Source organism: Erwinia sp. OLFS4, assembly GCF_002752165.1.
Classification (GTDB): Bacteria; Pseudomonadota; Gammaproteobacteria; order Enterobacterales; family Enterobacteriaceae; genus Izhakiella.
This window is the reverse complement of record NZ_MOMB01000060.1, coordinates 1-57671: the sequence shown is the minus strand read 5'-3', so window position 1 is coordinate 57671 and position 57671 is coordinate 1. Positions and strand designations below refer to the sequence as shown.

At 53.7% G+C, this 57671-nt stretch carries 49 protein-coding genes (1 of these 49 running past the window's edge); 31 read left to right on the top strand and 18 right to left on the bottom strand.

Features of this window, described 5'->3' with window-relative positions:
- On the bottom strand, positions 1-479 hold the 5' portion of the coding sequence (hdfR, locus tag BL249_RS15405; protein ID WP_099705899.1) for an HTH-type transcriptional regulator HdfR. It extends 346 nt beyond the left edge of the window; the window shows 479 of its 825 coding nt (coding positions 1-479); the start codon lies at positions 477-479; its stop codon lies beyond the left edge, outside the window.
- Positions 480-600: 121 nt separating this feature from the next.
- On the opposite strand from hdfR, the gene BL249_RS15400 reads away from it, so the two are divergent.
- A complete protein-coding gene (locus tag BL249_RS15400) occupies positions 601-939 on the top strand; it encodes a DUF413 domain-containing protein (RefSeq protein WP_099705896.1) in 339 nt (112 codons plus the stop codon).
- 36 nt (positions 940-975) lie between these two features.
- Here the strand turns inward: BL249_RS15400 and BL249_RS15395 are convergent, their stop codons facing one another.
- Positions 976-2502 carry a YifB family Mg chelatase-like AAA ATPase gene (locus BL249_RS15395; RefSeq protein WP_099705895.1) on the bottom strand — a complete coding sequence of 509 codons (1527 nt, stop codon included), beginning with the start codon at positions 2500-2502 and terminating at the stop codon, positions 976-978.
- A 329-nt stretch (positions 2503-2831) separates the two neighbouring features.
- Between BL249_RS15395 and BL249_RS15390 the strand changes: the two genes are divergently transcribed.
- The 6 genes from BL249_RS15390 to ilvA all read left to right on the top strand — a co-directional run bounded on the left by BL249_RS15390 (position 2832) and on the right by ilvA (position 9496).
- On the top strand, positions 2832-2930 hold the full coding sequence (locus tag BL249_RS15390; RefSeq protein ID WP_099705894.1) for an IlvGEDA operon leader peptide: 99 nt from the start codon (positions 2832-2834) through the stop codon (positions 2928-2930).
- A 140-nt stretch (positions 2931-3070) separates the two neighbouring features.
- Entirely contained in the window at positions 3071-4717 is a 1647-nt protein-coding gene (ilvG, locus tag BL249_RS15385) for an acetolactate synthase 2 catalytic subunit (RefSeq protein ID WP_099753258.1), read from the top strand.
- Positions 4714-4971 (top strand): acetolactate synthase 2 small subunit, encoded by a 258-nt coding sequence (ilvM, locus tag BL249_RS15380; RefSeq protein ID WP_099705892.1) that lies wholly within the window; start codon positions 4714-4716, stop codon positions 4969-4971. The genes ilvG and ilvM overlap by 4 nt, the downstream gene beginning before the upstream one ends.
- 85 nt (positions 4972-5056) lie before the next feature.
- Entirely contained in the window at positions 5057-5986 is a 930-nt protein-coding gene (locus BL249_RS15375; protein ID WP_099705891.1) for a branched-chain amino acid transaminase, read from the top strand.
- Between the two features lie 105 nt (positions 5987-6091).
- Positions 6092-7942 (top strand): dihydroxy-acid dehydratase, encoded by a 1851-nt coding sequence (gene ilvD / locus BL249_RS15370; protein ID WP_099705890.1) that lies wholly within the window; start codon positions 6092-6094, stop codon positions 7940-7942.
- Between the two features lie 6 nt (positions 7943-7948).
- Positions 7949-9496, top strand: coding sequence for a threonine ammonia-lyase, biosynthetic (gene ilvA / locus BL249_RS15365; RefSeq protein WP_099705889.1), 1548 nt, complete (start codon positions 7949-7951; stop codon positions 9494-9496).
- On the opposite strand, the gene ilvY is transcribed toward ilvA, so the two are convergent.
- Positions 9497-10378 (bottom strand): HTH-type transcriptional activator IlvY, encoded by an 882-nt coding sequence (ilvY, locus tag BL249_RS15360; RefSeq protein ID WP_099705888.1) that lies wholly within the window; start codon positions 10376-10378, stop codon positions 9497-9499.
- A gap of 159 nt (positions 10379-10537) precedes the next feature.
- On the opposite strand from ilvY, the gene ilvC reads away from it, so the two are divergent.
- Complete coding sequence (ilvC, locus tag BL249_RS15355) at positions 10538-12013, top strand: ketol-acid reductoisomerase (protein ID WP_099705887.1); 1476 nt, start codon at positions 10538-10540, stop codon at positions 12011-12013.
- Positions 12014-12159: 146 nt separating this feature from the next.
- On the opposite strand, the gene ppiC is transcribed toward ilvC, so the two are convergent.
- Positions 12160-12441 (bottom strand): peptidylprolyl isomerase PpiC, encoded by a 282-nt coding sequence (ppiC, locus tag BL249_RS15350; protein ID WP_099705886.1) that lies wholly within the window; start codon positions 12439-12441, stop codon positions 12160-12162.
- A 101-nt stretch (positions 12442-12542) separates the two neighbouring features.
- Here ppiC and rep point away from each other — a divergent pair, with 101 nt between their 5' ends.
- From rep to kdpD, 6 genes are all read left to right on the top strand, one after another.
- Complete coding sequence (gene rep / locus BL249_RS15345) at positions 12543-14564, top strand: DNA helicase Rep (protein WP_099705885.1); 2022 nt, start codon at positions 12543-12545, stop codon at positions 14562-14564.
- Between the two features lie 170 nt (positions 14565-14734).
- The gene (kdpF, locus tag BL249_RS15340) at positions 14735-14824 is read left to right on the top strand and encodes a K(+)-transporting ATPase subunit F (RefSeq protein ID WP_099705884.1); all 90 of its coding nucleotides are present in this window, start codon (positions 14735-14737) and stop codon (positions 14822-14824) included.
- Entirely contained in the window at positions 14824-16509 is a 1686-nt protein-coding gene (gene kdpA, locus BL249_RS15335) for a potassium-transporting ATPase subunit KdpA (RefSeq protein ID WP_099705883.1), read from the top strand. Before kdpF ends, kdpA begins: the two co-directional genes overlap by 1 nt.
- Before the next feature lie 16 nt (positions 16510-16525).
- The gene (gene kdpB, locus BL249_RS15330) at positions 16526-18574 is read left to right on the top strand and encodes a potassium-transporting ATPase subunit KdpB (RefSeq protein WP_099705882.1); all 2049 of its coding nucleotides are present in this window, start codon (positions 16526-16528) and stop codon (positions 18572-18574) included.
- Positions 18575-18585: 11 nt separating this feature from the next.
- Entirely contained in the window at positions 18586-19158 is a 573-nt protein-coding gene (gene kdpC, locus BL249_RS15325) for a potassium-transporting ATPase subunit KdpC (RefSeq protein ID WP_099705881.1), read from the top strand.
- A gap of 48 nt (positions 19159-19206) precedes the next feature.
- Positions 19207-21876 (top strand): two-component system sensor histidine kinase KdpD, encoded by a 2670-nt coding sequence (gene kdpD / locus BL249_RS15320; protein WP_099705880.1) that lies wholly within the window; start codon positions 19207-19209, stop codon positions 21874-21876.
- Between the two features lie 2 nt (positions 21877-21878).
- On the opposite strand, the gene BL249_RS15315 is transcribed toward kdpD, so the two are convergent.
- A complete protein-coding gene (locus tag BL249_RS15315; RefSeq protein ID WP_099705879.1) occupies positions 21879-22478 on the bottom strand; it encodes an alpha/beta hydrolase in 600 nt (199 codons plus the stop codon).
- A 519-nt stretch (positions 22479-22997) separates the two neighbouring features.
- On the opposite strand from BL249_RS15315, the gene BL249_RS15310 reads away from it, so the two are divergent.
- Positions 22998-24830, top strand: coding sequence for an ABC transporter ATP-binding protein (locus tag BL249_RS15310; protein ID WP_099705878.1), 1833 nt, complete (start codon positions 22998-23000; stop codon positions 24828-24830).
- A gap of 37 nt (positions 24831-24867) precedes the next feature.
- On the opposite strand, the gene BL249_RS15305 is transcribed toward BL249_RS15310, so the two are convergent.
- On the bottom strand, positions 24868-25995 hold the full coding sequence (locus BL249_RS15305; protein ID WP_099705877.1) for a GNAT family N-acetyltransferase: 1128 nt from the start codon (positions 25993-25995) through the stop codon (positions 24868-24870).
- Between the two features lie 300 nt (positions 25996-26295).
- On the opposite strand from BL249_RS15305, the gene BL249_RS15300 reads away from it, so the two are divergent.
- The 6 genes from BL249_RS15300 to BL249_RS15275 all read left to right on the top strand — a co-directional run bounded on the left by BL249_RS15300 (position 26296) and on the right by BL249_RS15275 (position 31809).
- Entirely contained in the window at positions 26296-26856 is a 561-nt protein-coding gene (locus BL249_RS15300; protein WP_099705876.1) for a GNAT family N-acetyltransferase, read from the top strand.
- A 61-nt stretch (positions 26857-26917) separates the two neighbouring features.
- Positions 26918-28138 carry an NAD(P)/FAD-dependent oxidoreductase gene (locus tag BL249_RS15295; protein ID WP_099705875.1) on the top strand — a complete coding sequence of 407 codons (1221 nt, stop codon included), beginning with the start codon at positions 26918-26920 and terminating at the stop codon, positions 28136-28138.
- 173 nt (positions 28139-28311) lie between these two features.
- A complete protein-coding gene (locus BL249_RS15290) occupies positions 28312-29208 on the top strand; it encodes an alpha/beta hydrolase (RefSeq protein WP_099705874.1) in 897 nt (298 codons plus the stop codon).
- A gap of 183 nt (positions 29209-29391) precedes the next feature.
- Positions 29392-30000: an NUDIX hydrolase gene (locus BL249_RS15285; RefSeq protein ID WP_099705873.1), complete on the top strand. Its 609-nt coding sequence runs from the start codon at positions 29392-29394 to the stop codon at positions 29998-30000.
- 66 nt (positions 30001-30066) lie between these two features.
- The gene (locus BL249_RS15280; protein ID WP_099705872.1) at positions 30067-31023 is read left to right on the top strand and encodes a DMT family transporter; all 957 of its coding nucleotides are present in this window, start codon (positions 30067-30069) and stop codon (positions 31021-31023) included.
- A gap of 150 nt (positions 31024-31173) precedes the next feature.
- A complete protein-coding gene (locus tag BL249_RS15275; protein ID WP_099705871.1) occupies positions 31174-31809 on the top strand; it encodes a carbonic anhydrase in 636 nt (211 codons plus the stop codon).
- A 133-nt stretch (positions 31810-31942) separates the two neighbouring features.
- Here the strand turns inward: BL249_RS15275 and gorA are convergent, their stop codons facing one another.
- On the bottom strand, positions 31943-33295 hold the full coding sequence (gorA, locus tag BL249_RS15270) for a glutathione-disulfide reductase (protein ID WP_099705870.1): 1353 nt from the start codon (positions 33293-33295) through the stop codon (positions 31943-31945).
- A 288-nt stretch (positions 33296-33583) separates the two neighbouring features.
- Between gorA and rnz the strand changes: the two genes are divergently transcribed.
- Positions 33584-34495 (top strand): ribonuclease Z, encoded by a 912-nt coding sequence (gene rnz / locus BL249_RS15265; protein WP_099705869.1) that lies wholly within the window; start codon positions 33584-33586, stop codon positions 34493-34495.
- Here the strand turns inward: rnz and BL249_RS15260 are convergent, their stop codons facing one another.
- Positions 34496-35338, bottom strand: coding sequence for a 23S rRNA (adenine(2030)-N(6))-methyltransferase RlmJ (locus tag BL249_RS15260; protein ID WP_099705898.1), 843 nt, complete (start codon positions 35336-35338; stop codon positions 34496-34498). It lies immediately after the preceding gene.
- A 238-nt stretch (positions 35339-35576) separates the two neighbouring features.
- On the opposite strand from BL249_RS15260, the gene prlC reads away from it, so the two are divergent.
- A complete protein-coding gene (gene prlC, locus BL249_RS15255) occupies positions 35577-37631 on the top strand; it encodes an oligopeptidase A (RefSeq protein ID WP_099705897.1) in 2055 nt (684 codons plus the stop codon).
- Complete coding sequence (gene rsmJ / locus BL249_RS15250) at positions 37628-38380, top strand: 16S rRNA (guanine(1516)-N(2))-methyltransferase RsmJ (RefSeq protein WP_099705868.1); 753 nt, start codon at positions 37628-37630, stop codon at positions 38378-38380. Before prlC ends, rsmJ begins: the two co-directional genes overlap by 4 nt.
- A 41-nt stretch (positions 38381-38421) precedes the next feature.
- Here the strand turns inward: rsmJ and uspA are convergent, their stop codons facing one another.
- A complete protein-coding gene (gene uspA / locus BL249_RS15245; protein WP_099705867.1) occupies positions 38422-38859 on the bottom strand; it encodes a universal stress protein UspA in 438 nt (145 codons plus the stop codon).
- A 447-nt stretch (positions 38860-39306) separates the two neighbouring features.
- On the opposite strand from uspA, the gene uspB reads away from it, so the two are divergent.
- Positions 39307-39642: a universal stress protein UspB gene (gene uspB / locus BL249_RS15240; protein WP_099705866.1), complete on the top strand. Its 336-nt coding sequence runs from the start codon at positions 39307-39309 to the stop codon at positions 39640-39642.
- 40 nt (positions 39643-39682) lie between these two features.
- Here uspB and pitA read toward each other — a convergent pair whose 3' ends face one another.
- Positions 39683-41182 (bottom strand): inorganic phosphate transporter PitA, encoded by a 1500-nt coding sequence (gene pitA, locus BL249_RS15235; protein WP_099705865.1) that lies wholly within the window; start codon positions 41180-41182, stop codon positions 39683-39685.
- A gap of 238 nt (positions 41183-41420) precedes the next feature.
- On the opposite strand from pitA, the gene BL249_RS15230 reads away from it, so the two are divergent.
- The 3 genes from BL249_RS15230 (at position 41421) to BL249_RS15220 (ending at position 45034) form a co-directional block, all read left to right on the top strand.
- Positions 41421-42605: an NAD(P)/FAD-dependent oxidoreductase gene (locus BL249_RS15230; protein WP_099705864.1), complete on the top strand. Its 1185-nt coding sequence runs from the start codon at positions 41421-41423 to the stop codon at positions 42603-42605.
- Positions 42606-42893: 288 nt separating this feature from the next.
- Entirely contained in the window at positions 42894-44099 is a 1206-nt protein-coding gene (locus BL249_RS15225; protein ID WP_342633902.1) for an MFS transporter, read from the top strand.
- 227 nt (positions 44100-44326) lie between these two features.
- Positions 44327-45034, top strand: coding sequence for an SDR family oxidoreductase (locus BL249_RS15220; RefSeq protein WP_099705862.1), 708 nt, complete (start codon positions 44327-44329; stop codon positions 45032-45034).
- A gap of 184 nt (positions 45035-45218) precedes the next feature.
- On the opposite strand, the gene BL249_RS15215 is transcribed toward BL249_RS15220, so the two are convergent.
- From BL249_RS15215 to BL249_RS15185, 7 genes are all read right to left on the bottom strand, one after another.
- Positions 45219-45980, bottom strand: coding sequence for a DeoR/GlpR family DNA-binding transcription regulator (locus BL249_RS15215; RefSeq protein ID WP_099705861.1), 762 nt, complete (start codon positions 45978-45980; stop codon positions 45219-45221).
- A 108-nt stretch (positions 45981-46088) separates the two neighbouring features.
- Complete coding sequence (locus tag BL249_RS15210) at positions 46089-47357, bottom strand: DUF1479 domain-containing protein (RefSeq protein WP_099705860.1); 1269 nt, start codon at positions 47355-47357, stop codon at positions 46089-46091.
- A gap of 227 nt (positions 47358-47584) precedes the next feature.
- Positions 47585-48733: an acetylornithine deacetylase gene (gene argE / locus BL249_RS15205; protein ID WP_099705859.1), complete on the bottom strand. Its 1149-nt coding sequence runs from the start codon at positions 48731-48733 to the stop codon at positions 47585-47587.
- Positions 48726-49400, bottom strand: a complete 675-nt coding sequence (locus BL249_RS15200; RefSeq protein ID WP_099705858.1) for a DUF1028 domain-containing protein — start codon at positions 49398-49400, stop codon at positions 48726-48728. Before BL249_RS15200 ends, argE begins: the two co-directional genes overlap by 8 nt.
- A gap of 12 nt (positions 49401-49412) precedes the next feature.
- Entirely contained in the window at positions 49413-49832 is a 420-nt protein-coding gene (locus BL249_RS15195; protein ID WP_099705857.1) for a RidA family protein, read from the bottom strand.
- Between the two features lie 50 nt (positions 49833-49882).
- Entirely contained in the window at positions 49883-51148 is a 1266-nt protein-coding gene (locus tag BL249_RS15190) for a flavin-containing monooxygenase (protein ID WP_099705856.1), read from the bottom strand.
- 177 nt (positions 51149-51325) lie between these two features.
- Positions 51326-52252, bottom strand: coding sequence for a LysR substrate-binding domain-containing protein (locus BL249_RS15185; protein WP_099705855.1), 927 nt, complete (start codon positions 52250-52252; stop codon positions 51326-51328).
- A gap of 643 nt (positions 52253-52895) precedes the next feature.
- Here BL249_RS15185 and BL249_RS15180 point away from each other — a divergent pair.
- Genes BL249_RS15180 through BL249_RS15170 form a run of 3 tightly spaced genes read left to right on the top strand, consistent with a single transcriptional unit; the run spans position 52896 to position 57440 of the window.
- Positions 52896-54296, top strand: a complete 1401-nt coding sequence (locus BL249_RS15180; RefSeq protein WP_241898901.1) for a purine-cytosine permease family protein — start codon at positions 52896-52898, stop codon at positions 54294-54296.
- Between the two features lie 14 nt (positions 54297-54310).
- The gene (locus BL249_RS15175; RefSeq protein ID WP_099705853.1) at positions 54311-55957 is read left to right on the top strand and encodes a GMC family oxidoreductase; all 1647 of its coding nucleotides are present in this window, start codon (positions 54311-54313) and stop codon (positions 55955-55957) included.
- On the top strand, positions 55944-57440 hold the full coding sequence (locus tag BL249_RS15170; protein ID WP_446717697.1) for an aldehyde dehydrogenase: 1497 nt from the start codon (positions 55944-55946) through the stop codon (positions 57438-57440). Before BL249_RS15175 ends, BL249_RS15170 begins: the two co-directional genes overlap by 14 nt.
- Before the next feature lie 67 nt (positions 57441-57507).
- Here the strand turns inward: BL249_RS15170 and BL249_RS15165 are convergent.
- On the bottom strand, positions 57508-57671 hold a 164-nt coding region (locus tag BL249_RS15165; protein WP_241898819.1), incomplete at its 5' end, for an IS1 family transposase.

Below are 57671 nucleotides of genomic sequence, written 5' to 3'. Positions count from 1 at the left end.
TGACCAATTTGCTGACTGGTCAGTTCATCCATCTTAGGGGCTTCCGTGGTGATTAACAGGTCCAGCTGTCGCTCATGAAGCTGCTTGACCAGAAGATGGCGTTGCGCCACGCGGGCTTCAAGACGCAGGCTGTCACGGTTTTCATACAACGTTTGCAACCATGGCGTGAGGTAGGCCTCCCATAAAGATGCACTGGCACCAATTGACAGTTCGTGATGTTGCTGGGTATGGGAAACTTCTTTTTTTGCCATCAGCCAGGTATTCATCAGGCTTTCAGCATAGGGAAGCAAACGTTCTCCGGCAGCGGTCAGGCGAATGTTATTCCGGTGACGGGTAAACAGGTTTACACCCAGTTGGTTTTCAAGCTGGCGGATACGAAAGCTGACGGCTGATTGTGTCAAATAAAGCGCCTCGGCAGCCCGGCCAAAGTGGCGGGTTCTGCTTACTTCGAGGAAAGTTTTCAGTAATTCCGAATCCACGTCCATCTCCTGAAAATAATTTGTCGTTATGATTTAAATGTTTTGTTTTACACTCTGTCAAGCCTATCTAATACTCCGCGCCATAAATAGCACGGCCATTGAAGAGTCAGGAGCGTGTAAAATGGCGGATAGCTTTGCAACAACTAATCGTTTTTTTGATAACAAAAATTATCCACGTGGTTTTTCCCGCCATGGTGATTTCACCATTAAGGAAGCGCAACTGCTGGAACGTCACGGTTATGCGTTTAATGAACTGGATTTGGCTAAACGTGATCCGGTGACTGACGAAGAGCGTCAGTTCCTTGAGGTTTGCCGCGGTCTGCGTGAGCCTCAAACAGAACCTGAACGCGTGTGGAGCAAATATATGGCACGCATTAAGCGGCCTAAACGTTTCCATACGCTCTCTGGTGGTAAACCCCAGATGGAAAGCATAGAAGATTATTCTGACAGTGACGATTAACCAGCATTAAATCTGAGGAGCCGCAAGGCTCCTTTTTTATGTGGTTTGTTTGATTAGGTGAATAAGCAACCGATCCACCGCCCGATAACTGATAGCCTCCTGCAAATGGTGGCGCTCAATGTGTAAATCACCACAGAGATCGGCAAGCGTCCGGGCGACTTTAAGCAGGCGCTGCCATGCCCGGACTGATAAACCTAACTGATGAAAAATCTCTTCCAGCCAGGCGGCATCGGCGCTGCTGATAGCACAATACTGGCTGACGTCCTGGTTGTTCATTGCCGCATTAATTTTACCGCTGCGGGTTAGCTGGCGTTCTCTGGCAAGCTTTACCCGGGCGCGTACCGTTTTACTGCTATCTCCCCGTGCAGCATGACCGCTCAACATGCCGGGTGGCAGTAATGGGACTTCAATTGATAAATCAAAGCGATCCAGCAGTGGGCCAGACAGGCGTGAAAAATAGCGTAATGTCTGTTGTGGTGAGGCCCGATTGTGCTGCCCGGCGTAGTGTCCGGTGGGGCTGGGATTCATTGCTGCAATCAGTTGAAAACGCGCGGGATAGGTCACTTTAGCGCGCGATCGTGAGAGATGAATTTCCCCTGATTCCAGGGGTTCACGTAGTGAGTCCAGCGTACTACGGCCAAACTCTGGCAATTCGTCGAGAAACAAAATGCCATGATGCGCGAGTGAGATCTCACCTGGGCGCGGGATGGCACCACCGCCAATCAGCGCATAACGGGAAGCCGTGTGATGAGGTGCTCTGAATGGCCTCTGGCGCCATTTTTGCCAGAGGGGGGCGTTGCTGACCAGACTGATAATGGCCGCACTCTCCAGCGCCTCCTGCTCGCTTAACGCCGGTAATAAGCCCGCCAGGCGTGTAGCCAGCATGGTTTTACCGGTACCGGGAGGCCCCAGTAATAATAAGTTATGGCCGCCTGCCGCGGCTATCTCCAGCGCGCGTTTAGCCTGTTGCTGACCAATGATATCCGTCAGACAGGGGAAGTCCGCATCATTGGGGGGATCCGGTGGCGGGACAATTGCTTCTGGCAGAGGCGGGCTGCCATGGAAAAAGCTGCTTATTTCCTGTAAATGGTGAGCGACCAGGCTCTTACCCTGACCGATCAGACCGACTTCACGTTGATTGATCACTGACAGAATAAGCTGGCGCCTCGCATTCAGGGCGGCTATGGCTGCCGGAATGGCGCCCTGGACATAGCGTAGTTCACCGGTCAGCGCCAGTTCGCCGACGAACTCATAATCACTCAGGCGTTCGGCAGGTATCTGATCGGAAGCGCTAAGAATGGCCATGGCAATAGGTAAATCATAGCGTCCCCCTTCTTTGGGTAAATCCGCCGGCGCCAGATTGACGGTAATGCGCCGGGCAGGAAATGAAAAACCGCTATTAATAATGGCACTGCGTACCCGATCGCGGGCTTCTTTTACCGTTGTTTCCGGCAGGCCAACCAGGGTAAAGGCCGGCAAACCGTTACTGATATGCACTTCAACAGTGACCAGCGGCGCATCAACCCCGATGGCGGCGCGGGTATAAATTCGGGCTAAAGACATACGGTGACTCCTTTCGGTCAGTCTGGCGCAAAGCGCGCCGGAAACCGACAGGCAAGATAAGGGTTTGCGGGACCGCTCGCAGCCGTTGTTGTTTTTGCTGAAAACTGACTCTGACCTGTGAGAGCAGGCTGGCTACTGGCGCTGCGAAAATGTGCTGAATCATTACGCCCCTGTCGTAATGAGAAAAATTCAATTATGGTATTGCGATTGTTTTATAAGATGTTTTTTTGCAATGCGCGCTGGCAATGTCAAAAAAAAGTTGAAGTATTGATGAAAACTGTGATAACTCTGTAGGCATTACTTCGAACAAACGAGTTATTCGAGTCCAGATGAAAGCCGTTCTACGAGTCGTCAGCCTAGTCGTCATTCGCGTCGTCGTGATTATTATCACGCCGTGCGGGGCTACGCTCGGAGGAACAAAGGCTTAATAAACAAGCCGATTTTCTAAAGAACCCCCGCACCGAAAGGTCCGGGGGTTTTTTTTATCACTCAATTTTAGTCATAAGGAACACATCATGATAACTAGCATAAAATGCTGTTGTTCCCGCAAAAACACGGGAGAATAGCAATGACAGGTGCACAGTGGGTAGTACAAGCATTACGCGCGCAGGGGGTTGAAACCGTGTTTGGTTATCCGGGTGGCGCAATAATGCCTGTTTATGACGCGCTCTATGATGGCGGCGTTGAACACCTGCTGTGTCGTCATGAACAGGGTGCGGCCATGGCGGCTATTGGCTATGCTCGCGCCACCGGCCGGGTCGGGGTATGTATTGCGACTTCTGGTCCGGGGGCGACAAATCTGATAACCGGACTGGCGGATGCGCTGATGGATTCCGTTCCCGTCGTGGCCATTACCGGGCAGGTCTCTTCCGGGTTTATTGGCACCGATGCGTTTCAGGAGATCGATATGCTCGGCATGTCATTGGCCTGTACTAAACACAGTTTTTTGGTGCAATCTCCTGACCAGTTGCCGGTGATCATGGCCGAAGCGTTCGCGATTGCAACCTCCGGTCGACCGGGGCCGGTGTTGATTGATATCCCTAAAGACATTCAGTTATCCAGCCACAACTTTGACCCGCATCTGATACCCGTTGAAGCCCAACCCCTCACGCCCGATCATCAACTCAATTCTGCACGTAACATGCTGGCGCAAGCGAAAAAGCCCGTTTTGTATGTAGGGGGCGGGGTGGGTATCGCCGGTGCGGTGCAGGCGTTACGTGAGTTTACTGCCCTCACCGGTATCCCATCAGTGGCGACGTTAAAAGGGCTGGGTGCACCAAATCCTGACGATGCCTGTTATCTGGGAATGCTGGGGATGCACGGCGGAAAAGCAGCCAACCTGGCGGTGCAACAGTGTGATTTGCTGTTAGCGGTGGGGGCGCGTTTTGATGACCGGGTGACCGGGAAGCTGGATACTTTTGCGCCCCATGCGGCGGTAATTCATCTTGATATTGACCCGGCTGAACTGAACAAATTACGCCGGGCGCATATTGCCATCCAGGGCGATATCAACGCACTGTTGCCGGCCCTGGCACAGCCCCTGTTCATTGCCGACTGGCGTGACGAGGTGCAAAGGCTGAAGAAAACGCACCACTGGCGTTATGATCACCCGGGTTCGGCTATTTTCGCTCCGTTGTTGTTAAAGCAGCTTTCTGATCGCAAAGCAGATTCGTCGATAGTCACAACCGACGTTGGACAACATCAAATGTGGGCGGCACAGCATATGCGTTTCACGCGCCCGGAAAATTTTATTACGTCCAGCGGGCTTGGCACTATGGGGTTTGGTCTGCCCGCAGCGGTAGGTGCACAGATAGCCCGGCCGGATGATGTGGTGATCTGCATTTCCGGTGACGGGTCTTTTATGATGAATGTGCAGGAGCTCGGCACCATCAAGCGCAAACAGCTGCCGGTAAAAATTCTCCTGCTGGATAACCAGCGCCTTGGCATGGTGCGCCAGTGGCAGCAGCTGTTCTTTTCCGGGCGCTACAGTGAAACCAATCTTTCCGATAATCCCGATTTCCTGACGCTGGCCAGCGCCTTTGGCATACCGGGCCAGCGTATTAGTGAAAAACAGCAGGTTGACGCCGCATTAGACGCGTTGCTGCACAGTAAAGGACCCTATCTGCTACATGTCGCCATTGACGAACATGAAAACGTCTGGCCGCTGGTTCCGCCGGGAGCCAGCAACGAAAATATGATGGAGAAAATCTTATGATGCAGCATCAATTGTCTATCGAAGCGCGCTTTCGTCCGGAAATACTTGAACGCATTTTACGTGTCGTCCGTCACCGTGGCTTTACGGTATGTACTATGAACATGGCGAGCACCAGTAATGCCGACAACATTAATATTGAAATGACCATTGCCAGTCAGCGCCCTGTCGATTTACTGTCAACGCAGTTACGCAAACTGATGGATGTCGCCTGCGTGGAAGTTCAGCAGCAGGCATCGCAACAAATTCGTGCATGATCGCTCGCATATAGCGGCTGGATCGCACAGATGTACTGATAATAAACAACATAACATACCGCGCCTGTCGCGAAAGGAATAAAGAATGTCGACGAAAAAAGCTGACTTTATCTGGTTCAATGGTGAGATGGTTAAATGGGAAGAGGCAAAAGTCAGCGTCATGTCTCACGCCCTGCATTACGGCACCTCGGTATTTGAAGGGGTACGTTGCTACGATACTCACAAAGGTCCGGCTGTCTTCCGTCATCGCGAACATATGCAGCGCCTGCACGACTCGGCAAAAATTTATCGTCTGCCCATCAAATACAGCATTGATCAGCTGATGGACGCCTGTCGTGAGGTATTACGAAAAAATAACCTGAAAAGCGCGTATATTCGTCCGCTGGCTTTCGTTGGCGATGTCGGGCTGGGTGTGAATCCGCCGGACGGCTTTACCACCGATATTATTATTGCTGCGTTTCCCTGGGGCGCCTATCTGGGACCGGAAGCGCTTGAACAGGGGATCAGCGCGATGGTCTCTTCGTGGAATCGGGTGGCACCAAATACCTTGCCGACAGCGGCTAAAGCCGGCGGTAATTATCTCTCTTCTCTGCTGGTTGGTAGCGAAGCGCGCCGGCACGGCTACCAGGAAGGTATTGCGCTGGACACCAACGGCTATATTTCCGAAGGCGCGGGTGAAAACCTGTTTGAAGTCAAAGATGGCATCCTGTTTACCCCGCCGTTCAGCTCTTCAGCGCTGCCTGGTATCACCCGTGATGCAATTATTACCCTGGCAAAGGATGTCGGTATTGAGGTGCGTGAACAGGTGCTGTCGCGAGAGTCACTCTATCTGGCCGATGAAGTTTTCATGTCCGGCACCGCCGCAGAAATTACGCCGGTACGCAGCGTTGATGGTATTCAGATTGGCGCTGGTAAGCGTGGGCCGGTGACGGAACGTATTCAGAAAGCGTTCTTTGGTCTGTTCACCGGCGAAACAGCCGATAAATGGGGTTGGCTGGATGCGGTAAACCGATAATAACCACCTGATTTTGCGGGCCGCTCGCCGGCTTTTAATGCACCTTGCCAGAGACAAAATGTGACCGGCAGGCCCGCCCATTATTAAAACTGGAGTAAACAGAGCATGCCTAAGTATCGTTCCGCTACCACCACCCACGGCCGTAATATGGCCGGTGCCCGCGCTTTGTGGCGTGCGACCGGCATGACCGACGATGATTTCGGCAAGCCGATTATCGCGGTGGTCAACTCCTTTACACAGTTCGTGCCGGGTCACGTTCATCTACGCGATTTGGGGAAACTGGTCGCAGAACAAATTGAAGCTGCTGGCGGCGTGGCCAAAGAGTTTAATACCATCGCGGTTGACGATGGTATCGCCATGGGACACGGTGGCATGCTGTATTCCCTGCCTTCACGTGAACTGATCGCCGACTCTGTTGAATATATGGTGAACGCACATTGTGCCGATGCCATGGTGTGTATTTCTAACTGCGATAAAATCACGCCAGGAATGCTTATGGCCGCATTGCGCCTGAATATTCCGGCCATTTTTGTTTCCGGTGGGCCGATGGAAGCTGGCAAGACCAAACTGTCCAATCAGCTGATTAAGCTGGATTTGGTGGATGCGATGATCCAGGGAGCCAACCCCAACGTCAGCGATGCTGACAGTGAACAAATTGAACGTTCAGCCTGCCCGACCTGTGGTTCCTGTTCGGGGATGTTTACGGCCAACTCGATGAACTGCCTGACCGAAGCACTGGGACTGTCTCAGCCGGGAAATGGATCGCTGCTGGCGACACATGCCGATCGTAAACAGCTGTTTTTGTCTGCCGGTGAGCGGATTGTTAGCCTGGCCAAACGTTATTACGAACAGGATGACAGCAGCGTTCTGCCGCGCAACATTGCCGCTAAGCCAGCGTTTGAAAACGCCATGACGCTGGACATTGCCATGGGTGGATCGACCAACACCGTGCTGCACCTGCTGGCAGCGGCGCAGGAAGGGGAGATTGATTTTAATATCTCCGATATCGATCGCCTGTCCCGCAAAGTTCCCCATTTGTGCAAGGTGGCACCGAGCACCCAGAAATATCACATGGAAGACGTGCACCGCGCCGGTGGGGTAATGGGCATTCTGGGCGAATTAGATCGCGCCGGTCTGCTGGATACCTCGGTGAACAATGTCCTGGGAACCACCCTGCGTGAAACGCTGAACCATTATGACATTATGCTGACCGACAGTGCGGCGGTAAAAACCATGTTCCGCGCCGGGCCGGCGGGTATCCGTACCACCCAGGCTTTTTCGCAGGATTGTCGCTGGGACAGCGTTGACGACGACCGCAAAGCAGGCTGTATCCGTTCACGCGAGCATGCCTATTCGCAGGACGGAGGGCTGGCGGTGCTGTATGGCAATCTGGCTGAAGATGGCTGTATCGTCAAAACCGCCGGTGTGGATAAAGAGATCCTTAAATTTCGTGGACCAGCCAAAGTGTATGAAAGCCAGGAAGACGCGGTAGACGCTATTCTCGGCGGCAAAGTGGTTGCCGGCGACGTGGTGGTGATTCGTTATGAAGGCCCCAAAGGCGGACCGGGAATGCAGGAAATGCTTTATCCGACCACTTACCTTAAATCGATGGGACTGGGTAAAAGCTGTGCGCTGATTACTGACGGGCGTTTTTCTGGCGGTACATCGGGGTTGTCTATTGGCCACGCGTCGCCAGAGGCGGCCAATGGCGGCACCATCGCACTGGTGGAAGACGGCGATATGATCGATATCGATATCCCAGGTCGTGCTATCCAGCTGGACGTGGCGGAAAGGGAATTACACGCCCGGCGTGAGGCGCAACAGGCGCGTGGTGACGCAGCGTATACGCCACGCAATCGTCAGCGTGACGTCTCTTTTGCCCTGCGAGCCTATGCGTCACTGGCAACCAGCGCTGATAAAGGGGCCGTACGCGACAAGAGTAAACTGGGAGGCTAAAGGATTATGGCTCAATCTCAACCGCTACCTGCAAATCCTTGCGGAGCGGAATATCTGCGGGCGGTATTACGTTCGCCGGTATACGAAGTAGCGCAGGTGACGCCACTGGAAAAGATGGAGAAGCTCTCTTCTCGTCTGAGTAATACCATTCTGGTTAAACGCGAAGACCGGCAGCCGGTACATAGCTTTAAGCTGCGTGGCGCCTACGCCATGATTGCTGGATTAAGTGAAGAACAGAAAGTGCGGGGGGTAATCACCGCCTCGGCGGGTAACCATGCTCAGGGCGTGGCGCTGTCGGCCACGAGACTGGGTATTAAATCGCTGATTGTGATGCCGCTGGCGACCGCAGACATTAAAGTAGATGCCGTGCGGGCGTTTGGTGGCGAGGCGTATCTTTTCGGCGCTAATTTTGACGAGGCAAAAGCCAAAGCGATTGAACTGGCGCACGCTGAAGGCTATACCTTTGTACCGCCGTTTGACCACCCGGCAGTCATTGCCGGCCAGGGCACGCTGGCCATGGAGCTTTTACAACAGGATGCACACCTTGACCGGATATTTGTGCCGGTTGGCGGCGGTGGCCTGGCGGCGGGTGTGGCCGTGTTGATAAAGCAGCTGATGCCACAAATTAAAGTTATTGCGGTGGAATCGGAAGACTCGGCCTGTCTGAAAGCGGCTTTACTGGCCGGCGAGCCTGTGGATTTGCCGCGCGTGGGGCTGTTTGCTGAAGGCGTTGCGGTTAAGCGCATTGGTGATGAAACCTTCCGTCTGTGTCAGTCATATATCGACGACATTATTACCGTGGATAGCGACGCCATTTGCGCTGCCATGAAAGACCTGTTCGAAGATGTGCGTGCGGTGGCCGAGCCGTCCGGGGCGCTGGCGCTGGCAGGGATGAAAAAGTACATTCAGCAGCATAATCTGCGGGGTGAGCGTCTGGCCCATGTCCTTTCCGGGGCCAACGTAAACTTTCACGGCTTGCGTTACGTTTCTGAGCGTTGCGAACTGGGTGAACAGCGTGAAGCGCTGCTGGCGGTGACCATTCCGGAAAAACAGGGGAGTTTTCTTAACTTCTGTCAGCTACTGGGCGGTCGTTCAGTCACTGAGTTCAACTACCGCTATGCCAATGAAAAAGACGCCTGTATTTTTGTTGGTGTGCACCTGAGGCGTGGTCTGGAAGAGCGCGCGGAGATTATTCGCCAGCTAAGGCAAGGGGGGTATAACGTCGTTGACCTCTCTGACGATGAGATGGCCAAGCTACACGTACGCTATATGGTGGGCGGCCGTCCTTCCAAACCATTGCAGGAACGGCTTTATAGTTTTGAATTTCCTGAAGCGCCCGGAGCGTTGCTGAAATTTTTGCAAACCCTTGGGACACACTGGAATATCTCTTTATTTCACTATCGTAGCCATGGTACCGACTTCGGGCGGGTACTGGCAGCATTTGAGCTGGGAGAGGCGGAACCCCGCTTCGAACAGCATCTGGCGGCGCTGGGTTATGATTATCATGATGAAACCAGTAACCCGTCATTTCGTTTTTTTCTGGCGGGAAGCTGATCACAGAATGCTCCAGAATGCAGCAATCGGCGGCTCGCTGAGCCGCTGTTTCTGCACGCAGACTCCCAGTTCGAAAGGGGCGACCGAGGCAGCATGGCCCAGATCGAGGATACGGTTACGCACCGGCTCAGGGCTGTTTTCCAGTACCACATCGGGGAGCAGGGCAATTCCACAACCCAGTGCAACCATTGACACAATGGCTTCATGACCGGATACCGTGGCATAGATCTGGGGTGCACTGATGCGTTCACGGCGTAGCCAGAGATCGATACGCTGGCGAGCGGGTCCCTGTTCCGGCAGGATAAAAGGCACCTGTGACCAGTCCGGATTTTCTTCGGTAGCCAGAGTGCGTACCGGGCAGGGTAGCGCCGGAGCAATCAGAATCAGCGGAATAAGTCCCAGAGGAATAAAGTCGATACTGGCCGGCAGATTTTCTGGCCGGCCAGCGATGGCCAGATCGGCCTCGGCGGACTGTACTTTTTCTACGGCATCGGCTGCATCCCCGGTGGTGAGTTTGATTTCAACCAGCGGATGTTCGGCGCGAAAACGGTCGAGAATGGGTGGAAGGTGGCTGTATGCGGCGGTAACGGAACAAAACAGATGCAGTTCACCGCTCAGCGATGGACCATGCTGGGCGAGGGTATGGCGCATTTGCTGATATTGCAGCAGCGTTTGTTGTGCGAACTGCCGTAACTGCTCGCCGGCTTCGGTGAGCGTCACCGTGCGGTTATCACGTAAAAACAGAAACTGGCCCAGCTCCTCTTCTATGCGTTGAATCTGACGCGATAGCGTTGAGGGGCTGACATGCATCGCGCGTGCGGTGCGGCCAAAATGGCGACTTTCCGCCAGATGAAGAAATAATTTAAGGTCGCGTAGATCCATGAGCAGTCTGCCAGGTTATGTTGCATTTATTGCAATGTGATGTTGTTAATATATCAATTTAAGCAACACATTTCCTGTCATATGATGAGGTTAATTTCCGGCAGCGCAGACTGATGTGCTACAGACAGAATAATGACAAACACGAATAACGAGGTCCCTATGGCTAATTACTTTAACACGCTGAACCTGCGCAATCAGTTAGCGCAATTAGGAAAATGTCGCTTCATGACGCGGGATGAATTCGCCGACGAAGCCAGCTATCTGAAAGGCAAAAAAGTGGTCATCGTGGGCTGTGGTGCACAGGGACTCAATCAGGGGCTGAATATGCGCGATTCCGGTCTGGATATTGCCTATGCGCTGCGCCCGGAAGCCATTGCCGAAAAACGTGCCTCATGGCGCAAAGCCAGCGAGAATGGTTTCAAAGTCGGCAGCTATGAAGAACTGATTCCTCAGGCCGATCTGGTGATTAACCTGACGCCGGACAAACAGCACTCGTCGGTGGTTAAGGCGGTACAGCCGCTGATGAAAGATGGCGCGGCGCTGGGCTATTCCCACGGCTTTAACATTGTTGAAGTGGGTGAAACCATTCGTAAAGATATTACCGTTATCATGGTGGCACCAAAGTGTCCGGGTACCGAAGTGCGTGAAGAGTATAAGCGTGGCTTTGGCGTACCGACGCTGATTGCGGTGCATCCGGAAAACGATCCGAAAGGCGAAGGGATGGCGCTGGCGAAAGCCTGGGCTGCCGCCACCGGTGGTCATCGTGCTGGCGTGCTGGAATCCTCCTTTGTGGCAGAGGTAAAATCTGACCTGATGGGAGAGCAAACCATATTGTGTGGCATGTTACAGGCCGGTTCGTTGCTGTGCTTTGACAAGCTGGTTGCTGATGGCACCGATCCGGCCTATGCCGAAAAACTGGTGCAGTTCGGCTGGGAAACCGTGACCGAATCACTGAAATTTGGCGGTATCACTCTGATGATGGATCGCCTGTCAAACCCGGCCAAACTGCGTGCTTACGCGTTGTCTGAGCAGCTGAAAACCATTATGGCGCCGCTGTTTCAGAAACATATGGATGACATTATTTCTGGTGAGTTTTCGGCAGGCATGATGGCCGACTGGGCTAACGACGACAAAAAGCTGCTCAGCTGGCGTGAAGAGACCGGCAAAACCGCCTTTGAAACGGCACCGCAGTTTGAAGGTAAAATTGGCGAGCAGGATTACTACGACCAGGGCGTGCTGATGATTGCCATGGTGAAGGCCGGTGTTGAGCTGGCGTTTGAAACTATGGTAGACGCCGGTATTATCGAAGAGTCAGCCTACTACGAGTCATTGCATGAGCTGCCGCTGATCGCCAATACCATTGCCCGTAAGCGCTTATACGAAATGAACGTGGTGATTTCCGATACCGCTGAATATGGTAACTATCTGTTCTCGTTTGCTGCCGTGCCACTGCTGAAAGAATTTATGACAACGCTGCAGGCCGGCGATCTCGGCAAGGCGGTTGCTGCCAGCGGCGTGGATAATGCCCAGCTGCGCGACGTTAACGAAGCGATTCGTAACCATCCTATCGAAGCGGTAGGTCGCAAGCTGCGCGGTTATATGACCGATATGAAGCGTATCGCGGTTGCCGGCTAACGGCCCGGGATATGAATACAAGGCGTCCCAGGTGGACGCCTTTTTTATGGCGGCAATGAGCAGGCATCCGTAAGATGACCCGATCGTTTTGCCACGCGGCAACCGAAACCGTATATCTGGTGATATTCACCGTAAGGACACTTCCATCAGTGACGATAAAGAACCTTAATAATATGGTAGCCAAAACGGGTATGCAGCGGACCGTATGGCTGCAGTAATGGACAGGAAAATACCGCTTTATCAAACGCGGCAACCATTTGTCCTTTGCGAAACTCTCCCAGATGCCCCCCTTTTTTACCTGACGGGCAGAGAGAATGTTTCTTCGCCAGCTTGTCAAAGTCGGCGCCTTTGCGGAGTTGCTCCAGGAGTTGCTGCGCCAGTTTTTCTTCTTTAACAAGGATATGTAGCGCCGCTGCGTTTTTTGCCATGATCGTGACCTGCGTGTTGGTTATACTAAGCTGCGTCCCGTTATGCGGCGGGCAGTGAGTATTATTTTATCTCAGCCAACTATCATGAGTGAATCCTGGTTATGCGTTTGAACGCCGGTCAACAACAAGCCGTTGAATTTGTCACCGGACCCTGTCTGGTGCTGGCGGGTGCCGGTTCCGGTAAAACGCGTGTTATCACCAATAAAATCGCCTACCTGATCCGCGAATGTGGTTATCAGGCGCGTCATATTGCCGCGGTGACTTTTACCAATAAAGCCGCACGTGAAATGAAAGAGCGTGTTGCACAAACGCTGGGGCGTAAAGAGGCCCGCGGGCTGATGATTTCCACTTTCCACACTCTGGGGCTGGATATTATTAAGCGTGAATACGCCGCACTGGCCATGAAGTCTAACTTCTCACTGTTTGACGATCAGGACCAGATGGCGTTGCTGAAAGAGCTGACCGCCCAGTGGCTGGAAGAGGACAAAACCCTGTTGCAGCAGCTGATTGCCACCATTTCTAACTGGAAAAACGATTTGGTCGATCCCGCCGGTGCAGCGGCGCTGGCCCGCTCTGAACGCGACACCCTGTTTGCTCACTGTTATGGCTTGTACCATGCCCATCTTAAAGCCTGCAACGTAATCGATTTTGACGATCTGATTTTGCTGCCAACCCTGTTATTACAGCGTGATGAGACGGTACGCGAACGTTGGCAGCAGCGCATTCGTTATCTGCTGGTGGATGAGTATCAGGATACTAACACCAGTCAGTATGAGCTGGTTAAGCTGCTGGTGGGGCAGCGTGCACGCTTTACCGTGGTGGGCGATGATGACCAGTCTATCTATTCATGGCGCGGCGCGCGGCCACAGAATCTGGTGCTGCTGAATCAGGATTTTCCGGCTCTGCAGGTGATTAAACTGGAACAGAACTATCGTTCTTCGCAGCGCATCCTGAAAGCAGCGAATATTTTGATTGCTAATAATCCCCATGTTTTCGAAAAGAAGCTGTTTTCCGATTTAGGCTACGGTGCTGAACTGAAAGTGATCACGGCCAACCATGAAGAGCATGAGGCTGAACGGGTAACCGGTGAACTGATTGCCCACCATTTTATTAATAAAACGCAGTATAAGGATTACGCCATTCTTTATCGCGGTAATCATCAGTCGCGGGTATTTGAAAAAATGCTGATGCAAAACCGCATCCCTTACCGTATTTCCGGCGGCACTTCCTTCTTCTCGCGCCCGGAAATTAAGGATTTGCTTGCTTATCTGCGGGTACTAACCAATCCACAGGACGACAGCGCCTTCCTGCGCATCGTCAACACCCCGCGCCGGGAAATTGGTCCGGCGACCTTGCAAAAGCTGGGTGACTGGGCAACCGCACAAAACAAGAGCTTGTTTAATGCCAGTTTTGATCTCGGTCTGGAACAGACGTTAAGCGGGCGTAGCCTTGAATCGCTGCAGCGTTTTACACACTGGCTGCGTGAGATAGCCCATCTGGCGACGGATGAGCCGATCAATGCGGTACGCGATCTGATTCGCGGTATCGACTATCAGAGCTGGCTGTTTGAAACCTCGGTCAGCCCGAAGGCGGCAGAAATGCGTCTGAAAAATGTCGATACCTTATTCAGCTGGATGACCGAAATGCTGGAGGGCAACGAGCTGGATGAGCCCATGTCACTGGCGCAGGTTGTTACCCGCTTCACCTTGCGCGATATGATGGAGCGTGGTGAAAACGAAGAAGACACCGACCAGGTTCAGCTGATGACGCTGCATGCTTCAAAAGGGCTGGAGTTTCCCTATGTTTTTCTGGTGGGAATGGAAGAAGGATTATTGCCGCATCAAAGCAGTATTGATGAAAATAATATCGAAGAAGAACGACGCTTGGCCTATGTTGGCATTACCCGGGCGCAGAAAGAACTGACCTTTACCCTGTGCCGCGAGCGGCGTCAGTATGGTGAACGGATCTGCCCGCAACCGAGTCGCTTTTTACTGGAACTGCCGCAGGATGATTTGCAATGGGAGACAGAACGTAAGGTCGTCAGTCCTGAACAACGTATGAAAACTGGCCAGAGTCGGGTAGCCGGACTGCGGGCTATGCTGGATAAGTCACGCGGTGGCTGACATGAGTCCGTCGCGCAGCCAGTAAAAAACTGCGGCGTCACCGCGTACAAACCGGCGTTATCGGTTCAATTTTTATATTTTTTTTATATCCTTCCCGCTTCTTTTTACACCTATTTTATTGCCGCCTGCGCAGACTGGATACTTCTGAAAAGTGGTGTCGGAGGTCAACAATGAGCATGGTGGTATTTGCGGGTATCCTGCTGGTATTTCTGCTGCTGGGCTATCTGATTTATGCCCTGGTCAACGCGGAGACATTTTAATGGCGACCAGTACTTTTTTATTCATTGCCAGTTTTCTGGCGATATTGATGCTGCTCGCCCTGCCGTTGGGCAAGGCCATGGCGGTGATGGTGGAAGATCGTCCGTGGCCGGGACTTGCGACTATTGAGCGGCAAATCTGGCGAATCTGCGCGGTGACCGATCGCGCCATGGACTGGCGGCAATATCTGCTGGCACTGATGCTGTTCAACATCGCCGGCATGCTGGTGCTGTTCGTGCTGCTAATGGTTCAGGGTAGTCTGCCGCTTAACCCCCAGCATCTGCCGGGGCTGAGCTGGCATCTGGCCCTGAATACGGCGGTCAGCTTTGTCACGAATACTGACTGGCAATCCTACAGCGGAGAAAGCACGCTGAGCTACTTTAGCCAGATGGCAGGGTTAACGGTACAAAACTTTCTCTCTGCTGCCAGCGGTATTGCGGTGGCTTTTGCGTTGATCCGCGGTTTTGCTAACCGTTCCTGCGCCTTGCTGGGGAATGTCTGGCGCGATCTAACACGCATTACGCTCTGGATGCTGCTGCCGCTCGCATTACTGATGGCGTTGTTCTATATCAGCCAGGGCGGGCTACAAAGTTTAGCGCCGTATCTGCACTTCACTACGCTGGAAGGAAGCACGCAAACGCTGGCACTGGGACCGGTTGCCTCTCAGGAAGCGATTAAATTACTCGGCACCAACGGCGGAGGTTTCTTTAACGCCAACTCAGCCCATCCGTTTGAAAACCCGACGGCATTGACCAACATTGTGCAAATGCTGGCGATTTTTCTTATTCCCGCCGCCCTGTGTTTCACCTTTGGCGAACGGGTGAAAGACCGGCGTCAGGGACAGGCACTGCTCTGGGCGATGGCGGTGTTGTTTGTGGTCGCGGCGCTGATAGTTATCCGGGCTGAGCAACAGGGGAATCCACATCTGCTGGCGCTGGGCGCCGACAGCAGTAGCAATATGGAAGGCAAAGAAACACGGTTTGGCATAGTGGGATCGGCGCTGTTTTCCGTGGTGACCACGGCGGCGTCCTGTGGTGCGGTTAACGCGATGCATGATTCGCTGACGCCGCTGGGCGGCATGGTAACAATGCTGTTAATGCAGATAGGTGAAGTGGTGTTTGGCGGCGTTGGTTCCGGGCTGTATGGCATGCTGCTGTTTGTACTGCTGGCGGTGTTTATTGCCGGCTTAATGATTGGCCGTACGCCAGAATACCTCGGTAAAAAAATCGATGTGCGGGAAATGAAAATGACCGCGCTGGCTATCCTGGTCACGCCGACGCTGGTGTTACTTGGCAGTGCACTGGCAATGATGCTTCCAGCCGGGCGTGAAAGCATGGCCAACCCGGCTATTCACGGTTTCAGTGAAGTGCTGTACGCGCTCTCTTCCGCGGCAAACAATAACGGCAGTGCTTTCGCCGGTCTGAATGCCAATAACCCTTTCTGGAATCTGCTGCTGGCATTTTGCATGTTTGTCGGCCGCTTTGGCGTCATTGTGGCCGTGATGGCGATAGCCGGTTCCTTGTCGGTCAAACCGGTTCAGCCAGCAGGCAATGGCACATTGTCCACCCACGGTTTTCTGTTTACCTCGTTGTTAATCGGCACGGTATTGCTGGTGGGCGTACTGACGTTTATTCCGGCGCTGGCGCTGGGGCCAATTGCCGAACATTTACAGATGATCCGCCAGTAAGGGTCGGGGAGCACCTATGAATAACGCAACACAGATGAAGCTGGACCGGCGGTTAGTGCGCGTCGCCCTGGTGGATGCTTTCAGTAAGCTGGACCCGCGCATACAGTTTCGTAACCCGGTGATGTTCGTGGTCTGGCTGGGGAGCGTGCTGACTACGCTGCAGGCGCTGGCAATGAGCAGTGGAAAGATGGTCGGACCAGCCGGTTTTACCTGGGCTATCGCTATCTGGCTATGGTTCACCGTCCTGTTTGCTAATTTTGCTGAGGCACTGGCCGAAGGTCGCAGTAAAGCGCAGGCCAACAGCCTGAAAGGGGTAAAACGCACCAGTGACGCCAAAAAAATGGCGCAGCCTCACTATGGTGCCCAGACCGTTAAGGTGGCGGCTGACACCTTGCGCAAAGGGGATGTGGTACTGGCAGAAGCAGGGGATATCATTCCCTGTGACGGGGAGGTTATTGAAGGCGGCGCCTCGGTTGATGAAAGTGCAATAACCGGTGAGTCAGCGCCGGTTATCCGCGAAGCCGGAGGAGATTTCTCTTCCGTTACCGGAGGAACGCGTATCCTCTCTGACTGGCTGGTGATTGAGTGCAGCGTCAATCCTGGCGAAACCTTTCTTGACCGTATGATTGCTATGGTGGAAGGCGCCAAACGGCGTAAAACCCCTAATGAAATCGCACTGACTATTCTGCTGATTGCCCTGACAATCGTTTTTCTGCTGGCCACCGCCACGCTGTGGCCTTTTTCCCTGTGGGGAGGGCAGGCTGTCAGCGTTACGGTCCTGGTGGCGCTACTGGTCTGTCTGATTCCGACCACTATCGGTGGCCTGCTGTCTGCTATTGGCGTGGCGGGAATGAGTCGCATGCTGAAAGCGAATGTGATTGCGACCAGTGGCCGGGCGGTAGAGGCAGCGGGCGACGTTGATGTACTGATGCTGGATAAAACTGGCACTATCACTCTGGGTAATCGCCAGGCGACACAGTTTTTACCGGCACCGGGAGTCAGTGAGCGCCAGCTGGCCGATGCTGCCCAGCTGGCATCGTTGGCAGATGAAACGCCGGAAGGGCGCAGTATTGTTATCCTTGCTAAGCAAAAATTTAATCTGCGTGAGCGCGATCTGCAAAGCAGTGGTGCCACCTTTGTACCGTTTTCAGCGCAAACGCGCATGAGTGGGGTCAACATACAACACCGTATGCTGCGTAAAGGGGCCGCAGAGGCCATCCGCCGCCATGTGGAGGCCAACGGTGGCCAGTTCCCCCCCGAGGTTAATAAGCTGGTGGAGGCGGTGGCGCGAGCCGGGGGCACGCCGCTGGTAGTGGCAGAAGGCGCTACGGTGACGGGGGTGGTGGCACTGAAAGATATTGTCAAAGGGGGGATTAAAGAACGGTTTGCCGAAATGCGTAAGATGGGGATTAAAACCATTATGATCACCGGTGACAATGCGTTGACTGCTGCCGCGATTGCCGCAGAAGCGGGTGTGGATGATTTTCTCTCGGAAGCAACACCGGAAACCAAACTGGCGCTGATTCGCCAGTATCAGGCTGACGGGCGGCTGGTAGCAATGACCGGCGACGGTACGAACGATGCGCCTGCGCTGGCGCAGGCTGACGTCGCGGTGGCGATGAATTCCGGGACTCAGGCGGCAAAAGAGGCGGGCAACATGGTGGATCTTGACTCCAATCCGACCAAACTGCTGGAAGTGGTGCACATTGGTAAGCAGATGCTGATGACGCGCGGTTCACTGACGACGTTCAGTATTGCTAATGATGTTGCTAAATATTTTGCCATTATTCCGGCTGCCTTTGTGGTGACCTATCCGCAGTTAAACACGCTGAATATTATGCAGTTGCATTCGCCGCAGTCAGCGATTCTCTCGGCGGTGATCTTTAACGCGCTGGTGATTGTGTTTCTGATCCCGCTGGCCTTAAAAGGCGTCAGTTATCGTCCTCTCAGTGCTGCCGCACTGCTGCGGCGCAATTTGTGGATTTACGGGGCCGGCGGCCTGGTGGTGCCTTTTATCGGCATTAAACTGATTGATATTGTTCTGACCGCGTTGGGTCTGGCCTGAGGAGAGAAATCATGTATCAATTACGCCCCGCGCTGCTGCTGTTAATGTTGTTCACCCTGCTAACCGGAATAGGCTACCCGTTACTGACCACCCTGCTGGGACAGTGGTGGTTCCCGTTCGAGGCAAACGGCTCGTTGCTAAGCGAGAATAACCGGGTGCAGGGTTCGGCGCTGATCGGCCAGCGTTTTACGCGCCCTGAGTATTTTCAGGGCCGGCCTTCTGCAACGGCAGATTTTCCCTATAATCCATTGGCTTCCTCCGGCAGTAATCTTGGGCCAACAAATCCTGCTTTGTATGCGGCGATTAAGCAGCGGGTGGCAGATCTTAAGGTGGCCAATCCGCAGCAACATGGGCCGGTGCCGCTGGGGCTGGTTACCGCTTCAGCCAGCGGGCTTGACCCGCATATTTCACCACAGGATGCTTACTGGCAGGCACCGCGCGTGGCGGCGGCCCGCCATTTGTCGTTATCTGAGGTGGAGCAGCTGATCGCCGATAATACTTACCGGCCGGTTCCCGGATTTATTGGCCCGCCGGGCGTAAATGTATTGCTGCTTAATAACGCGCTGGATAAATTAACCCGTTAACGCTTTTCGCCGGGGCTACCGGCGATCTGTTTCTCAGGCAGGGCCGCAATGAATGACGATACGATTCGCCCCGACCCGGACGCATTGTTAAAACATGCAGAGGAAAACCTGCGTGGGCGATTAAAAATCTTTTTTGGTGCCAGCGCCGGCGTCGGAAAAACCTGGGCGATGTTACAGGAGGCTCAGCGGCTGCGAGCACAGGGGTTGGATGTGCTGGTGGGCGTCGTGGAAACCCACGGTCGTAAAGAGACCGCAGCGCTGCTCGATGGCCTGACGCTGCTCGCGCGCCGGCATGCTGCACGTCACAATCATAGTGAGTTTGATCTTGATGCCGCGCTGGCCCGGCATCCGGCAGTGATTCTGATTGATGAACTGGCCCACAGCAATGCGCCAGGATCGCGTCATCCTAAGCGCTGGCAGGATGTGGATGAGCTGCTGGCGGCGGGTATTGACGTGATGACCACGGTGAATGTTCAGCATCTGGAAAGCCTGAATGATGTCGTCAGTGGCGTGACCGGTATCCGGGTGCGGGAAACGGTTCCCGATCCTTTTTTTGATTCCGCCGACGATGTGGTACTGGTCGATCTACCGCCGGATGACCTGCTGCAACGCCTGAAAGAGGGAAAGGTTTACGTCGGCGATCGGGCCGAACGCGCCATCGAAAATTTTTTTCGTAAAGGTAACCTTTATGCCCTGCGCGAGCTGGCGCTGCGCCGGACCGCTGACCGGGTAGACAACCAGATGCGGCTGTGGCGTGACGGTCATGGCCGCGACAAGGTCTGGCATACCCGCGATGCCATTCTGCTGTGTATCGGCGATAACAACGGCAGTGAAAAACTGGTGCGTATTGCCGCGCGTCTGGCGGCAAAACTGGGCAGTAACTGGCATGCCATTTATGTGGAAACCCCGCGTTTGCATGGCATTTCTGAAGCGCGCCGGCGCGCGGTATTACGCACTTTACAGCTGGCAAGAGAGATGGGTGCCGAAACGGCGACGCTGTCCGATCCCAGCGAAACCGCCGCAATCTTGCGCTATGCCCGGGAGCATGATCTGGGCAAGATTGTGATTGGCCGTTCTGCGGGAAAACAGCGCTGGCGACGTGAGCGTATTCTGCGGCGGCTTGGTAAATCCGGTCCCGATCTCGATTTGCTGGTGGTGGGGCTGGATGATGTACCGCACAGTCGTGCCGGGTCGACCAGCGACGGACGTTCTTCTTCTGCTGAAAAATGGCGACGCCAGATACAAGGCTGTACTGCGGCGTTGCTATTGTGCTTGCTGATTACAATTATCTGCCGCTGGTTACTGCCGAACGTTGATCCGGTCAATCTGGTGATGATTTATCTGCTCGGCGTGGTGATTGTGGCGTTGCGCTATGGCCGCTGGCCATCGGTAGTGGCGGTACTGCTCAGCATTATTGCGTTTGATATCACGTTTGTCTCCCCGGCGGGCACGCTGGCAATATCAGACATGCAGTACCTGGTGACGTTTGGGGTGATGCTGACGGTGGGTACGCTGGTGGGCAATCTGACCGCCGGTGTACGCTATCAGGCGCGGGTGGCACGCTACCGCGAGCAGCGTGCGCATCAACTCTATGAGCTGGCGCAATCACTTGGCGGCGCGCTGTCACCGCAGGATATTGCCAAAAGCTGTCAGCGCACCGTTAACAATACGCTTGGCGCTCGCAGTGAACTGCTGCTGAGTGATGAACAGGGCGTCCTGACTATGGTCGGTGAGAAGCATCTTAACGTGTTACCTGACCTGGCTATCGCTCGCTGGAGTATTGATAAAGGGCTGCCTGCCGGTGCCGGGACCGATACCTTGCCCGGCGTGCCTTATCAGATGTTGCCGCTGAAAACCGCGCAGCAGACTTATGGATTGCTGATTATTGAACCCAGTAATTTGCGCCAGCTGATGATCCCCGAGCAACAGCGGCTGGTGAATACCTTCACCGTACTGGTTGCTAATGCACTGGAGCGCTTGCAGCTAGCACAGCGTGAAGAGATTGCCCGGCTGGCAGCCGAACGGGAACAGCTGCGCAACGCGCTACTGTCAGCGCTCTCTCACGATCTGCGTACCCCGCTGACGGTGCTGTTTAGTCAGGCCGAGATTCTGACGCTGGATTTAGCTAACGAAGGGTCAAAACATGCCGCCCAGGCCAGTCAGATTCGTCAGCAGACGCTGAACACGGTCCGGCTGGTGAATAATTTGCTGGACATGGCACGGATACAATCGGGGGGATTGAGCCTGAATGCTGAGTGGATGGCTCTGGATGAACTGATTGGCAGCGCATTGCAAAATCTGGCGCCATTACTGGGAAACCGGCGGGTCGAGCTTGATGTTCCCTCAGAAATGTTGCTGTTACACGTTGACGGTGCGCTGATAGAGCGGGTTTTTGCTAATCTGCTGGAAAATGCCCTGAAATATGGCGGTGACACAGCACGCCTTGGTATTACTGCACGGCGGACGGAAAAGCATACTCTGGCTATCAGCGTCTGGGATACCGGACCAGGTATCCCTGCCGGACAGGAGCGGAATATTTTCGAAAAATTCGCCCGCGGTAGCAAAGAATCTGCCGTACCCGGAGTGGGATTGGGCCTGGCAATTTGCCAGGCCATCATAGATATTCATGGCGGCAATATCAGTGCCAGTAACCGTCCACAAGGGGGCGCCTGTTTTACCTTCACGCTGCCGCTGGAAGCACCGCCGGCTCTGCCATAGAATCAGCTTAGTCGTTCGGCAATAAACCCCGCCGTCGCCCGTGCGCCGGCAGCAGAAATGGTGTGACCGGTTGACGGCTCAAACTGGGTTATCACCGGATAGCCGGCTTCACGTAGCTGTCTGGCTGCCTTTTCACTTTCGCTAAAAGGAATAACCGGGTCAATCATGCCGTGAATGAGCAGCAGCGGTGCTATTGCCGGTTGCAGTGGTGCCGGTGAAGCCAGACGACCGGAAAACGCCACGACGCCGGCTACCGGCCAGCGACCTGACACCACGGCATCAAGCACCATAATTGCGCCCTGAGAGAAGCCAACCAGTACGACTTTATCCAGTTGATCTGTCATTTGTTGCTGTTGCAGCACACGCGTCATGATGCGATCAAAACCGGCGCGTGCTTGTGCCACGCGGTGCGGACGCGTTTCGTCCGTAATCCCTTCAAGGGCAAACCATTGATAGCCCGCGCGGTGGGGAGAACGTTCGGCGGCGTTTGGACTGGAAAACCGCACGTCCGGCAGATCGGGTGCCCAACGCGCAGCAAGTCCGGCCAGGTCGTCCCCGTTACTGCCAAAACCGTGCATAAGAATCGCTAATCCGCCTGCCATAACTTTCCTCATTGGCCATCAGAAAACAGGTAAGTATTGTGCGTGCTCAACGACTGACTGCGTAAGGTTTATGTGCGATTGTCCGTCGTTGTAGCGCGCGGTTTATCAGCTTTAGCGGCTTGAACAGCGGTGTGATGCTGTTGGTTTCCCAGCGGTTATCCCGCAGGGCGCAGGCCAGCAACACTTTTTAGGCCATGGCACAGTACCCACGCGTTGCCGGCACTCCGGGTAAATCCTTGTAAAATATGCCGCTCATGGTTTGCGCCATTGCCTGTCAGCAGGCGACATTATTTCAGGGGCCTGTGCGTTATTACGCCTCAGCAGTTGGTTTTTGTATCCTATACCTGCTGGCTCGCCGGGAATAGTCCTGTTGTCTTAGTCTGCTGATGGCGAAAAATGATTATTTCCAAATCAGGGCGGGTTAGTTGACAATGGCAACAGAGATTCCTCCTCATTGCCTGTCTGCAATATTTTGCACTAAGCCTGGCTGGATTCATGGAAAAAATGAGAACTTAAATCATGTTATCTCAACGTTTTGAACGTCTGATTAATGTCTTCAGGGATGCGCCGGATGGGATGCCTCCCAACCGGGTTTGGGCATTCTATTATTATTATCTGCGCCAGGTCTGGCCAAGTTTTGCCATATTGCTGGTGGTCGGTCTGATTGCTGCGCTGATCGAGGTGGCGTTGTTCAGTTATCTGAGCCGTATTATCGATCTGGTTAACGCCACGCCAGCGCAGGCGTTGTTTCGCGACCATGCTGGTGAACTGGTGTGGATGGCGGTAGTGGCGCTGCTGCTGCGGCCTGTTTTTATTGGTATCCATGATTTGCTGGTGCATCAGACCATCGGCCCCGGTATGACCAGCCTGATCCGCTGGCAAAATCACAATTACGTCCTGCGTCAGAGCCTGAGTTTCTTTCAGGGTGACTTTGCCGGCCGTATAGCGCAACGCATTATGCAAACGGGTAATGCGTTACGCGATTCCGTTGTTCAGACGGTTGACGCGCTCTGGCATGTGCTGATTTATGCCGTCACCACTCTGGTGTTGTTTGCCCAGGCCGACTGGCGGCTGATGCTGCCGTTGATTCTGTGGATTACTGGCTATGTCCTGTGCATGTGGTATTTCGTGCCGCGGGTGAAAGCCCGATCGGTCGCCTCGTCTGAGGCACATTCCAGACTGATGGGGACCATTGTTGACGGTTACACTAATATCACCACGCTGAAGCTTTTTGCTCATGGTACGCTGGAAAAGCACTATGCCCGTGAGGCCATTGAAGAGCAGACCGACAAATCGCGCCGTGCCGGACGCATGATTAGCGGCATGGATGTCACGATTACTACGCTTAATGGTTGCCTGATTGTCTCCACCACCGGGCTGGCATTATGGCTCTGGACCCAGTCGCTGATTAGCGTGGGTGCCATAGCGCTGGCGACCAGTCTGGTGATTGGCATTGTTAATATGTCCGGCTGGATTATGTGGGTGGTAAACGGCATTTTTGAAGATATCGGTATGGTCCAGGATGGGCTGAAAACCATCGCCCAGCCGGTGAAAGTTTCCGACCAACCCCAGGCGAAACCGCTCCAGGTGGCGCGCGGTGAAATTCGCTTTACTCACGTGCAGTTTAATTATGGCGGCACCCGGCCGGTGATTGAAGGGCTTAATCTGACGATTCAGCCAGGGGAAAAAATCGGGCTGATTGGCCCCTCAGGGGCCGGCAAATCAACCCTGGTTAACCTGTTATTGCGTCTTTATGATCTTAACGGTGGCACGATTGAGATTGATGGCCAGGATATTGCGCAGGTGAGTCAGGAAAGCCTGCGCGCGCAAATAGGGATGATCACTCAGGATACCTCTTTACTGCATCGTTCGATTCGCGACAATTTACTCTATGGTCGCCCGGACGCCTCTGTTGACGCGCTGGATCAGGCTATCAGGCGGGCACGGGCTGATGAATTCATTCCCCTGCTGTGCGACGAACAGGGGCGCAGTGGTCTGGATGCCCATGCCGGTGAACGCGGGGTGAAATTATCCGGTGGTCAGCGCCAGCGTATTGCTATTGCCCGGGTGTTACTAAAAGATGCGCCGATTCTGGTTATGGACGAAGCCACGTCGGCGCTGGACTCGGAAGTAGAAGCGGCGATCCAGGAAAGTCTGGAAGATCTGATGCAAGGAAAAACGGTTATCGCCATTGCTCACCGCCTGTCAACCATTGCCAAAATGGATCGACTGGTGGTGCTGCAGAAAGGGAAAATTGTTGAAATGGGTAACCATCAGCAGCTGCTGGAAAAAAATGGCTTGTATGCCCGTTTATGGCGGCATCAGACCGGCGGTTTTGTCGGGGAGATCTGACGGCAGGCGCGGCCAGGATAGGCGAGTGCGCCTGCCGTCAGCCCGCCTGGCGATGATAAGGTAAAGCCTGGCGCGCCTGGTCGGCCCAGGCTTGCACGGCGGGTCGCTCCTGCTGCAGGTAATCAGCGACCGCAGCGTGCAAACCGGCATGCTGCAGTAAATGCCACGAATGGGTCACCACCGGCAGAAAGCCGCGTACCAGCTTATGCTCCCCCTGAGCACCTGCGTCAAAACGGCTAAGTCCGTGGGTTATCATGTAATCCATATCCTGATAAAAACAGGTTTCAAAGTGCAGGTGGTCAAATTCAGCCAGACAACCCCAGTAACGACCATAGAACGTATGGTCATCCACCAGGCTGAACGCCATGGCCACCGGCAGGCTCTGCCGTTGGGCGATGACCACACGAATAGCGGCGGGCATGCTTTCAGCGAGTAAGCTGAAAAACAGCCGGTTGAGATAAGGACGCTGACCGCGCACGGCATAAGTGTTGGCATAACACTGATAGACAAAATCCCACTGCTGTCCGGTCAGTTCGTTCCCCTGATACCAGACAAAATCAAAGCCCTGATCGCGGACTGCCTGGCGCTCTTTACGCATATTTTTACGCTTACGTGACATGAGCGTATCGAGAAAATCATTGAAATCGCGGTAGCGAAGGTTGTACCAGTGATACTGGCAGCCATAACGCTGCAGCCAGTTTTGCTGTGGTGCCAGTAGTCGGTCCGCTGGCGCATCGCTAAAGTTTATATGACCGCTATACAGGCCGTTCTCGTTGAGCCAATCCGGCAACCGGTCAAGCAGCTGATGTGCCGCAAAATTGTCCCCCAGTACGCGTGCACCGCTCACCGGACTGAAGGGGATGGCGCTGAGCCATTTAGGATAGTACGGCAGACCTGCGCGCTGGCTGGCATCTGCCCAGGCGTGGTCAAAAATATATTCGCCGCGCGAGTGGTATTTCCGATAGCCCGGCATGGCGGCCAGAATCTTTCCCTGTTCCTGCCAGATTAAATGCTGTGGTTGCCAGCCGGTTTCATGCCTGACACAGCCACTTTCTTCCAGCGCACTCAGGAAAGCGTGACGGACAAAAGGTTGATTGTCGGTCAGCAGGGCATCCCAGCTGGCGGCCGGAATAGCGTTTATCGCATTTAGCGGGGTGAGCGACATGTCAGGCTCCGGTAGATGGGGCGTGTTCCCCTGAAGGTTGTCCTGCGCCCGGTCTTTGCCTGTGCATCAGCTATAACCAAACTGAATTGGCCTTAGGCCAGCACCAATGTTACCAATATCAAAACGGCAACAGGTAAAAACGTTTGACGGAGTTCACATTATGCAATTCTGCTCTGTATCGCTGCCTGCCTGCTGAGCGAGAATAAACCTAAGCCGTTATATTTGCCGGATAGTTATTGCATTACTATAGAATTTTATCACCGTTAATCAACACCCCTTAACAAATGGGTTATTATTGGGATGAGACTGTACACCGAACGACTTTGCCTGCGGCCGGTCAGCCCGGAAGACAGCGAATCACTGTTCGCTATCTACGGTGACCCGGCGACTAACCAGTTTAATCCAGCTGGCCCTTTTCCCGACAGGGAGCATGCCGATTTGGTCCTGAGTGGCTGGCTGGCACACTGGCGACAGCACGGATTTGGCAACTGGGCAATTTCGTTACGCCAGCAGCCGGATAAAACGCTTGGCTTTGGTGGCATTGCCAGGCGTAAGATAGCCACTGAAACAATGAATAATCTCGGTTATCGGTTTGCCCGCTATGCCTGGGGACAAGGGCTGGCGACAGAGTTTGCCCGGGTTATACTGCACCACAGTTTTCATCAGCTTAATATGCCGGAAGTGGCGGCAACGGTGCGTCAGAACCATCTGGCCTCACAGCGGGTATTGCAGAAAGTCGGTCTCAAAGTGTGCGGGCAAATTGACGATGTACCCGGGGCGCCTGTCAGCCTGCTGTTTCGCCTTCGTCATGAAGAGTGGCGGGTGCAAACCTATGAGTCAGGTGGAGGACCGGTTGCGTAATCATTGCTGAATATCGTGGGCCTGATTGCCAGTAAAACAGCATGAAATAAGGGATAGTGTGATGGCGCAGCAGCATATTGTGGTAATTGGCGGCGGAACAGCGGGCCTCGGAGTGATTGCCAGCTTAAGAAAAAGACGCCAGCAGCTGACGATAACATTGATCGAACCACAGGAATATCACTACTATCAGCCGGGCTGGACACTGGTAGGCGCCGGGGAATATGACCAGCTAAAAACCCGACGTCCGCTGCGTGAGCTGATTCCTGAAGGGGTCTGTTGGTGCCAGGATCGCGTTAGCAAAGTTGATGCAGAAAGTCAGCAGGTGCATACCCTGCAGGGCCAGACGCTGACATACGATGTCTTGCTGATATGCTGTGGCCTGACGTTGCACTGGGAAAAAATTGACGGTCTGACAGAGACGCTGGGCAAAAATGGTGTCACCTCCAATTACCGTTACGACCTGGCGCCTTATACCTGGCAACTGGTGCAGCAATTGCAACAGGGTAACGCACTTTTCACCCAGCCGCCGGTGCCAATTAAATGTGCTGGCGCCCCACAGAAAGCACTTTATCTGGCCTGCGACTACTGGCAAAAGCAGCAGCGTCTTGAGCACATTCAGAGCGAATTTTGTCTGGCTGGTCAGCAGTTGTTCAGCGTGAGTGCTTTTATCCCGGAATTAGAACGCTGGATGGCACGCTATCATGTCCGCATCAACTATGGCTGTAATCTGGTGAAAGTTGACGGTGCAAATCATCAGGCCTGGTTTGAACTGACCGGGCCGGAAGGCGTGCGCGTGCAGGTGCAGAAATCCTTCGATATGTTGCATGTGGTTCCCCCCCAGCTGCCGCCGGCGTTTATTGCCAGCAGTGGCCTCGGCAATGAAGGGGGCTGGTGTGAGGTGGATGAAAAAACATTGCAGCACAAGCGCTTTCCTTCGGTATTCGCCCTGGGTGATGTGGTTTCCAGCCCTAATTCAAAAACCGCAGCGGCCGCGCGTAAGCAGATAGTTATTGTGGCGCGCAATGTGCTGCATTTTTTACGTCAGCAGTCGCTGACGGCGAACTATGATGGTTACAGCTCCTGTCCTTTGTCGGTGGCGCGCGGTAAGGTGGTTTTGGCCGAATTCGGCTATAATGGCCGTTTGCTGCCAACGTTTCCTCTCAATCCCTTAAAGCCACACTGGTTGGGGTGGTTTCTCAAGACACGCTTTTTACCCTGGTTTTACTGGAAAGGGCTTTTACAGGGCGTGGAATGGTTTACTTACAGTAAGCCCAAACGTTAGCAACGGCCGCTGCTAAGTGGCTGCAGGCAGATGCTATAGTGGTATTGCCGGCAGCCGCGTCGTTGCCTGACAATAAACCTCTGACTCAACGTACTCACTGGCGTGGCAGTTTGCGCTATTTACCCTTAAGCGGCACAGATCGCATCCGGGAAACATCACGATGGGAATGCAGAATGCTTAGTCGACGCCGGTTATTGCAGGGAGCCGGTGCTTTCATATTATCAATCAACGCAGGTAAGTTGATGGCAACCGAAGACAGAATAGCGTTATGGCCCGATCGGCCGCCTGGCGGCGGTGGCCCCTCAGGCAAGGTCAACATTTCGTTTAATGGCTCCTGGTCTAATATTGCCAGTCCTGCCTTGCAACGTTTTCAGCCGGAGAATTCCAACGGGGAAGCGGTGCTGATTGCTGCTGGCGGTGGTTATCGCTGGATTGGTATGGCTGGCGAGGCATGGCCAGTGGCCAGCTGGTTGAATAAGCTGGGCTATACCGCCTATGTCCTGAGCTACCGCTTGCCTCAGGAGGGCTGGCAGGCCGGCAGTTATGCACCATTGCAGGACGCACAGCGCGCCATCCGGCTGGTACGCTCAATGGAACGCAAAGTCCATCTGCTGGGATTTTCTGCCGGCGGCCACCTGCTGGGTATGGCAGCGGCCAGACCAGATTTTGCTTCTTATCCACCCATGGATAATCTTGATCAGATTGTTCCGGTGGCCGATACCATCGGGCTGATTTATGCGGTGGTGACGCTGGAACAGCCTTATACGCATACTAATACGCATCGCATGCTGTTAGGCGATAACGCTTCACCTGCCGATGAAGCCCGCTGGTCGGTACAAAATTATGTCACTTCCTATTTCCCGCCGACGTTTCTCGCCCAGGCAGATGACGACAATATTGCTAATCCTCATAACCTGCTAATCATGCAGGATGCCTGCCGGAAACAAAAAGTCCCGGTACAGCTGATCAAAATTACCCGTGGCGGCCATGGTTTTGGCCTTGGCAAAGCCGGGACGGCGGCCGCAATCTGGGATGAAGCTTACGCTTCATGGCTGCACAGCCATATCTGAAGGCGCGCGGCTTCTTCAGATTATGCTGAAATTGCAGGGATGCTTTACTTGCCGTTGCACTGCTCCGGCGCGTTGCCCAATACCCTCCGGTTCTGCTGGTCGCTATTTTTCAGGCTAACCGCCTTATCATACCATTGAGCTGTTATTCTCTAAGGCATTGCATTATCGCCAGGAGGTAAGCCAATGAATCCGATAGCCTTAGCACAGAAGCTTCAGGCGCTGGCCCAGTCCGGTCTGACCTTTAGCCAGGATAAGTTTGATATTGAACGCTATCAGCAGCTTCGGGCGTTAGCCGCACAACTGATGGCAGAGCATTTTTCTGCAACCCCCGATCAGCTAGAGGCAAGCTTCAGCCAGCAGCAGGGATATGCCACTCCGAAGGTGGATAGCCGGGGTCTGATTCTTCGCGATGGCAAGCTGTTAATGGTGCGTGAAGCGGAAGACGGCGGCTGGAGTTTACCCGGCGGCTGGGTGGACGTAGGCGATGCACCAAGACAAGCCGCCGAACGTGAAGTGCGTGAAGAGACGGGGCTGGAGGTGCGGGCTACACGCCTGCTCGGCGTATGGGATCGTAATCAGCATGGGCACCCGCCCCATCCGTTTCATATCTATAAGCTTATTTTCCTCTGCGAGGAGCAGGGTGGCGAACTGGCCATTAGCCATGAATCGCTGGATATTGGTTTCTTTGCACCTGATAACCTGCCGCCGCTGTCGCTGACGCGTATTGTGCCGTTGCAAATTGAAACCAGCTTGCGCATTGCGCTTGAGGGTGGTGAACCCTGGTGTGATTGAGACGGTTTTAAGATTTGCCGTTATTTTTCCACAAGGGACAGGATAGTAGATTAATAAGGAGAGAGGATGTTTGCGGGCGTATTGTTTGCACTGGCGGCCGGATGTTTGTGGGGCCTGATTTTTGTCGGTCCGCTGATAGTACCCGATTATCCTGGCATCATGCAGTCTGCCGGACGCTATGTCGCCTTCGGGCTGATCGCCCTGCCGCTGGCATGGCACGATCGCCAGCGGTTACGGCAACTGACGGCTGGCGACTGGCTGGAGGCGCTGAAACTGAGTCTGGTAGGCAATCTGCTCTATTATGGGTTTCTGGCCAGTGCCATTCAGCGCACCGGGGCGCCGGTTTCCACTATGCTAATTGGTACGCTACCGGTGGTGATTTCTATTAGCGCCAATTTTTTTTACGGACATCTGGAAGGACGTCTTGCCTGGCATCGTCTGTTACCGGCACTGCTGCTGATCCTGGCGGGTTTGCTGTGTGTTAACCTTGCTGAACTTGATGCGCGTCAGGGGCAGATGGATTTGCTGCGTTACCTGACCGGTATTGTGCTGGCATTGCTGGCCGTAGTGTGCTGGACCTGGTATCCGTTACGCAATGCCCGCTGGCTGCGTGTTCACCCCGGGGCGCGGCCATCAACATGGGCGACTGCACAGGGGCTGATGACGCTGCCGCTGGCACTGTTGGCCTGGGGGCTGGCCTGCCTGCAGCTGATGATTACACAGCCAGCGTTTCCGCTGCCTTTAGGCCCGCGGCCGGCGATTTTTCTTAGCCTGATGCTCGCTATCGGCTTGCTGTGTTCGTGGCTGGGCGCGATGTGCTGGAATACTGCCTGTCAGCGCTTGCCGACAGTTATTGTCGGACCGCTGATTGTGTTTGAAATTTTATTTGGCCTGCTGTGGACTTTTCTCTGGCGTCAGAGCTGGCCGCCGTTACTGACGTTTTGCGGTATTGTTTGTCTGATGGCCGGGGTGATTGCGGCCATGCGAATTAAACCGCAGCCGGTGGTGGTCAACGTCAGTTAACCTGTGCGGCCAGCGGCATAGATACTGTCAGCAGTCGCCGCCAAAAGGATCATCAGCGGAAAAGATGGCAGAATTATCTTAACAGTCTGGTGATCGCTGCTTATACTTTTGAGTAACTTTGCCTGCAATTTTATTAACTTAGAGGTGGAAATGAAAGACATCGTTAAGGGATTCCTGAGTTTTCAGGAAAACGTGTTTCCTGAAAGACGTGAGCTATTTAAAGGTCTTGCTTCCAGCCAGAGTCCAAAGGCATTGTTTATATCCTGTTCTGACAGCCGTCTGGTGCCGGAGCTGGTGACACAGCAGGAGCCAGGCCAGCTGTTTGTTATTCGTAATGCTGGCAACATTGTGCCTTCATTCGGACCGGAACCCGGTGGGGTTTCTGCCACAATAGAATATGCGGTTCTGGCGCTGGGAGTCAGCGACATTATCATCTGTGGCCATTCAAACTGTGGGGCAATGAAGGCGGTGGCGACCTGTCAGTGTCTTGACAATATGCCCGCGGTTTCGCACTGGCTGCGCTATGCCGATGCGGCAAAATCAGTGATTGAAGAAAAACACTACGCCAGCGAAGAAGATAAAGTTAATGCCATGGTGCAGGAGAACGTCATTGCCCAGCTGTATAATATTCGCACGCACCCGTCGGTAGCCGTCGCCCTGCGTAATGGCGCTATCCGGCTGCATGGCTGGGTGTATGATATTGAAAGCGGTGTTATTCAGGCGCTGGAACATAAATCTGAGCGCTTTGTTTTGCTGTCAGAAAATCCGGAAACTTTTTTCGAATAAGCCTGTTGTAGCCGCGCGGTATCAGGTTGACGAAGGCCGATGACAGAAAATCTGCTGTTGTCATCGGTGCTGGCCGGCGGTGAGCAGAGTAAAACCGGTCTGGCAGCCGGTTTTTTTCATCTCAGCAGGGCGATCAGCGCATAGTAACAAATTCTTCTGCACCGGTCGGATGGATAGCGACGGTGTTATCAAAATCCTGCTTGGTGGCACCCATTTTTAGGGCGACCGCAAAGCCCTGCAGCATTTCGTCCATACCATAACCAATGCCGTGAATACCGACAATCTTTTCTTCCTTGCCGGCACAGACCAGCTTCATACGGCACGGCTGACGGTGCTGGGTTACCGCTGTGTACATGGCGGTAAAGGCGGACTGATACACTTTGATATTCTGCTCGCCGTATTGCTCGCGAGCCTGGGCTTCCGTCAGGCCCACGGTACCGATGGGCGGATGGCTGAATACCACGGTGGGAATGTTACTGTAATCCAGATGTTCGTCGGGTTTATTGTTAAACAGCCGTTCGGAAAGGCGCCGTCCAGCCGCCACCGCAACCGGGGTCAGTTCTACATGGCCGGTGTTATCCCCTACCGCATAAATACCGGCGACGTTGGTGTTCTGGAATTTATCCACCGGGATGTAGCCTTTTTCATCACGTAGCACGCCGGCCGCCTCCAGATTCAGGTTGTCGGTTGCGGGCTGGCGACCAATGGCCCAAATCAGGCAATCCACGGTTTGTTGCTGACCATTCTCCAGCGTCAGGGTCAGGCTGCCATCGGCGTTTTTGCTCACCGATTGTGGTATCGCGTGGGTATGCAGCGTCAGGCCGTCCGCTTTCATTACTTCCACCAGGGTTTCCGCCAGCAAGGGATCAAAGCTGCGAAGTGGGGCGTGTTTGCGCACGAACAGGTGGGTGTCAGACCCCAGAGCGTTCAGCACGCCGGCTATTTCAACCGCAATATAGCCGGCACCGACTACCGCTGAGCGTTTTGGCAGGGCTTCAAGCGCAAAAAAACCATCGGAATTAATGCCATATTCTGCGCCAGGAATAGCAGGCAGGACGGGCCGTCCTCCGGTAGCGATAAGAATATGGTCTGCGGTAATCTGTTCGCCGTTAACCTCAACGGTATGTGCATCAACAAAGCGTGCGAAACCGTGAATCACTTCTACGTTATTTTTGCCCAGCACATTGTCATAAGAGTGGTGAATGCGGTCAATATAGGCGCTGCGGTTTTTAATCAGCGTCTTCCAGTTAAACTGATTGATGGTGGTATCAAAGCCGTAGTCTGGCCCGTAATGATGAATTGCCTCGGCAATTTGCGCGGCATGCCACATCACTTTTTTTGGCACGCAGCCAACGTTGACACAGGTTCCGCCAAGGTATTTTGCTTCAATCAGCGCACATTTCTGTCCGTACATGGCGGCACGGTTTACCGAGGCGATTCCGCCGCTACCGCCACCAATGGCGAGATAATCATAATGTCTGGTCATTAAAGCATTCCGTCCGGTGAATTAGGTTGGCCTGAGAGCCAGCGCATCAGGCTATTTTTCGCGGTAATCAGGCAGGCTCGCCACGATATACTGCCCTGGCTGAACCGTCGCCTGCGGCAATACCGCCTGATAAAATAGCCTCTAGTGTAACGCCTGGGCTGGCGATCCCATAAAGTTTGCACCAATGATTGCAATAGGGAAAGGCCAGCGGCATTTCTCGCTACCGGCTGCGTGGCGCAAGTGGCTAAACGCGTTACACTCAACGCAGACAGCAACCTGAGGTAAGGCATGCAACTTCAATTTCTTGGCACCGGCGCAGGGATGCCCAGTCGCGAACGTAACGTCACCAGTATTGCACTCAACCTGACTGACCATGCCGTCAGCTGGCTGTTTGATTGTGGTGAAGGCACACAGCATCAGATCCTGCGTACCACGATCAAAGCGGGGCGGATCGAAAAGATCTTTATTACACATTTACACGGCGATCATATTTTTGGCCTGCCTGGTTTGCTGACCAGTCGATCAATGAGTGAGGGTAGCGGACCCTTAACATTGTACGGTCCGGCCGGTCTCCGGCGCTTTGTGGAAACCACGCTTTCTCTTAGTGGTTCCTGGGTCTCCTTTCCGATGGAAATTATTGAAATCAGCGCCGGGGTGGTATGCGAGGATGAGCGTTTTCGGGTCATGGCCGCCGAAATGAATCATCCTGTTGAATGTTATGGCTACCGTATTGAAGAAAAAGATAAGCCAGGGGCACTGGATGACATCAGGCTGGCCGCGGCGGGGGTACCACGCGGCCCGTGGTTTTATGATCTTAAACAAGGTCGCCAGATTAGCCTGGCCGATGGAAGGGTGATTAACGGCAAGGATTATCTGTTGCTTGGAAGAAAAGGCAAAACGCTGGTGATTTTTGGCGATACCTCGCCTAACGCTGCGTCGTTATTGCTGGCAAAAGATGCCGATTTAATCGTGCATGAAGCGACGCTGGAAGCGGCCATGGAGGAGAAGGCAAATGGGCGTGGCCATTCGTCCACGGTGCAGGCCGCGAGGGTAGCACAACAGGCGGCGGTGCGGCGGCTGATTATTACCCACCTGAGTTCACGTTATCAGCGGGACGCCTGTCCGCGTCTGCTGGCAGAGTGCCGGGCTATTTTCCCGGCAACCGAGATGGCGCACGACTTCGCGTTGTTCAGCGTGTGATTATTCCGCTACCAGCCAGCTGACGTGAGTGTGACCGGTACCGGCAGGCACCAGTTTTTCATGCAGCCAGGGAAGCAGTGATTTCATCTGCTGTTCCAGCCGCCAGGGGGGATTAACCACCAGCATCCCGGAGGCGGTCATCCCCCGCTGGTCGCTGTCCGGTCGGACCGCCAGTTCAATTTGTAAAATGCGGCGAATGCCGCTGGCCTGCAACTGGTTAAGCATTTTTTTCACCTGCTGACGCAGCACCACCGGATACCAGAGAGCGAATACCCCGGTCGCAAAACGTTTGTGACCTTCCTGAATACCACTCACCACTGCCTGATAATCGCTTTTTAGCTCATAGGGCGGGTCGATTAAAATCACTCCGCGACGCGACGGAGGCGGTAGCCGCGCTTTCAGTTGCTGATAACCGTCAGCGCGTGCCAGCCGGGCGCGAGGTTCTTTCTGAAATTCGTTGCGTAGCAGCGGGAAATCACTGGGATGCAGTTCCGTCAGGTGCAGCGTATCTTCAGCACGCAGCAGGTGGCGGGCAATCAGCGGTGAACCGGGATAAAAGCGCAGATCGCGGCCCTGGTTGAAAGCACGTACCGCACCAATATAAGGTTTAAGCAGGTCTGGCAGATCGTCCTGTTGCCAGATGCGGGCAATGCCGTCGAGATATTCTCCGGTGCGTCCGGCATGTTCACCGCTGAGCTGATAGCGCCCGGCCCCTGCGTGAGTATCAAGATACAGGAACGGTTTTTCTTTCTCTTTCAGCCCTTCAATGATCAGGCTCTGAACGGTGTGCTTAAGAACATCGGCGTGGTTGCCGGCGTGAAAACTGTGGCGGTAGCTAAGCATGTCTGACGATTTATCCGATGGGAAAACATGGATGCCGCGGTGATCCGTTGATAACAATACCCTCCTGCAGGAGGACATTGGTCTGAGTCAGCGACAAGACTGCTGGCAGTATAACCTGTTAGCAGCCGAAATGCCCTGCCCGCAGCAACAGGCATTGATTTCTGTCTCGTTTAGCCCCATGTTACTGCTTATTGCGCGCAGTAACGCTGCCTCCATACACGATAAAAAGGACCGCGCTATGACGAATCCACTTCTCAGTCATTTTACTCTTCCACCTTTTTCCGCGATTAAACCTGAGCACGTGGTGCCTGCCGTCAGGCAGGCGCTCGACGACTGCCGTGCCACTGTTGAAAAGGTGGTGGCACAAGGGGCGCCCTGGAACTGGGATAATCTGGTACAACCGCTGGCGGAAGCTGACGATCGCTTAAGCCGGTTATTTTCACCGGTGAGCCACCTTAACGCCGTGAAAAACAGTCCTGAGCTGCGTGAGGCCTACGAGCAGGCGCTGCCGCTGCTGTCAGAATATGGCACCTGGGTGGGGCAGCATGCCGGTCTTTACCAGGCATACCGTAATCTGAAAGAGAACGGTGGTTATGCGTCGCTGAGTCTGGGGCAAAAAAAAGCGGTGGATAACGCGCTGCGCGATTTTGAACTTTCCGGAATCGGCCTTTCAAAAGACAAACAAAAGCGTTATGGGGAAATCGCCGCCCGTCTGTCCGAACTGGGGTCGAAATACAGTAATAACGTGCTGGATGCGACCATGGGCTGGAGCAAGCTGATTGTTGACCAGAGTGAACTGGCAGGCTTGCCAGAAAGCGCGCTGGCGGCGGCCAGCGCCCAGGCAGAAGAAAAAGGCCAGCAAGGCTGGCTGCTGACACTCGATATCCCCAGCTATCTGCCGGTAATGACCTATTGTGATAACGCCGCACTGCGTGAAGAGATGTATCGCGCTTATTCCACCCGGGCTTCCGACCAGGGGCCGAATGCAGGTAAATGGGATAACAGTGAGGTGATGGCAGAAGAGCTGGCGTTGCGTCATGAACTGGCGCAGCTGCTGGGTTTCGATTCTTATGCCGACAAATCCCTGGCGACAAAAATGGCGGAGAGCCCGTCTCAGGTGCTCGACTTCCTTGGCGATCTGGCGAAACGAGCTCGTCCACAGGCAGAAAAGGAACTGGCACAGCTGCGGGCTTTTGCGCAAAAACAGTTTGCGGTTGATGAGCTGCAACCCTGGGATCTGACCTATTATGGTGAAAAACAAAAACAGCATCTTTATACCATCAGTGACGAGCAGCTGCGCCCTTATTTCCCTGAAGCGCGGGTAGTTAATGGTTTGTTTGAGGTGGTGAAACGCATTTATGGCATCCATGCCAAAGAGCGTAAAGATGTGGATGTTTATCATCCGGACGTGCGCTTTTTCGATTTGTTTGACGAAACGGGTACGCTGCGCGGTAGTTTTTACCTTGACCTCTATGCCCGTGAGAATAAGCGCGGCGGGGCCTGGATGGATGACTGCGTTGGCCAGATGCGCATGGCCGACGGTTCGTTGCAAAAACCGGTTGCTTATCTGACCTGCAATTTTAATCGTCCGGTTAGCGGTAAACCGGCGCTGTTTACCCATGATGAAGTGACTACTCTGTTTCATGAGTTTGGTCACGGACTGCATCATATGCTGACGCAGATTGATGTCCCTGGGGTTTCCGGTATTAACGGCGTTCCCTGGGATGCCGTGGAGTTGCCGAGCCAGTTTATGGAAAACTGGTGCTGGCAGCCTGACGCGCTGGCATTCATTTCAGGCCACTATGAAACGGGTGAGCCGCTGCCGAAATCACTGCTGGATAAAATGCTGGCGGCCAAAAACTACCAGGCGGCACTGTTTATTTTGCGTCAGCTGGAATTCGGTTTGTTTGATTTCCGCCTGCATGCTGAATTTAATCCGGCCAGTGGCGCACGCATTCTTGAAACGCTGGCGCAAATTAAAAAGCAGGTTGCCGTGGTGCCGACGCCTTCCTGGGGCCGTTTCCCGCATGCGTTCAGCCATATTTTTGCCGGCGGTTATGCCGCGGGTTATTACAGTTATCTGTGGGCTGATGTGCTGGCAGCCGATGCCTGGTCACGTTTTGAAGAAGAAGGCATATTCAACCGGACAACCGGCCAGGCTTTCCTCGACAGCATTCTGACCCGTGGTGGTTCTGAAGAACCGATGACGTTGTTTAAACGTTTCCGTGGTCGTAAACCGAAGCTGGATGCAATGCTCAAGCATTATGGTATTCAGGAAACGTCTGCGGCGTGAAAATCTGCCTGATGGATGAAACGGGCGCCGGAGACGGCGCCCTGTCTGTATTGGCTGCCCGCTGGGGGCTGGAGCAGGATATGACTCAGCGGATGTCACTGGTGATGACTCACCAGGGTCTTGAGTTGCGTAAACAGGATGAACCCCGGCTGGGGGGGATTCGCGTTGATTTTGTCGCCGGGGCGTTGGCGCATCGTCGCCGTTTTGGCGGCGGGCGAGGGGAAGCGGTGGCGAAAGCGGTGGGGGTGAAAGGCCACTTTCTGCCGGATGTTGTCGATGCAACCGCCGGGCTGGGTCGGGATGCCTTTGTGCTGGCCGCTGTGGGCTGCCGGGTCCGCATGCTGGAGCGTCATCCGGTGGTTGCAGCGCTGCTGGACGATGGTTTACAACGTGGTTATCAGGATGCTGAAATTGGTGGCTGGCTGCGCCAGCGGTTGACGCTGTTGTATGGATCGAGCCTGACGGCGCTCAGCGATCTGCACCCGCGCCCGGAAGTGGTTTATCTTGATCCAATGTATCCGCATCGGCAGAAAAGTGCTTTGGTAAAGAAAGAGATGCGGGTGTTTCAGGCCCTGGTGGGTGCTGATACGGATGCGGATGGTTTGCTGATGCCTGCGCGCCAGCTGGCGACAAAAAGAGTCGTGGTGAAACGGCCGGATTACGCACCGCCACTGGCGGATGTGGTAACCCGTTCGGCAATTGTCACCAAAAGCCATCGCTTTGATATCTATCCGCCCCTGGGGGCATAACGGCAGTCCCCCACAGCGCACGCTATGGGGGTGACATCAGGTTACTCTTCTTCTTCATCACGCAGCGGAACGATCAGCATATCGACATGTACGGTATTGATCAGCTGGCGTGCTGATGACATCAGCTTGCTCCAGAAGTCCTGATGATGGCCGCAGACCACAAGGTCGGCGCCGTATTTTCTGATAGCATCAACCAGTACCTGACCTAAATCACCGCTACCGCTCAGGGTTTCGCTGATAGGGTAGCCGGCCCCAGTGGAAAGCTCGCTCAGGGCATTCTGGGTTTCTTCGGAAAGACGTTGTTGCATATCGCCAAGGTTAACGTCGATCAGACCGGTATAGAGATCGGAATAATTAACGTCAACATGAATAAGCGAAACTTTAGCATTGTGAGGCTGCGCGATAGAGATCGCTTTTTCCACCAACACTTTACTTTCGGGAGAAAGATCTACTGCTATCAGGATGTGTTTGTAAGCCATGATAAAACTCCTTCCATAAGACACGCGGGATCGGTCGCGAATGGTTAATCCTCGGTTGCGCCTTAACTTGCTAAAAGCAGATAAAAAAGAGGCGCAATGCTTCAACTTCCTTATTACCGGCCGGTGGGATAACTGTCCGGTATGATAATCGTTTTAATGTGCACTATTATAGTCCGACACGCTGTTGTGCACTGTGTCACAGCGCATTGTTTCACTTTTTTATCGCTATTAACGGCATTTTTTTATACCGCAATATAACAATAAAAACATAGATGGAAAGTTTTAGTTCAGATCTCCTACACTATTAGTGACGCTTGTTACTACAAGCGCCTTTCTCTTCTGTAGCAACAACAATATTTGGGCATCGGATAATGGGCGACATCTGCTGAGCCTGTCCGGCGTGAGTACGCTGCACCTGTCTTAGCGGTTTTTAGTCAGGAGGGAGATATGATCAGCACTATCGCACTGTTTTGGGCTTTGTGTGTGGTTTGTCTGGTGAATATGGCGCGTTACTTCTCTTCTTTACGGGCATTGCTTTTCGTATTGCGCGGCTGCGATCCGCTGCTTTACCAGTACGTGGATGGTGCCGGCTTTTTTACTGCACATGGCCAGCCGGGTAAGCAAGTTCGGCTGGTGCGTTATATCTGGTTACAGCGCTATCGCGATCATCATGATGAAGAGTTTATCCGGCGCTGTGAACGGGTGCGTGGCCAGTTTATGCTCACCAGCGCGCTTTGCGGACTAATCGCGGTCAGCGCAATCGCGCTGGCTATCTGGCATTAGTGGAGCAAAACAGGGCCGGGCTGGGGCGCCCGGCCGGTATTTACACCAGCTTGAGTGTCAGCCAGTAAAGTACGCCAGAAAGGACAATACAGGCGGGCAGGGTCAGTATCCAGGCCAGCAGAATGTTTTTTACCGTTTTACTCTGTATGCCACCGCCATCAACCAGCATGGTGCCGGCAACGGAAGAGGAAAGCACGTGGGTGGTGGAAACCGGCATACCGGTATAGCTGGCGATGCCAATTGACAGGGCAGAGGTCATCTGCGCCGACATTCCCTGGGCATAGGTCATGCCGTTTTTACCAATTTTTTCGCCGATGGTGGTTGCCACACGACGCCAGCCGATAAGGGTACCCAGTGAGAGTGCCAGGGCGACGGCGATAATAATCCACACCGGCGCATATTCGACGGTACTGAGCAGATCGCCTTTCAGTTTTTTCAGGTAGCGTGCGTCACTGGAATCAACGCCCGGCAGACTGGCCGTTTTATCGGCAGCGTCTGAGATGCACATCATAATACGGCGCATCTGGCTGCGCTGATCGACCGTCAGTTGATTGAGGCTTTTCAGATCGGTCAGCAGTTGCTGCGCCCGATCCAGAGAGTGCATTGCGCTGGCCGTTTTACAATGAAAACTCTGCGGACCATTGGTGGCTTCTTCCGGCGTTGGTACCGCCGGCGGAGTCAGCGCGACCAGCTGATTGAGCACCCGATCGTTCTGCTGATAAAACTGTTGTAAATGGATAACGGCATCTCGGGTTCGGATCAGGTCGTAACCGGAAGCGTTCATATTCAGCACAAAGCCTGCCGGCGCGACGCCAATCAGTACCAGCATGATCAGACCGATTCCCTTTTGTCCGTCATTAGCGCCGTGTGAATAGCTGACGCCGATAGCAGAAACAATAAGCGCAATACGGGTCCAGAAAGGTGGTTTCTTTTTCCCGTCAATTCTTTCGCGATCTGCCGGCGTCATGTGAATGCGTGCGCGCTTTTTAGTTCCGCTCCAGTAGCGACGTAGCAGAAAAATAATCAGGCCCGCCAGCGCCAAACCTACCAGGGGGGAAATCAGCAATGCCAGGAATATCTCGATCATTTTGGGGATATTCAGTGCATCAATCACCGAGGTGTGATTCACAATGGCGTTGGTGAGACCAATACCAATAATCGAGCCAATCAGGGTATGAGAACTGGAGGCTGGCAAGCCGAGATACCAGGTGCTAAGGTTCCAGATTATCGCCGCCAGCAAGAGTGAAAACACCATTGCCAGTCCCTGCGCTGAACCGACATTCAGCAGCAGATCAATCGGCAGCATGTGCACAATGGCATAAGCCACGCTGAGACCGCCGAGCAGGACACCGAAAAAGTTAAACAGCCCGGCCATGCCTACGGCCAGGCGGGCACGCATCGCCCGGGTGTAAATGACGGTCGCCACGGCATTCGCCGTGTCATGAAAGCCATTTATTGCTTCATAAAAAAGCACAAAAAGTAAGGCAAGTACCAGCAACAGGCCAGTATGAAAATCAAGACCAGCAAAAAGATGCAGCATAACGTTAAGCCAATTTGGAGGACATGAACGCGGCGCATTATCGGCTACAACGGCAGCTTGTGAAAGGAAAATGTGGACTTATTTTTTTGTCATTCTTGATATTTATACCGTTAAAACGGCATAAAGTGGTTATTAAACAGAATATTATTTCGTGCAAGACCTGGTGATATCATCACAACTGGAAACAGGATTAAGAACCCCTTACAATCAGCCTCTTTTCCAGCAGGACTGAAATTGCGTGCAGAAGTTTGATGTTATTGTTATCGGCGCGGGCGCCGCCGGTCTGTTTTGTGCGGCACAGGCCGGGCAAAAAGGCTTACGTGTTCTGCTGCTTGATAATGGTAAAAAAGCCGGACGTAAAATCCTGATGTCTGGTGGTGGTCGATGTAATTTTACCAATTTGCATGCTCATCCTGCCGCCTATCTCTCGGCTAATCCCCACTTTTGCAAATCGGCGCTGGCGCGTTACACCCAGTGGGATTTTATCGCGCTGGTAAACCGTTACCAGATTGCCTGGCATGAAAAAACCGAAGGGCAGCTGTTTTGTGACGACTCCGCACAGCAGATTGTCGATCTGTTGTTGAGTGAGTGTGCCGCCGGACAGGTGACAATGCGTCTGCGTAGTGACATTCAACAGGTTGAGAAGACCACACAAGGCTTTGTGCTGACGCTGAGTAACGACCAGGTCTGTGCGCCCAAACTGGTCGTCGCCACCGGCGGCCTGTCGATGCCCGGGCTTGGTGCTTCGCCGTTTGGTTACCGTCTGGCGGAGCAGTTCGGGCTGAAGGTGCTGGCGACGCGCGCGGCGCTGGTACCTTTTACGCTGCACAAACCGTTACTGGATCAGCTGCAAGTACTCTCCGGCGTTTCGTTACCGGTGCGCCTGACTGCTGCAGACGGCACGCTTTTTAACGAAGCGTTGCTTTTCACCCATCGCGGTCTTTCCGGACCTGCGGTTTTACAGCTTTCCAGTTACTGGCAGCCGGGCGAACATATCAGTATCGATCTCTGCCCACATCATTCGCTGGCTGAACTGATTAATCAGGATCGTCAGACGCAGCGTAATCTCAGCCTGAAAAACTGTCTGGCCAGAGTGCTGCCGAAGCGGCTGGTGGATGTACTGCAACAGCTGGAGATAGTGCCGGATGTCAGCCTGAAACAACTCAACAGCAAGCAGCAGGCCGCGCTGACGGAAAGGTTGCATCAGTGGCGAATTCAGCCCAATGGTACAGAAGGGTATCGCACCGCGGAGGTCACGCTTGGCGGCGTGGATACACATGCTCTGTCTTCCCGAACAATGGAAGCTCTGAATGTGCCAGGGCTCTATTTTATTGGTGAGGTGGTTGATGTGACTGGCTGGCTGGGTGGCTACAATTTCCAATGGGCATGGAGTTCCGCCTGGGCTTGTGCGCAGGCGTTGTGACCCCCCTTTTTGTCTTGCCTGCGGCGCGGGTCGCGACTTTGCGCCGTGATTCAGTGGCGACGGTCAGACCCTGATTGGCAAGCGTCATTTGCCGCAGTTGAGACCCCGTTTAGTGCTGTATGATGATTATCTTTGTGGCTTGATTGCACGCTCCTGACCGCGTTTTTGCCAGCATTATTGGCACTGTGGCTGATTTTCACTTCGTCTGTTGAAGACGGTTGATCAGTGATGATAACGTCAGCTTAATGAAAACATTTTAATCAGCGATCCGCTTTCGGAGGCAGTACCTTGAGTAAGGTATTCCCGGGCCAAAGAAAAATATCCGCTCCGCTAGCCACGCGAGCCATCTTTTTTATTGCCGGTATGACTATTGGTCTGTGGGCAGCACTGGTGCCTTTTGTTCAGCAGCGTACTGGTGCAGAAGCGCATCAGCTGGGGGGGTTACTGCTTTGTCTTGGCGCCGGGTCGCTGGTTTCCATGTCCGGCTCCGGACCGCTGATTGGACGCTTTGGCTGCCGGGCGGTAATCCTGGCCGCCAGCGCGCTGTTCTGCTTATTACTGCCAGTACTGGCGACGGCAAATACCCTGTGGCTATTGGGCTGCGCGCTGTTTATTTTCGGCATGGGTATGGGGCTGACCGACGTGGCGATGAACGTGCAGGCGGCTATGGTTGAACAAATGTCCGGTCGGCCGCTGATGTCCGGTTTTCACTGCCTGTGGAGTATCGGCGGGGTCGCCGGTTCGGCCGGCAGCGCACTGTTGTTTAGCGCCGGTTTTTCGCCGCTGGCCGGCACGCTGGTTGCGATTATCATCACGGCGCTGGTCCTGCTGCTGCTGGCTCCCGGATTGCTGAAAGTGGGTAATCATGATACGGCTACCACCCCAACGCGCAGCGGTTTCCGGCCCGGATTAACCCTGATCTTACTGGCATTGATGACGATGCTCTCTTTTTTGGCTGAAGGGGCTGTGATTGACTGGAGCGGCATTTTTATGACGACCGAACGCGGCCTTGACGTACGCAATGCCGGCTGGGGTTTTGCGGTATTCTCGGTGGCGATGTCACTGCTGCGTTTTAGTGGCGATTTTGTGGTCCAGCGACTGGGACGCAAAGCGGTACTGGTTGGCGGCGGAATCCTGGCGATGGCGGGTTACCTGCTGGTTGTGCTGGCACCAGGCTGGCTGTTGTCGCTTTGTGGTTTTGCGGTGATTGGCATTGGTGCGGCGAATATCGTCCCGGTACTGGTAACCCTGGCAGGCCAGGATAAAAGTCTGCCGGTGAACATGTCGGTTGCTATGGTGACAACACTGGGTTATTTCGGCGTTTTGGGTGGACCGGCATTACTGGGCTGGATTGCGCATTACAGTAATCTGTATGTGGCCTTTACCTTGCTGGCGGTCAGCTTTGGACTGATTGCCCTCGCGGGGCTGAAACTTCGCTACCAGGACGATCGGGACAATGGGCATTCCGGGCAAAAAAGCATCGTTGAAAAATGATTATTGTCGTTGTTGAAATCAGCCTGTGTCTGTAAGCAAAAGGTAATCGGTTAAGCGCGATGCCTGTTATGAATTTTCTGTCAGTTGTGCGGAGGGTGGCACAAGGCACGCTATGTCAGTACGGATGCGGACGGCGCTCTGATACAGGGATAACGCTTTGATTACAGCGCAGGTTTACGGCTAATTTCCGCATTAAAATATGACGAGCGTTATATTAAGGAGAAGTAATGAAACTCAAGGATGCTGTGGTATTAGTGACCGGAGCCAGTCGTGGACTTGGCCAGCAGTTTGCGCAACGCGCACTGGAAATGGGCGCCAGGAAAGTGTATGCCTGCGCCCGTCATCCGCAGTCGGTTACGGTTCCCGGCGCGATCCCCGTCAGGCTCGATGTCACCCGACCGGAAGATATTGTCGCGGCCGCCGCTCAATGTCAGGATGTGACGCTGCTGATTAATAATGCCGGGATTGCCCAGCCGCAGCCGCTGCTGTCGGTGGAAGCGGAAGAGGCACTTGAAGCAGAAATGAACGTTAACCTTCTTGGTCCCCTGCGGGTCAGTCGGGCGTTTGCCCCGCTGCTGGCGGCAAACGGTGGCGGCGCAATCATTAATGTCCTGTCGGTTGCCAGCTGGATTAACAGTCCGCGTCTGATCACCTACAGCATCAGTAAATCAGCGGCCTGGTCAATGACCAACGGATTGCGTCAGGCATTGCTGGCGCAGAAAACTCAGGTACTTGCTTTGCATGCCGGTTTTATCGATACCGACTTGACGCGTCAGATGGATGTGCCAAAAGTGGCGCCTCTTGAGGTGGTGAATGCAGCCTTTAAGGGGCTGGAAGAGGGGGCCAGTGAGGTGCTGGCTGATGATATAACCCGTCGGGTCCACAATGAATTTTCCACCCATCCCGAAGTTTATCAGCTGGCTATTCGCCGTTAACCTTTGCGTTAATCCGGCCACCGGGTATCCGTGCATGAAGATGGCACGGTGTTCCCGATACGCTGGCTGACCTTTTTAAGGTGCAGAACAGCATAGCAAGGCGGCAGGCCTGTTTGCGTTAATGCGATACCGTAAGCAGGCCGTGGCAGCGGGTGCAGAAACCCTGTTCAGCTCTGCGGGCATATCAATGAGGCGATTCAGTTTGCTTCACCAGTCTGAAGGTAATATGACGCTGTGTCAGCTGTGCCTGATAGTGGCTGTCAAGGCCGTCATCGGTGATGATCTGTGGCAGCTTCATGCTGGCAGCAAGCACATAGGGATGAATCTGGCCAAACTTGCTTGAATCGGTCAGTACCCAGTTTTCGGCACCTTTGGCCAGTACCGCATTCACAATATCGCAGCGCAGCATATCTCTGCCGGTAAATCCGCTTTCCGCATGCCAGCCATCAATCCCAATAAAGGCTTTCTGAAAGTGCACTTGTTCAATGCCGCTGCGGGTTAACGGGCCGACCACCGATTCACTGCTTTTCTGGTAAAGCCCCCCCAGTACGATAACCTCACAGGCGGCGTCTTTCAGCAGGCGGGCAATATAATGACTGACGGTGACAATCGTGATATCGCGTTTATCAGCAAGGTGTCTGGCCAGCAGCGCATTGGCGCTGCCGCCTTCAATAAAAACGGATTCACCGGGCTGAATTAACGAGGCTGCATAGGCGGCAAGACGTTGTTTCAGTGGAAAGCGATCCTTCATTCTTGCGCCGACGTCGTCATCACCGGTAGCAATAGCGGCGCCATGAACGCGTTTCAGGTAGTAGCCTGTTTCCAGCTCGTTTAAATCCTGACGCACGGTTACCGCCGACACGCCGGTCAACTGCGCCAGCTCGGCGACGCTGACATTGCCGCGCTGATTAACTAATTCAACGATATATCTTTGCCTTGCATTCATTAACCGTCTCGTTATCTGGTGTGTCTGGCCAATTCTGGCAAGCTTGCCCTGGCCACTGTTGTGGTTTGACCTGGCGGTAAAAGCGCAACAGTGGCGGGCAAAAGCCGCTTATTTTTCACTCTGCATAGCGAGGCCCCGCCGGCCATTTTCATTCAGCTCCGCTGGCTGAAAGCGATTTTGCCAGTGTTGCTCATAATTTTCAGCGGGAAAATCAGCAGGAGATAGCCCCTGGTGAAAAGCCTGGCGAACTTTTTCAGCATAAGCGAGGTTTTTTGGGCAGGCAGGAGCCGCCGGAATATACATCACGTTACTCCAGCCCTGCTGATTTTCCACCGGGGCAACGGCGTGGATGACATCGCAGTGCCACCAGACGGCATCACCAGCTTGCAGTGGTGGGATAGTGCAAAGGCCGTTTATCAGATGCGGATGCCATTTCTCTGACACCGGCAGCACTCTGCCAGGCGCTACGCCACACAGCTCATCGTCGGGGACATCGTCCAGCAGTGGCCGTAGCAGGATATAGGCCATTGCTTCGGGCACCGGCACTACGTGCAGCATGCCCTGGCCGGCCGGCATATCCGACAGTGCGGTCCATCCCTGGAAGGTGCGGAAAGCTGAACATTTGGTGGTATTGGCCACCTCATATTCGTGGACGTCCGGGCGGTGGGCCGCATCCCAGGGATCGTAGCGCTCAAAATGATGAGTAAAGATGTGATGAAATACTTTCTGGTAGGCCGGTAACAGCCAGCGTTCAAGTGCGCCTGAGTCAGTATGGGCACCCAGTCCTTTTGAGGTGGTTGCCGGCGGCCGGCGACGTATCCGATCGGGATAGATAATATTCACATCCGGGTCAAACCAGCGCTGGTTCCCATCCTGATACTTCCACAGCCGGTTGAGAAACGATTGCACCACGCTTATCTGCTGACTTTGCCTGGCCGCCATCTGGGCCGGGGACCAGTAAATGGGATAGATTTCCGGCTTCGAGGCTTCCAGCGAGCCAAAAAAGTTATCGCCCGGACCCCGATAGTTTTCATCGAAATGATTGCTGGCAAGATAATCCAGCATCGATTTGTCCATCGCCAGCGCCTGCTGGCGCGGGAAGGTCTGACGTACTACCAGACAACCGCGCCGCTTGATATGCGCGATTTGCTGCGCACTGATTTTCGATTCAGCCAGCGTTTGCCAGTCGACGATTGGCCATGCGCTGCCATTGGCTTTTTCTTCCTGGCGTGCGGCAGTAATTTCGCCCTCAATTTTGGCACAAACCTGCTGAAACAATGCGGCGACATCGCCAATCTGGGCGCGAAGTTCACGTTTCATATTAACAATATTTTTCTTATGATCCGCCGGTAAAGTTGTTGCGCTGAACGTGGTCATGGCCGTCTCCGTCAAAGCAGGATAATGTTCATGTGAAAGATATTTACTTTCATTCGAAAGTTAATGTAGCCTGAATATAGCAATAATCTCCACGGAGATTGGTGAGAATGGTCACAGACCAGACAGGTACTCTCAGCGGTTGACGGCAGGATTGAGAAGAAATGGTGACCAGCATCGCGCAGGCGGTGACCGTGGGAAATGGTATTCACCGCTCTGCGCTGCAAGGATTAGCGGGCCATCCAGTCAGCAAGATTTTTTAGCATTGCCATACAGCGTTGTAGTTGTTCAACGCTGACATATTCATCGGCTTTATGGCCCTGCGCCATACTGCCTGGGCCGCAAATCAGTGTTGCGACTCCGGCCTGGTCAAACAGGCCGCCTTCGGTACCAAAAGCCACGGTTGAAAATGCCTCGCTGCCGCTCCATTGTGCCAGAGCCTTAGCAAATGCTGACTGTGGGTCGGTCAGCAATCCGGGATACTGGCTTAAGGTCTGAAAGCGAATATCACTGTGCGGCGCTCTGGCCTGCATCGGTTTGAGCAGCTGCTGGTCAACGAACTGTTTCAGCTCCGCTAACGGTCGCTCCAGTGTGACGTCCGGCAAATGACGGATCTCAAAATCGAACTGACAGTGTTCAGGGACAATGTTCAGTGCGCTACCGCCGTGGATCAGGCCAACCTGTAAGGTACTGTATGGCGGATCGAAGCGGGGGTCCTGACTTTCAGCCAGATGTTCACCCATCTGGCTAAGCTGGTTAATGATTCGCGCCGCATATTCAATCGCGTTGACGCCTTCAGGGGCATACGCTGAATGGCAGGCATGGCCATGAATATGACAACGCATCGCCAGCTTGCCTTTGTGGCCATACACCGGTCGCATCTCTGTGGGTTCACCGACGATACACAAGGCCGGCTTATCCTGCGAGGTCCGCAGATAATCCACCAGGCTGCGTACGCCGAGACAACCCACTTCTTCATCATAAGAAAATGCCAGGTGCAGGGGCTGTTGCAAGGGGCTGGCCAGAAAATCAGGCACAGCAGCCAGCACGCAGGCAATAAAGCCCTTCATATCTGCGCTACCGCGGCCATAGTAGCGTTGGTTTTTACAGGTCAGCTCAAAGGGCGCAACGGTCCACTGCTGGCCGTCTACCGGCACCACGTCGGTATGACCTGATAGCATGATGCCGCCAGGGCCAGGCGGGCCTAAACGCGCGTACAGATTCGCCTTACTGCCGTCAGTGGCGTAAAACCGCTGGGTGCGAATACCTGAGCTTTGCAGGACATCATCGATATAATCAATCAGTGCCAGGTTGGATTCGCGGCTGGTGGTATCAAACGCCAGCAGCGTTGCCAGGATAGTTTCGACGTGGTTATTCATCGCCAGGCACGCCATAACCTGGCGCCTCGCGTGGGTCCAGTGCGCGCACCTGGTAAGCCTGCATCTGGGGCTCCCAGGCTAGCCACAAGGCTTCCAGCTCGCCCACCGGATCGCTTTCGCTCCAGTCGATACGGAGATCGACCACCGGCCATGAATAATCATCAACCACTTTTACCGCCGCTGAATGGACCGGACCCGCCTCCCCGCCGGCCTGCAGTCCAGCTCGCAGTGCGGTCACCAGCCGGCCAGCCAGCTCGCCTCTGCTTTGCTGAAAGGCTGTTACCATGGCGTTTATCACCGCCTTGCTTGCCAGCATATTGCCGGCGGCAATGCAGTCCAGGCCTTCAGCGACATGGTGTGTGCCCAGCGTTTTCTCACCGCTGAACGCGGCCGTTTTTCCGGTGGCATCAATCACCGTCAGCTGGCGGTACTGGCTAAAATTATCCTCGGCCAGCGCTTTGCGTAAGGCGGCTTCCGGCAGGTCACCGGCCTCCAGGTGGGCAAGCGTCATCGGACCCAGTGCCGGCAGGGTAATATTCTGACTGGATACCGCACCGACACCCGCCAGTAACCAGGGGCAGCGTGCGCCAACGGCAATACTTGATGAGCTCAGGGCAATACCGAGTTGCCCGCTCTCAGCGCAGCGTGCGGCGACAGAAAAAGTCATGATGCCTCCTTATCAGTTGCCGTCGTCAGGAATAACCGCAATAACATCAATTTCCATTAGCCATTGCGGCTGGGCCAGAGCGGAGACCACCAGACCGGTTGAAATGGGGAAGACCCCTTTAAGCCATTTACCGACTTCGCGATAGACCGGCTCACGGTAGCGCGGATCGATAATGTAGGTGGTGGTTTTTACAATATGTGATAAATCACTGCCGGCTTCTTCAAGTAGCTGTTTAACGTTTTTCATTGCCTGTTCAGCCTGGGCCTGCGGGTCGCCCAGACCGACCAGATTACCGTCAAAGTCCGTTCCCACCTGCCCGCGCACATAAACGGTATTACCGGCGCGTACCGCCTGACATAAATCGTTGTCCAGCGTCTGATTGGGGTAAGTGGCCTTGGTATTAAACATCCGGATACGGGTATGTGTTGGCATGGCTATTATCCTGTTAGTCACATCTGGCTGTTGCCGGCCAGCAAAATTCATTAACGTTCACTGGCATCTTTGTACTGACTGTAAGCGTGCTGGGTGGCAATGTGATCGGCAATAAACCTGGCATCATGCCATACCCCCCAGATAAAGGTTGAGCCGCGACGTGATAACCACGGCAGACCTAAAAAGTAAATACCAGGTTCGCTGGAGACGCCACGCTGGTGCCGTGGACGGTGATGTTGATCAAATGCGTCCACTTTCAGCCAGCTGTAATCTGCCGCATAGCCGGTTGCCCAGATGATGCTGGTGATACCGGCCTCCGCTAAATCCAACGACAGAAGCGGGCGGGTCATGCAGTCGGGATCGGGTAAAAACTGCCGCGCAGCCGGCTCTTCAGGGAGATCCAGCCCGTTTGCTTTGATGTACTGATCGGCGGCATCCAGCAGCGACAGATAGTTTTCATCGCCGCGACGAATATTGTCACAAAGGTCTGACTGGAAGGTGACGCGGCCGTTTTCAAAGGTTTTTGTCAGGCCCACCAGGGTAATACCCTGGTGGGCGAGGGAGCGAAAATCGACGGTATGTCCGCCGCGAGCGCCGCTGACAGCAATAGTGACATGTTCTTTGCCTGGTACACTGGCGGGTGCATCCCACAAACCCAGTACGCCGAGCCACCAGCAGAAGTCACGGTTGCGGTATGAACGTGGTGGCCGGTCGTGGGCGCCGACGGATAAAAATACCTTGCGCCCGGCGCGCTGTAGTTCATCGGCAATTTGTGTCCCGGATGAGCCGGCACCGACAACCAGTATCGCACCTTGCGGCAGCTGCTGCGGATTAAAATAGTGTGCAGAATGAATCTGATGAATCCGATCGTCCTGTGGTGCAATCGCCGGGATAACCGGTTTCTGAAACGGACCGGTTGCGGCCACTACCCGCAGGGCATTGAATACCCCGGCACTGGTTTCAACGGTAAATCCAGGCCGGCCATGGTTACGCACTACGCTTTTAACTTCCACCCCGGTGCGGATTGGCACAGAGAACTTTTTTGCGTAAGCTTCAAAATAACTGGCGATTTCATCTTTGGGAACAAAGCTGTCAGGACCGCGCCCGGGAAACTCAAGACCAGGAAAACGGTCGTGCCAGGCGGGTCCGTTTGCCACCAGTGAGTCCCAGCGGCCAGTTCGCCATGCCTCGGCAATGCGGTTTTTTTCCAGTACCAGATGCGCAATACCCTGCTTAGTCAGATGTTCGCTCATGGCGACACCAGCCTGTCCGGCCCCGACAATCAGGGTATCGATTTCTGTTATTTCTGTTGTCATGTCTGCATCCTTCGAATGGTATTCGGCGGCGTCATCGCAAGCACGCCGTAGGACGCAGGTTATTAAACGGTTAACATCAGGTAAAATATTATAAAACGAGCATCTAAGAATAAAATTCTGAGGGTGGTCGCCGTCACGGCATTGCCGTGTAGTGCCTGTCGTGAGACCCGTTATCGATTAATGGCCGCCTTTTTCCTCCGGTGACATCAGCTCGACGGTACGACAATAAGCCATAAACAGCTGGGTCGGCTTGGTGGGTTCACTGTTACGCAAGTGGGCCATAACCAGCGCGGAGACGGCCATTTCATCCTGAATATCAATGCATCTGACCTGCTGGCCGTCATAAGTCATGTCAGAGAGCGGCCGGGTAACCAGCAGAGAAAATCCCAGCCCCTGGCCGACCATGCAGCGCACCATTTCAATGGAGGGAGAGCTGTAAGCGACGTCAGGGTGATAACCCTTTTCTTTAAAAATGCTGATGAAATAATTTCGGCTGGGGACGATATCCAGTACTACCATTGGCAGGCTGCTTAGTTCAGAAAGCGTCACCGATTTGCGCTGTGCCAGTGGATGGCTGGCGGGTAACAGCGCATAGGGTTTTTGTGGCGCATCAAGCTTTTCAGTATGGATAGCATTATCGAGTTCAAGATCATAAAGAAAGGCGAGGTCAAAGCGCCCCCGGTGCAAACCATGGGCGATTTCATGCTGTTCACCGTCATAAATTTTAATAGTGATATCCGGGTAAATTTTTTTAAATCCGGCGATCAGGCGTGGCATATAAACGGGTGCAGCTGTTTCAAAACTGCCTACAGAGATAACGCCGGAAACCAGCTCGTTGTCGGCTTTGGAGTTCTGTTCAAACTGATAAGCCAGCCTCAGTAACTCTTTCGCTTTTTCATAAAAACGCTGGCCGCCAGGCGTCATCGAGACCCCCTGAGCGTGATGGCGGATAAAAAACTGTTGGTCGAACATGTCTTCAAGACTTTTTACTGCAATTGAAATAGAAGGCTGGGCAATATGGAGCTGTCTGGAGGCTTCTGCAATACTTTCCGCTTCGACCACAGCAACAAAATATTTGAGCTGTTTCAGGGTGAAATGGGGCATGGTAAGGCCTTAATTTATATATTTAGCTGAGTGTGTTAAATAGTTTTAAGCTGGTTAACGGGGCTGATGCAAGTATCCTCTGTTAATTTTCCACTGTGCGCGGCTGGCAATCGCCATGGCATAAATGCCCTTACTGTAAGCCAGTATTTTTCACCGCGATGCTTTATTTTTTATTATTTCAAATGGTTATGTTTTTTTCTGCCGGCTGCCGCTGCGGCGGCTATTCTGCTGCGCCGTTAACAGTCAGCAATTGATATCGCGATAAGATATTTTTTTTAATCTTTGTTGCTTATCTTGAATATAATTAATGTTGTTTGTCATGCCATTTTCTGGCGCGCGACTGCACCAGGCTGATGCAGTGAAATGTTTTGTATTACAACCTACTGAAAAAAATCGCGGTTTAAATTTTTGACCCCTGTCACAGCCTAACCCCCTGCACAAAAACGGTGCGCCTGGCGGCCATTGTGCACTAACAAAATTTTTTATAGAGGTTACCTATATTTTTAGTCCTTTCGCGGAATTCCTGGCTACTGCACCATGATTCTCACTGTAACAATCTTTCAACAATCCCATTTTTCCAGGGCGGTTGTAGGCTGTTCAGAAGCGCATTCACCTGCTGGTCAACTCTGTTGAGATCAAAATTATGACAAACAGCCATAAAAATAGCGCATCAGTTTCTGCCGTCGAGCTGAGCACCATTCAGCCTATTCCATTGTCTGAAAGGCACGGTAAACCGCGTGATCTTTTCACTATCTGGTTTGGCTCTAATATTATGCTGCTAACCGTCATTACCGGTTCGCTAGCGGTCAGTGTGTTTCATCTGTCATTTTTCTGGGCCACCGTTGGCGTGCTGATAGGGAATCTTGCCGGCGGCCTTTTTATGGCGCTTCATTCGGCGCAGGGGCCGCAGCTTGGCGTACCGCAGATGGTGCAGACACGCGGCCAGTTTGGTTCTTACGGTTCGGTGCTGGTTGTGGCGCTGGTGGTTATCATGTACATCGGCTTTTTTGCTTCTAATCTGGTGCTGGGTGGTCAGTCGCTGCATGCTATTTATCAGCCGCTTTCAACCAACGCCGGTATTATCGCGGTGGCGTTGCTCAGCCTGATCGCCTGTGCCTTTGGTTATAATCTGATTCATGCTTACACCAAAATTATGTCCTGGGTTTCCGGGATAATTCTGGCTGCCGCCTTTGTCTGGATCATTGTTGTTCATGGTTTACCGACCGATTTTCTTAACCGTAATGGTTTTAACCTCAGCGGTTTTCTGGGGGCAATTTCGGTGGCAGCACTCTGGCAGCTGGCTTATGCACCTTACGTTTCCGACTATTCGCGTTATATGCCAAAAGATATCAGCGAAAAAAGTGTGTTCTGGTGTAGTTATATCGGCTGCGTGCTCGGTTCATTCTTTCCGATGATTCTTGGTATTCTGGTGTCGATTTGCATCATTAACGGTGACCTGATTACCGCTATCGTTGGCATGACCGGCGGGCTTTCTTCAACGGTGATTATCGTTTTTGCTCTTGGCATCGCCGCCACCAACGCGATGAATTTGTATTGTGGCGTACTCTGTACCCTGACGCTGGGACAAACCTTTTTTGCCAGATGGTCACCCCTGTCCGGTTCCCGTATTGCTACGGCCATTATCACGGTAGTTCTGGAAGTGATAATTGCCGTTTATGGTCAGGACAATTTCCTGGTTAACTACACCAATTTTATTCTGATGCTGCTCTATGTGCTGGTGCCGTGGACGGCGATTAATCTGGTGGATTATTACCTGGTCGCACATGGTAAATATGATATCCCTTCTTTTTTCCGCCGGGATGGTGGCATTTATGGTTACTACAATCTACGGGCTATCTTCTGTTATTTGTTGGGAATAGTGGTGGAAATTCCTTTTATGTCGACGGAAATATATACCGGTCCGGCATCCGCTTCTCTTGGTGGCGCAGATATTTCCTGGCTGGTGGGGCTGCTGGTTGTCTCTCCGGTGTATTATCTGATGAGCCGCACGCAAACGCTGACTCAAACCTCTGCCTGTAAATAAAAAGTGAAAGCGTAATGAATAACAGCAAAAAATATGACTACATCATTATTGGCGGAGGGTCTGCCGGTTCGGTTCTGGCGGCACGGTTATCTGCCCATCGCGAGATAAACGTTTGTCTGCTTGAGGCGGGCAGTGGTGATAATACGCCAAGAATTCAGACGCCGGCCGGCACGATTACGCTGTATAAAAGTAAAAAGTTTAGCTGGAATTTCTGGTCGGTACCCCAGGCCCACCTTGGTGGGCGGCAGCTTCATGTGCCGCGAGGTAAAGCGCTGGGTGGATCGTCTTCAATGAACAGCATGATTTATATTCGTGGGTTGCCTGCAGATTACGATCGCTGGCGTGATGCCGGTTGCGCTGGCTGGGGCTGGGATGATGTGCTGCCCTGGTTTAAATATTCTGAAAATAATCAGCTCGGCCAGGACCCGGCTTATCATGGTTTTACGGGTGAACTGCTGGTGGATAAACCCCGCGATCCCAATCCGGCTTCGACGCTGTTTGTTAATGCGGGTAAACGCACTGGTCTTGCTGAAAATCGTGATTTTAACGGGGCCAGCCTGGCTGGCGTGGGTATTTATAATGTTACGCAAAAAAATGGTCAGCGTCTTTCCAGCTACCGGGCGTTTCTGCATCCTCACCGTCATCGCAGTAACCTGACTATCAGAACTGATTGTGAAGTTCAGCGGCTGATCATTGAAGGTGATGTGGTCAAAGGGGTGGAGATTACCACCGGCGACGGAAAACAGCGCGTTACGCTGCAGGCGGAAAAAGAAGTGGTGCTGTGCGCCGGGGCCATCGGTTCGCCACACTTGCTGATGAAGTCCGGTATTGGTCCTCAGGAGACTTTGCGCAATGCGGGTTTTGAGGTAAAGCATCACTTACCCGGCGTCGGGCAGAACCTGCAGGATCACCTTGATGGTCTGGTGACAATCCGTTCCGCCAGTCCGCTGACGCTGGGTTTTTCGCTGGCGGCATGGAAACCGGTGTTGTCTGCCCCGCTGAAATATCTGTTTGGCCGCAAGGGCTGGTTGACCACCAACTATGTTGAAGCCGGCGGCTTTGCTTCTACCCCTCTGAGTCCCTCAGTGCCGGACATTCAGTTTCACTTTGTTCCGGGTTACCGCAGTCATCGCGGCCGTCTGTTTGAGTGGGGACATGGCTACGCCATCCATACTTGCGTGCTGCGCCCACAATCCGTTGGTTCACTCGGTCTCAGCCGTGATGGCAAGGTTATTGTCGATTTTAACTTTCTCTCTAATCCGCATGATGCGGATGTCCTTGTTGAAGGGATCAAAACGGCCCGCCGAATTCTGGCCCAGCCAGAGTTTGCGGCAATTCGCGGTAAAGAGATGCTGCCAGGTGCGCAAGTACAAAGTGATGAGCAGCTCCATCAGTATGTTAAAGATTACTGTGCCACGGTTTTTCATCCGGCCGGTACCTGCAAAATGGGCAACGATGCGATGAGCGTGGTTGACCCGCAAACCCTGAAAGTCTACGGATTGCAAAACCTGCGGGTTGCCGATGTGTCTATTATGCCGACGCTGATAAGTGGTAACACCAATGCGCCGGCAATTATGATCGGTGAGCGGGCGGCGGCGATGATGCTCAACGGCAGTGGCGCTACGCAACCTTCCGGTGCTGAGGAGAATCACATTGTCTGATATCAATTTCTGGAAGAATAAACTTAAAAATCAGAGATTTATTAGTCACGCTATTATTGACGGCCAGCCGTGGTTTGCGGCGAGTAAAAAAACCTTTACGGTGATTAACCCGGCAACTAACTGTGCACTGGCTTCGGTGACCGCGCTGCAGGCCAGTGATGTTGACGTAGCAGTAAAATCTGCCCGTCAGGCATTCACTTCCGGAGTCTGGTGCCGACGTTCTCCGCAGGAGAGAAAAACGGTTTTATTACGTCTCTCGGCGTTGCTTTTACAACATCGTGAGGAGCTGGCACTGCTGGAGAGCGTCAGTATGGGGAAGCCGGTGAATGATGCACTGACCATCGATGTTCCCGGTGCCGCGCACGTCATCGCCAGGTATGCCGAAAGTGTCGATAAACTCTATGATCAGATAGCGCCGACAGCCAAAGATGCGCTGGCCACCATCACCCGTGAAGCCTCGGGCGTCGTAGCGGCGGTTATTCCATGGAATTTTCCACTGGATATTGCCGCCTGGAAGCTGGCGCCGGCACTGGCAGCAGGTAATAGCGTGATCCTCAAGCCTTCGGAATTGTCGCCTTTTTCGGCGCTGCGTCTTGCTGAGCTGGCGCTGGAGGCCGGTCTGCCGCCGGGGGTACTCAACGTGGTGACCGGTCTGGGCACCGAAACCGGAACGGCGCTGGGGCTGCATCATGATATTGATGTGTTGACCTTTACCGGTTCGACGGCGGTAGGGAAAGCCTTTATGCAGTATGCCGCGCAGTCCAACCTTAAGCAGGTCTGGCTGGAGTGTGGTGGTAAAAGCGCGAATATCATTTTTGCAGATTGTCAGGATCTTGAACTGGCGGCGGAAAAAGCGGCTTTCGGTATCTGCTTTAATCAGGGCGAGGTCTGCTCTGCTAACTCCCGCCTGCTGGTGGATCGGCGTATATATCCTGACTTTATTGACAGGTTATGCCGCAAGCTGGCGGCATGGCAGCCGGCTCATCCCCTCGATCCTGCTTCGGTCATGGGGCCAATGGTCAGTACGGCGCATATGGAAAAAGTCATGGAGGCTATCGCTAACGCCCGCCAGGCAGGGGCAACGTTACTGGCGGGTGGCCAGGCGGTGAGCATCGCGGGCGTGGCCAATTATGTGCAGCCAACCCTGCTCAGCGCTGAGAGCGAGGAAATGGCACTGTGGCAACAGGAAATTTTTGGACCGGTACTGGCGGTGCGGGCTTTTGATGATGAGCAACAGGCCATTGATATTGCCAATAACCATATTTATGCGCTGGCAGCATCGGTATGGACTGATGATTTACATCGCGCTCACCGGGTGGCCGCGAAGCTGAATGCCGGGACGGTTTCGGTCAATACCGTTGATGCTCTGGATGTTACCGTCCCCTTTGGGGGAAATAAGCAGTCTGGTTTTGGCCGCGATCTGTCACTGCACGCCTTCGATAAGTTCACTCAGCTTAAGACCACCTGGTATCAGTTAAGATAATACCCTCTCTCTTACGGCGGCCTTGCCGGCCGCCTGCTCAACCAGCGGGGAGAGGTGATGCCTCCAATTAGTAGAACATGTGTTTCTCGATAAACGCTCCAATGACTTTTTCGTGGATCTCAACTGAGCGCGAAAAGCAGATTGTTTTACGAGCCAACCGTTTAATGCGGGTGCGGAGCGTCAGGTTATTACGTTCAATGCGTTGGGTGAAAATTTTGCCCGTCAGATGCT

Excerpts from the sequence above, each read along its gene's own strand:
- BL249_RS15210 (WP_099705860.1), bottom strand. The coding sequence starts at position 47,357 with ATGACCACGTTCAGCGCAACAACTTTACCGGCGGATCATAAGAAAAAT.
- BL249_RS15220 (WP_099705862.1), top strand. The coding sequence starts at position 44,327 with ATGAAACTCAAGGATGCTGTGGTATTAGTGACCGGAGCCAGTCGTGGA.
- ilvM (WP_099705892.1), top strand. The coding sequence starts at position 4,714 with ATGATGCAGCATCAATTGTCTATCGAAGCGCGCTTTCGTCCGGAAATA.
- BL249_RS15280 (WP_099705872.1), top strand. The coding sequence starts at position 30,067 with ATGTTTGCGGGCGTATTGTTTGCACTGGCGGCCGGATGTTTGTGGGGC.
- BL249_RS15275 (WP_099705871.1), top strand. The coding sequence starts at position 31,174 with ATGAAAGACATCGTTAAGGGATTCCTGAGTTTTCAGGAAAACGTGTTT.
- gorA (WP_099705870.1), bottom strand. The coding sequence starts at position 33,295 with ATGACCAGACATTATGATTATCTCGCCATTGGTGGCGGTAGCGGCGGA.
- uspB (WP_099705866.1), top strand. The coding sequence starts at position 39,307 with ATGATCAGCACTATCGCACTGTTTTGGGCTTTGTGTGTGGTTTGTCTG.
- pitA (WP_099705865.1), bottom strand. The coding sequence starts at position 41,182 with ATGCTGCATCTTTTTGCTGGTCTTGATTTTCATACTGGCCTGTTGCTG.
- rnz (WP_099705869.1), top strand. The coding sequence starts at position 33,584 with ATGCAACTTCAATTTCTTGGCACCGGCGCAGGGATGCCCAGTCGCGAA.
- prlC (WP_099705897.1), top strand. The coding sequence starts at position 35,577 with ATGACGAATCCACTTCTCAGTCATTTTACTCTTCCACCTTTTTCCGCG.
- uspA (WP_099705867.1), bottom strand. The coding sequence starts at position 38,859 with ATGGCTTACAAACACATCCTGATAGCAGTAGATCTTTCTCCCGAAAGT.
- kdpC (WP_099705881.1), top strand. The coding sequence starts at position 18,586 with ATGTATCAATTACGCCCCGCGCTGCTGCTGTTAATGTTGTTCACCCTG.
- BL249_RS15185 (WP_099705855.1), bottom strand. The coding sequence starts at position 52,252 with ATGCCCCATTTCACCCTGAAACAGCTCAAATATTTTGTTGCTGTGGTC.
- BL249_RS15260 (WP_099705898.1), bottom strand. The coding sequence starts at position 35,338 with ATGCTTAGCTACCGCCACAGTTTTCACGCCGGCAACCACGCCGATGTT.
- ilvA (WP_099705889.1), top strand. The coding sequence starts at position 7,949 with ATGGCTCAATCTCAACCGCTACCTGCAAATCCTTGCGGAGCGGAATAT.
- ilvD (WP_099705890.1), top strand. The coding sequence starts at position 6,092 with ATGCCTAAGTATCGTTCCGCTACCACCACCCACGGCCGTAATATGGCC.
- BL249_RS15295 (WP_099705875.1), top strand. The coding sequence starts at position 26,918 with ATGGCGCAGCAGCATATTGTGGTAATTGGCGGCGGAACAGCGGGCCTC.
- BL249_RS15285 (WP_099705873.1), top strand. The coding sequence starts at position 29,392 with ATGAATCCGATAGCCTTAGCACAGAAGCTTCAGGCGCTGGCCCAGTCC.
- BL249_RS15180 (WP_241898901.1), top strand. The coding sequence starts at position 52,896 with ATGACAAACAGCCATAAAAATAGCGCATCAGTTTCTGCCGTCGAGCTG.
- BL249_RS15390 (WP_099705894.1), top strand. The coding sequence starts at position 2,832 with ATGAAAGCCGTTCTACGAGTCGTCAGCCTAGTCGTCATTCGCGTCGTC.
- BL249_RS15215 (WP_099705861.1), bottom strand. The coding sequence starts at position 45,980 with ATGAATGCAAGGCAAAGATATATCGTTGAATTAGTTAATCAGCGCGGC.
- BL249_RS15300 (WP_099705876.1), top strand. The coding sequence starts at position 26,296 with ATGAGACTGTACACCGAACGACTTTGCCTGCGGCCGGTCAGCCCGGAA.
- BL249_RS15375 (WP_099705891.1), top strand. The coding sequence starts at position 5,057 with ATGTCGACGAAAAAAGCTGACTTTATCTGGTTCAATGGTGAGATGGTT.
- BL249_RS15315 (WP_099705879.1), bottom strand. The coding sequence starts at position 22,478 with ATGGCAGGCGGATTAGCGATTCTTATGCACGGTTTTGGCAGTAACGGG.
- kdpF (WP_099705884.1), top strand. The coding sequence starts at position 14,735 with ATGAGCATGGTGGTATTTGCGGGTATCCTGCTGGTATTTCTGCTGCTG.
- rep (WP_099705885.1), top strand. The coding sequence starts at position 12,543 with ATGCGTTTGAACGCCGGTCAACAACAAGCCGTTGAATTTGTCACCGGA.
- BL249_RS15400 (WP_099705896.1), top strand. The coding sequence starts at position 601 with ATGGCGGATAGCTTTGCAACAACTAATCGTTTTTTTGATAACAAAAAT.
- ilvY (WP_099705888.1), bottom strand. The coding sequence starts at position 10,378 with ATGGATCTACGCGACCTTAAATTATTTCTTCATCTGGCGGAAAGTCGC.
- ilvG (WP_099753258.1), top strand. The coding sequence starts at position 3,071 with ATGACAGGTGCACAGTGGGTAGTACAAGCATTACGCGCGCAGGGGGTT.
- argE (WP_099705859.1), bottom strand. The coding sequence starts at position 48,733 with ATGAATAACCACGTCGAAACTATCCTGGCAACGCTGCTGGCGTTTGAT.
- BL249_RS15195 (WP_099705857.1), bottom strand. The coding sequence starts at position 49,832 with ATGCCAACACATACCCGTATCCGGATGTTTAATACCAAGGCCACTTAC.
- kdpB (WP_099705882.1), top strand. The coding sequence starts at position 16,526 with ATGAATAACGCAACACAGATGAAGCTGGACCGGCGGTTAGTGCGCGTC.
- kdpA (WP_099705883.1), top strand. The coding sequence starts at position 14,824 with ATGGCGACCAGTACTTTTTTATTCATTGCCAGTTTTCTGGCGATATTG.
- BL249_RS15310 (WP_099705878.1), top strand. The coding sequence starts at position 22,998 with ATGTTATCTCAACGTTTTGAACGTCTGATTAATGTCTTCAGGGATGCG.
- BL249_RS15175 (WP_099705853.1), top strand. The coding sequence starts at position 54,311 with ATGAATAACAGCAAAAAATATGACTACATCATTATTGGCGGAGGGTCT.
- ilvC (WP_099705887.1), top strand. The coding sequence starts at position 10,538 with ATGGCTAATTACTTTAACACGCTGAACCTGCGCAATCAGTTAGCGCAA.
- ppiC (WP_099705886.1), bottom strand. The coding sequence starts at position 12,441 with ATGGCAAAAAACGCAGCGGCGCTACATATCCTTGTTAAAGAAGAAAAA.
- BL249_RS15200 (WP_099705858.1), bottom strand. The coding sequence starts at position 49,400 with ATGACTTTTTCTGTCGCCGCACGCTGCGCTGAGAGCGGGCAACTCGGT.
- kdpD (WP_099705880.1), top strand. The coding sequence starts at position 19,207 with ATGAATGACGATACGATTCGCCCCGACCCGGACGCATTGTTAAAACAT.
- BL249_RS15290 (WP_099705874.1), top strand. The coding sequence starts at position 28,312 with ATGCTTAGTCGACGCCGGTTATTGCAGGGAGCCGGTGCTTTCATATTA.
- BL249_RS15395 (WP_099705895.1), bottom strand. The coding sequence starts at position 2,502 with ATGTCTTTAGCCCGAATTTATACCCGCGCCGCCATCGGGGTTGATGCG.
- BL249_RS15190 (WP_099705856.1), bottom strand. The coding sequence starts at position 51,148 with ATGACAACAGAAATAACAGAAATCGATACCCTGATTGTCGGGGCCGGA.
- BL249_RS15305 (WP_099705877.1), bottom strand. The coding sequence starts at position 25,995 with ATGTCGCTCACCCCGCTAAATGCGATAAACGCTATTCCGGCCGCCAGC.